The following is a 57,097-nucleotide window of genomic DNA, read 5'->3' as shown; positions in this document are numbered from 1 at the left end:
CCAAGGGCGTGCAGCGCGACGTCGGCGGCTATGCGGTCGCCCTGGCCCTGTCGATGTGGTCGATCTACGACGTGCGCGCCGGCCAGGTCATGTTCTCGACCTCGGACGTGGGCTGGGCGGTGGGGCATTCCTACAACGTCTACGGGCCGCTGATCGCGGGCGCCACCTCGGTGCTGTACGAAGGGCTGCCGACCAGCCCCGACCCGGGCATCTGGTGGCGCATCTGCGAGCAATACGGCGTGCGCACCATGTTCTCCTCGCCCACCGGCATCCGCGTGCTCAAGAAGCAGGACGCGGCCTGGCTGAAGAAGCACGACCTGTCGCGCCTGCACTGGCTGTTCCTGGCCGGCGAGCCGCTGGACGAGCCGACCGCGCACTGGATCACCGACGGCATCGGCAAGCCCATCATCGACAACTATTGGCAGACCGAGACGGGCTGGCCGGTGCTGGCGCTGATGCCGGGGCTGGACATGCGGCCGATCAAGTTCGGCTCGCCCGGCCTGCCCACGCCGGGCTACCGCCTGCGCGTGATCGACGAGGCCAGCGGCGAGGACGTCGGCGCCAACGAGAAGGGCGTGCTGGTGATCGTGCCGCCGCTGCCGCCGGGCTGCATGAGCACGGTCTGGAACGACGACGCGCGCTTCCTGTCCAGTTACTTCAGCCACTTCAAGGAGCTGCTGTACAGCTCGCTGGACTGGGCGATCCGCGACGACGACGGCTACACCTTCATCCTCGGCCGCACCGACGACGTGATTAACGTCGCCGGCCATCGCCTGGGCACGCGCGAGATCGAGGAGTCCGTGGCCTCGCATCCGGCCGTGGCCGAGGCGGCGGTGGTCGGCGTGCACGACGAGCTCAAGGGCCAGGTGCCGGTGGTGTTCGCCACCCTCAAGCAGGCCGGCGACCAGGACCCCGCGCGCGTCGCCGCCGGCATGCGCCAATGCGTGGTCGACCAGCTGGGGGCGGTGGCGCGGCCGGCGCGGGTGTACGTGGTCGCGGCGCTGCCCAAGACGCGCTCGGGCAAGCTGCTGCGGCGCTCGATCCAGGCCCTGGCGGAAAGCCGCGACCCCGGCGACCTGTCGACCCTGGACGATCCGGCCGCATTGGACGAGGTACAACGCGCATTGGCGCGCGGTGCGGACGCCTGAGGCCCGCCGCGACACCGGTCTTGGGCGGAACGGGCGGATTGCGTGGGCACCGGGGGCGTTTGACGCCGCCTTGCTGCGCGCCACGCTACCATGCCCCCTTCAAGCCAGGGAACGCGGCCGACGATGGAACAGGACGAGGGCGGTAACGACGAGGGCGGCGTGGACCAGACCGGTTGGGATGCGATCGACCGCGCCCTGGCGCCGCTGTACGGCGAGCAGGAGCCGCGCCACTACGGCACCCTGATCAAGCGCGCGCTGGGCGGCCCGGATCCGCTCGACGGCATCAGCGCCTACAAGCGCGAGGAACCGGTGCCGCATTGGCACTTCGTCACTTACGGCCTGTCCGAGTTGTACGCCAAGGAATCCGAAGATCCCGAGCTCAGCGGCTGGGGCTTCGAGCTGACCTTCCGCCTGCGCGACGACAGCGACGCCACCGAGCCGCCGAGTTGGGCGCTGAACTTCCTGCAGAACCTGGCGCGCTACGTGTTCGACAGCGGCAACGCCTTCGGCAACGGCCATTACCTCAACGCCAACGGCCCGATCGCCGCCGGCAGCGACACCCGCATCCGCTCGATCGCCTTCGTGCGCGATCCCGAGCTGCCCCCGGTCGACAGCCCGCACGGCCGCGTCGAGTTCCTGCAGGTGGTCGGCCTGACCAACGAGGAGGAGCTCGCACTCAAGCGCTGGTCGACGCTGAAGGTGCTGCAGGTGTTCGAGCCGCACATGCCGCTGTGGGTCACCGATCTGGAACGCGCCTCGCTGATGCAGGAGTCGGAGATCGCGGCCGAGATCTCCGCCGGCACCGCCAGCGAGGGCTCGACCACCGGCTTCGTGTTCATCGACCAGCTGTCCTGGGAGCAGCAGGCCCGGCGTTGGCGCAAGCCGCTGACCACGGTGGTGCTGGGCGCGCGCCAGGTCGGCGAGCTGATGGCCCTGCTGCCGCTGCGGCTGCCCTTCGACAAGCCGTTCGCGCTGATCGGCGCCGAGGTCCAGGTCCGCTTCAAGCACGGCCGCCGCAACGCCGCCGAGGCCGACGGCGCCGACCTGCGCCTGAGCCTGACCGAGGCGACCCTGCGCGAGCTGATCTCGACCCTGCAGGCGCGCGAGGGCCATTACCGCCTGCGCAGCTTCGACACCCTGTCCTTCCTGGTGCGCAAGACCCAGATCAAGGACAGCGAGGGCCGGGTGGTCCAGACCATAGGCTGAGGCGCCCGTGCGTGCGCGCCGAAGCCCGGATTCGGCCTGGCCGGCGGCGCCGGGCGCGAAGGGCCGGCCCGGACGGCTGGGGTAAAATGGCCGGATCGCCCCTGAATCCCGGGGCCGATCACAACGGAGTCAGCATGAGCCATCCTTCCGCCGGCGCGCAGTTCCGCGCCGCTCTAGCCGCCGAATCGCCCCTGCAGGTGATGGGCGCGATCACCGCCTATGCCGGCCTGATGGCCAAGCGCACCGGTTACAAGGCCCTGTACCTGTCCGGCGGCGGCGTCGCCGCCAACTCGCTGGGCGTGCCCGACCTGGGCATCAGCACCATGGAAGACGTGCTCACCGACGCGCGCCGCATCGTCGACGCCACCGGCCTGCCGCTGCTGGTCGACATCGACACCGGCTGGGGCGGCGCCTTCAACATCGGCCGCACCATCCGCTCCTTCATCAACGTCGGCGTCGCCGCCGTGCACATGGAAGACCAGGTCGGCCAGAAGCGCTGCGGCCACCGTCCGGGCAAGGAAGTGGTGAGCAAGCAGGAAATGGTCGACCGGGTGAAGTCCGCGGTCGACGCGCGCACCGACCAGCAGTTCGTGATCATGGCGCGCACCGACGCGGCCGCGGTCGAGGGCATCGACTCGGCGATCGAGCGCGCGGTGGCCTACGTCGAGGCCGGCGCCGACATGATCTTCCCCGAGGCCATGAACAGCCTGGACGACTACCGCCGCTTCAAGGCCGCGGTAAAGGTGCCGATCCTGGCCAACCTGACCGAGTTCGGCTCGACTCCGTTCTTCACCACCGACGAGCTGCGCGAGGCCGGCGTCGACATCGCCCTGTACTGCTGCGGCGCCTATCGCGCCATGAACAAGGCCGCGTTGCACTTCTACGAGACCGTGCGCCGCGAAGGCACCCAGAAGAACATCGTCGACACCCTGCAGACCCGCGCGCAGCTGTACGACTTCCTCAACTATCACGCCTACGAAGACAAGCTCGACCAGCTCTTCGCGCAAGACAAATAACAAGGGATTCCGATGAGCGACAACGCCACCCAAGTACTGCCCAAGGCCAAGAAGTCGGTCGCCCTCAGCGGCACCGCCGCCGGCAACACCGCCCTGTGCACGGTCGGCCGCAGCGGCAACGACCTGCACTACCGCGGCTACGACATCCACGACCTGGCCACCAAGTCGACCTTCGAGGAAGTCGCCCACCTGCTGGTCCACGGCGCGCTGCCGACCGCTTCCCAGCTCAAGGCCTACAAGCTCAAGCTCAAGCGCCTGCGCGGCCTGCCGGCGATCGTGACCGAGGCGCTGGAACTGGTACCCGCCAACGCCCATCCCATGGACGTGATGCGCACCGGCTGCTCGGTGCTGGGCACGGTGCTGCCCGAGCGCGAAGGCCATCCGGCCAGCGAGGCGCGCGACATCGCCGACCGCCTGATCGCCAGCTTCGGCTCGATGCTGCTGTACTGGTGGCACTTCACCCGCAACGGCCGCCGCATCGATTGCGAGACCGACGACGACAGCGTGGCCGCGCACTTCCTGCACCTGCTGCACGGCGAGGAGCCCAGCGCGCTGCACGCCGACTCGCTGGACAAGTCGCTGATCCTGTACGCCGAGCACGAGTTCAACGCCTCGACCTTCACCGCGCGCGTGATCGCCGGCACCGGTTCGGACCTGCATTCGTGCATCACCGGCGCGATCGGCGCGCTGCGCGGTCCCAAGCACGGCGGCGCCAACGAAGTCGCGATGGACATCATCTCGCGCTACAACAGCGCCGACGAGGCCGAGGCCGACATCCGCGCCCGCGTCGAGCGCAAGGAAATCGTGATCGGCTTCGGCCATCCGGTCTACACCATCGGCGACCCGCGCAATCCCATCATCAAGGAGCTGTCGCGCGCGCTGTGCAAGGACGGCGGCAATCAGGTCCTGTTCGACGTCAGCGAGCGCATCGAAACGCTGATGTGGGACCTGAAGAAGATGTTCCCGAACCTGGATTGGTACTCGGCCTCGGCCTATCACATGATGGGCATCCCGACCCCGATGTTCACCCCGCTGTTCGTGATCGCGCGCACCACCGGCTGGGCCGCGCACGTGATCGAACAGCGCGAGGACGGCAAGATCATCCGCCCCAGCGCCAACTACACCGGCCCGGAAGACCGCGCCTACGTGCCGATCGAGCAGCGCTGAACCGCGCCGGTCGTCGCGCCCGCCGCACCGGACAGGCCGCGCACCCGCGCGGCCTGTTTTTTTTGCGCCTCGTCCTTTGGTCTAAGAGGGCCGGCGGGGCGGAGGCCGCGTGGCATAGTCGGGCCGATCGCTCGCAAAGCGCGAACCGCATCGCATCGTGGGCGCACCGATAGGTGTAGCGTCGGGGCGGGGCAGGCCGCGGGCGGGCCATGCCGATGCGTGCCGGAGGGGGCCATGCGCGACCAGGACATCCTGAGCAAGACCGAGGCGGGGCGCGAGGAGATCGAGCACCGCACGCGCAAGCTGCCGACCGTGCTGCGCTCGCTGCTGCTGCTGGTCGACGGACAACGCGACGTGGCGCAACTGCGCACGGTCGCCGCGGGCCTGCACGGTCCGCCGGATGCGCTGGAGCAGTTGGTCGCGATGGGCCTGATCGGGGTCGGCGGGCAGGCGTCCGCGGCGGTGCGCGCCTCGCTGGCGGCGGCCGCCAACGGCGCACAGGCCGCTCCCTCGGCGGCGCCCGCGCACGCGGCGGGCGACAGCTCCAGCCGCTACGGCGTGCTGTATACGCTGATGTCGGAGGCGGTGCGCGAACAATTGGGGCTGCGCGGTTATTTCCTGCAGCTCAAGATCGAACGTTCGGCGGATCTGGCGGAGTTGGCGCAGTTGCTGCCGGATCTGCGGGCGGCGGTGGCCAAGGCGCGCGATGCGGCCTTGGCCGACGAACTGGATCGGCGCCTGCGCACGGCGGCGCAGTTGTAGCGCGGCGCTTGCTCGATTCTCGGAGGCTACATCGGCGGCTTCCGCCCGCTGCGCGTGCGAGTCACTCTCTCTTGCCCGGGGCTCCCTGTAGGAGCGGCGCGAGCCGCGACCGCGAATTCCAGCCACGTCGCTGGTTCCAAACGGGCTCGCTTTCTGTGGGAGCGGCGTAAGCCGCGATCGCGAACTCCGGCTACGGCGCTGGCCGGGCGTGCTGGGAAATTCGCTGCTGCTCTTTCTTTGAGCGTCTGGCACGAAGGTCAACGGCTTCCGCCCGCTGCGCGTGCGGGTCACTTTCTCTTGCTAGCCCAAGAGAAAGTAACCAAAGAGAAGGGCTAGCGGGACCAAACCTCCCCTGCGGGTTCGGTGCTGGCGCCGGGATTTTTCGAATGGACATCCTTGTCCATTCGAAAAACGGCGCGCGTCCTGCGCGCCGCCCTTCGGGTCTACGTTTGCTCGCGTGGGTGCGGTGCTATGGATTCCAATGCAACGGCAGCGGCAACGGCAACGGCGATGGCAATGGCAACCGCAAACGCAAACGCAAACGCTACGTCGGTCGTAGGATGTGGTGAGCCGTAGGCGAACCGCATCGTCGCGGTGTGACGCGCGTGCGCGGCGTCGCGCTCGATCGCGCCCTATGCCTTGCGTCGCGACGCAAGGCCATGGCGACGCGCGCAGCCTGCGACGTGCGCGTCGCTGTGGCGGCTTAGGCCAGGCCTTCGGCTTGCAGGGCCGCGCGCACGCCGGCGTCGGCTTCCATGCGCTGCTTGAACGCGGCCATGTTGGCCAGGCCGCCGAGGTCGATCTTCTGGCCGTCGGCCCAGCGCAGCGTGATGTACAGATAGGGATCGGCGTAGCTGCGGAAACCCGCCAGCCATTGCCGGCCTTCGAGCTGGCGGTCGGCGGTTTCGAACAATGCGCGCAGGCGCTTGTGTGCGGCGTCCTTGAGTGCGGGCTGGTCGCTGGCGTCTTCCGAGAAACGCGTCGGCGCGAACAGCGGCAGGAAAGCCGGATGCAAGTCGGAGTTCACGAACGCGAGCCAGCGTGCCGCGGTCGCGCGCTGCTGGATGCTGCCGTCGCCGGCGAGCTGTGCGGCCGGGTAGCTGTCGGCGATGTAGCCCATGATCGCGGCGTTCTGCGTGAGCACGAAATCGCCGTCCTCGATCGCGGGCACGGCGCCGGCGGGATTGATCGCCAGGAACGCGGGCGCCTTCATCGCGTCGCGCGTCATCACCTGCACTTCGAACGGCTGCCCGGTCCACTGCAATGCGATGTGGTCGGCGGTCGAACACGCGCCGGGCTTGGTGTAGAGCTTCATGGCAGGACTCCGGATACGAAACAAGCCGGCGACTATCGCCGACCTGCGCTCTATGCTCAATCCGGAGTCCGCAACGCAGCGTTACGACGCTGCGCGTTGTCGCGATGCCGCGCTTACGATTTGCGCGGCTTCAGCTTCTGCACCTGATAGAAGGTGTGATCGCCGATGGTCGCGACCTGGTAGGCGTTGCGCCAGCTCGGGCTGGCGATCGCGTGGGCGGCGAAATGGCTGGCGCCCGGCACGATCTCCTTGCGCTGACCGGCCGGCAGGGCCCAGTTGCGCTCGGCTTCCAGGGCGATCTGCACCGACTCGGCCCAGGCCTCGGTATTGCTCAGGCGGGTGCCCGGCGACACCAGGGTCGGCGCGAACTGCTTGCGGGCGGTGACCACCTCGCAGACCGAATCGCCCCACAGGCCGCTGTCGCGGCGGCGCAGCGCCACCTCGGCCACGGCCTTCTGGCCGCGGATGGACTGGTCGCGGGCTTCCAGGTACACGGTGGTGCTCAGACACAGCGAATCGGCGGGTTGCGGCGGAAGCACAGAGGCCAGCCACAGGATCCAGGCGAGTTTCATATTGACTCCTTGCTCCGTTGCGCCGGACCGCACTGGGGCTTCCGTTCCCTCCTAGCGGGGACGGACGACACGGCGTGGACCGGCATGGCGTACTGGGGAGGGCAGCGGCTCTGCGGCGCGCTTTTGCCCCGTGCCGTGGACCGCGTGGACGACGCGGGCGGCGAGGGTTGCCACCTGAAGCGGCGGCGTGAAAGTTGGCGCAAGGTAGCCGCGACTAACTAAACGCCCGCTGAATCTAAAAACCTAAGTGCGCGAAAAAACTCAAGTTTTTACTCTGAATAGGCGCTAAGGCCTTGCCAGGGAAGGGTATCTCCGGGGCGCGAGACGCCTGCGCGAGCGTGACGCGCACCACTGTTCAGGTCCGCTGAAAACGCTTTACAGCGCCGCCGCGACCCGGCTGCCCTGGGCGATGGCGCGTTTTGCATCCAGTTCGGCGGCGACGTCGGCGCCGCCGATCACCTGCACCGCGCGGCCGCTGCCGGCCAGTTGCGCGGCCAGCGGTTTGAACGGCTCCTGGCCGGCGCAGATCACCACATGATCGACCGCCAGCAGCTGCTCGCTGCCGTCGACGCGGATGCGCAGGCCTTCGTCGTCGAAGCCCAGGTACTCGACCCCGCCCAGCATGCGCACCTGCTTGGCCTTGAGGGTGGCGCGGTGGATCCAGCCGGTGGTCTTGCCCAGGCGCGCGCCGGGTTTGCCGGGGCTGCGCTGGAGCAGCCAGACCTGGCGCGCGGGCGGTTCCGGCCGCGCTTCGGCCAGGCCGCCGCGGTTGTCGCCGTAGCCCAGGTCCACGCCCCATTCGGCGCGCCAGCGCGCCGGGTCCAGGCTGGAGCTGTCGTGGCCGGCCGGATGCACCAGGTACTCGGCGACGTCGAAACCGATGCCGCCGGCGCCGACGATCGCGACCTTGGCGCCGGGCACCACGCCGCCGCGCAGCACGTCCAGGTAACTGAGCACCCTGGGATGGTCGGCGCCGGGGAAATCGACCGCGCGCGGGGCGATGCCGGTGGCCAGCACGACCTCGTCGTAACCGGCCAGCGCGGCGGCGTCGGCGCGGGTGTTCAGGCGCAGCTCGACGCCGCTGGTTTCGATCTTGCGGGCGAAGTAGCGCAGGGTCTCGTGGAACTCTTCCTTGCCTGGGATGCGCTTGGCCAGGTTGAACTGGCCGCCGATCTCGTGGGCGGCGTCGAACAGGGTCACGCGGTGGCCGCGTTCGGCCGCGACCGTCGCGCAGGCCAGGCCGGCCGGGCCTGCGCCGACCACGGCCACGCGCTTGGGCGTGGCGGTCGCGGTGTAGTTGAGCTCGGTCTCGGCGCAGGCGCGCGGGTTGACCAGGCAGCTGGCGTGCTTGTTCTCGAACACGTGGTCCAGGCAGGCCTGGTTGCAGGCGATGCAGGTGTTGATCTCGTCGCTGCGGCGGTCGCGCGCCTTGGCGACCCAGGCCGGGTCGGCCAACAGCGGCCGCGCCATCGACACCATGTCGGCCTCGCCCTCGCGCAGGATGCGTTCGGCCACGTCGGGCATGTTGATGCGGTTGGTGGTGATCAGCGGCAGGCCCACGTGCGGCTTCAGGCGCGCGGTGATGCCGGTGAAGGCCGCGCGCGGCACCGAGGTGGCGATGGTGGGGATGCGCGCCTCGTGCCAACCGATGCCGGTGTTGATCAGGGTCGCGCCCGCGGCTTCGATCGCCTGGGCCTGGGCGATCACGTCCTCCCAGGTCGAACCGCCGTCGACCAGGTCGATCATCGACAGCCGGTAGATGATGATGAAGTCCGGCCCGCAGGCCTCGCGGATGCCGCGCACGATCCGGGTCACGAACGCGATCCGGCGCGCGGCGTCGCCGCCCCATTCGTCCTCGCGCTTGTTGGTGCGCGGCACGGTGAACTGGTTGAGCAGGTAGCCTTCCGAGCCCATCACCTCGACGCCGTCGTAGCCGGCCTCGCGCGCCAGTTTGGCGCTGTTGACGAAGGCGCGGATCTGCGCGCGCACGCCGTAGCCGGACAGGGCACGCGGGGTGAACGGATTGATCGGCGCCTTGAGCTTGGACGGTGCGACCTGCAACGGGTGATAGCCGTAGCGGCCGGCGTGCAGTAGCTGCAGGCAGATGCGGCCGCCGTGGCCGTGCACGGCCTGGGTCACCTGGCGGTGCTTGCCGACTTCCCAGCGCCAGCTCAGCTTGCCGCCGAAAGGCTTGAGCCAGCCGACGATGTTGGGGGCGAAGCCGCCGGTCACGATCAGGCCGACGCCGCCGGCCGCGCGCTCGCCGAAATAGGCCGCCAGCTTGGGGAAGTCGGCGGCCTTGTCCTCCAGCCCGGTGTGCATCGAGCCCATCAGCACGCGATTGGGCAGGGTGCAGAAGCCCAGGTCCAGCGGCTCGAACAGCTTCGGGTAGACCGGATGCGGGGCGGCCGGGTGCGGAGCGGCGGGGCTTGCGGGCAGGGAGCTGGCGGCCGTCATGCTCGAATACGCTGGCGTATGGAGCGCGCACCATGCCGGGAAACCGGCCGCGATTCAACCATCGCGGTTTTCGGCCCTGCGGTCGCGAGCCGGCGGCGTCGTATCCGGCCCGCAACGCAGCATCCCAGGCGGCACGCCGGCACGGCCATTGACTCCGCTCCGGCCGCCCCTACTCTATGTCCACACCGAACCCGGCCCAGCCGCCCATGATGCAGTGCCCGCTCCTGATATTGCAGCACGCCCAACGCGAGAGCGTGGGCCGGGTGCGCCTGCCTCCTGTGATTCGCGGTGCCGCGTCGAGCTGATCGAGCGGCCGCGGCCACACCGATACAGAGCACCCGCAAGGGTGCTTTTTTATTGCCCGCGTTTTTTATCCAGGTTTTTCATCCGGCCTCCGGCGCATGCCGCCGCAGCCCCTCCACCGCAATTCCGGAAACCGAAGGAGCACGTGTCGTGAATACCACGGAAGACACCCAAGCCTAGCCGCGCGCCTTGTCGCCAACAGGGGCGCGCGGCCTCCCGAGTTGGCAACCAAGAAAGCGAATCCTTATGAACACCACCACTGTTTCCCGCTGGCGCAACCTCGGCATCATCGCCCACGTCGACGCGGGTAAAACCACCCTCACCGAACGCCTGTTGTGGAAAACCGGCGCGATCCATCGCACCGGCGAAGTCCACGACGGCGCCGCCACCACCGACTTCAGTCCGATCGAACAGGACCGCGGCATCACCATCGGCGCCGCGGCCGTGCAGACGCGCTGGACGCCGCAAGGACAGGCCGAGCACCGGCTGACCGTGATCGACACCCCGGGCCACATCGACTTCGCGATCGAGGTCGAGCGCTCGCTGCGCGTGCTCGACGGCGCGGTCGCCGTGTTCAGCGCGGTCGACGGCGTGCAGCCGCAATCGGAAACCGTGTGGCGCCAGGCGCGCCGGCACGGCGTGCCGCTGATTGCGTTCGCCAACAAGATGGACCGGGTCGGCGCCTCGCTGGAACTGGTGCTCGCGCAGATGCGCGACAAACTGGACGCGGTGCCGTGGCCGCTGGGCCATGCGCTGGGCGCGGAAAGCGAGCTGCACGGCTGGGTCGACTACGTCGCGCGCGAGATCGTGCTGTGGGACCAGGACGACGCGATCGCGCGCCGGCCCTGGAGCGCCGACGAAAGCCGCCAGTACGAGCCGCTGCGCCAGCGCCTGGTCGAGGCCGTCGCCGATCACGACGACGAACTCGCCCAGGCCTATCTGGAAGCGCGCGAGATCGATACTGCGGCGCTCAAGGCGGCCCTGCGCCGTGGCACGCTCAGCGGCGCCGGCACGCCGGTGCTGGGCGGTTCCGCGTTCAAGAACAAGGGCGTGGAAACGCTGCTGGACGCGATCGTCGACTACCTGCCGTCGCCGCTGGACCGGCCCTGGGTGCGCGCCGAAAGCGAGCGCGGCGATGTCGCGCTGGCGCCCGACGCCGCGGGTCCGCTCGCCGCGCTGGTGTTCAAGATCACGCACCAGGAACACGGTGCGCTCTCGTTCGTGCGCCTGTACTCGGGCACGCTGCGGGTCGGCGACACGGTGTGGGCTTCGCGCCGCGGCAAGCCGCAGCGGGTCGGGCGCCTGGTCGTGGTCCAGGCCAATCGCGGCCGCGACGTCGAGGTGGCCTACGCCGGCGAGATCGTCGCGGTGCAGGGCTGGAAGGATGCGGTCAGCGGCGAGACGCTCAGCGACAGCGGGCGCCCGCTGGTACTGGACGCGATCCAGGCGCAGCCGGCGGTGCTGTCCTGGCGTTTGAGCGCGGCCAAGTCCGGCGACCTGATCCGTCTCGGCCAGGGCCTGGCGAGCCTGGCCCAGGAGGATCCGTCGTTCCGCGTCGGCACCGACGAGGACACCGGCGAGACCCTGGTGTGGGGCATGGGCGAGCTGCACCTGGACGTGATGGTCGAGCGCCTGCGCCAGGAGTGGAACGTCGAGGTCCGCACCGGTTCGCCGCGCGTGGCCTACCAGGAAACCCCGAGCCGCGCGGTGGCGCGCGTGGAGGGCAAGCTGTCCAAGCAGAACGGCGGCAGCGGCCAGTTCGCGCGCGTGCTGATCGACGTCGAGCCGCGCGAGGACGGGCGCTTCGAGTTCGTCGACCGCACGACCGGCGGCGTGGTCCCGCGCAACTTCGTCGCCGCGACGGAGAAGGGCCTGCGCGCGGCGCTGATGGAAGGCCCGCGCGGCTATCCGGTGGTCGGGCTCACGGTGAGCCTGATCGACGGCGAGACGCATGCGGTGGACTCGTCCGAGCTCGCGTTCCAACGCGCGGCGGGCGAGGCCCTGAAGGCGGCGCTGGCGCTCAGCGGCACCACCCTGCTGGAGCCGGTGATGGCGCTGGTCGTGGACACGCCCGCCGGCAACGTCGGCGACGTGGTCGGCGATTTGCAGCGGCGGTCCGGCCGGGTGCTGGCGATCGACGACAAAGGCACGCGCGCCGACGTCAGCGCGCGCGCGCCGCTGGCGCAGCTGTCGGGTTACACGACCGCGCTGCGTTCGCTGACCCAGGGACGGGCTTCGGCCTCGGTGGTCTTCAACGGCTACGAGGCCGCGCGCGAAGTCTGAGTAAGCAGCAAATAGCGGAAAAGCGCAGGGGCCGGCATTGCCGGCCCCTTTTTCGTCCGTGTCTAAGCCGCCGCCGCGGGCCGCAGGCGCAGCAGGCTCATGCCCATCGCCGCGTAGCCGGTTGCTAGTGCGCGGTTGAACCAGCGCGCGCGCCGCGGCTGCGCGAACCAGCCGCGCAGGGCGCTGGCCAGGACCACGTAGCACAGGTGCGAGAGCACGGTGCAGGCGGCGAAGGTCAGGGTCAGGGCGAAGAACTGCGGCAGCAAGGGCGCGTCGGCGCGCATGAACTGCGGCAGCAGGGCGGTGAAGAACAGGATGCTCTTGGGATTGGTGGCGGCCACCAGCAGGCCCTGCAGGAACAAGCGCCGCGGCGCGCTCGCGCGTGCCGGCTCAGGCGCGCGCGCGAACAGATCGTCGCGTGCGCGCCATTGGCGGATGCCGAGCCAGATCAGATAGGCCGCGCCGGCCAGCTTGAGCGCGGCGAACAGCCAGGCCGAGGTCTTGAGCAGCGCGCCCAGGCCCAGCATCGCGGTCGCCGAGACCAGGAACACGCCCAGGGCGTTGCCGACCGAGCCGAGCAGGGCGCGGCGCGCGCCATGACTGGCGGCGTTGGACACCGCCAGCAGCACGGCCGGCCCGGGACTGAACGCGGTCAGCAGCGCCAGCGAGCAGAACAACCACCAGGACGCGGCGCCCATGCGCGGGCCTTACCAGCCGGCCAGGGTCAGCTTGCCGACGGTGGCGCCCGATTCGAGGCGGCGATGCGCCTCGCGCAGGTTGGCCGCGTCGATCCTGCCCAGGGTTTCGTTGTGGGTGCCGCGCAATTCGCCGGCGTCGATCAGCTTGGCGACGCGGTCGAGGATGCGCGCCTGCTCGACCATGTCGGCGGTCTGGAAGCGCGGCCGCGAGAACATCATTTCCCAATGGATGCCGATGCATTTGGCTTTGTAGGGGTCGCCGATGCGCAGTGCGCCGCTGGGTTCGACGATCAGGCCGACGTGGCCCTGCGGCGCCAGCAGTTCGCCGATCGCGTCCCAGTAGCGGTCGGTGTCGGCCAGGTTCAGCACCGCCTCGACCTGGGCGTGGCCCAGCGCCTGCAGCTGCGGCAGCAGCGGCTGACGATGATCGATCACTTCGTGCGCGCCCATCGCGCGGCACCACTCCACGCTCTGCGCGCGCGAGGCGGTGGCGATCACGTTGAAGCCGGCGCGACGCGCGAGCTGGATCGCGACCGAGCCGACGCCGCCGGCGCCGGCGATCACCAGCGCGGTCTTGCCGATGCCGCCCTGCTCGGCATCGTAGGGCATGCGCTGGAACAGCAACTCCCAGGCGGTGATGACGGTCAGCGGCAGCGCCGCGGCCTGGGCCGCGTCCAAAGACCGCGGCGCATGGCCGGTGATGCGTTCGTCGACCAGCTGGAACTGGGCGTTGCTGCCCGGGCGGGTGATGTCGCCGGCGTAGTAGACGCGGTCGCCGACCTTGAAGCGGGTGACCGCCTCGCCGATCGCGGTCACGGTGCCGGCCGCGTCGTAGCCCAGCACGCGCGGCTGCGCTTCGACGTTCGGCTTGGGCGCGCGCACCTTGGTGTCGACCGGATTGACCGAGATCGCCTCGACCTGCACCAGCAGATCGTGCCCCTGCGGCGCGGCGGGGTCGGGCAGGTCGACGTCGAGCAGGGACTCGGGATCGTCGATGGGCAGGTAGCGGGTGAGGGCGACGGCTTTCATGTTGGGCTCCGGAGCGGATCGGGTGATTGCATGCGATGGGGAGGAATCAGAACGCGGACAGCACCAGGCCGCCCTCGGCGCGGATCGCCGAGCCGTTGACCACCGAGGCCGCCGGGCTGGCGACGAAGGCGACCACGCGCGCGATCTCGGCCGGTTCGGCGAAGCGGCGCAGCAGCGAGGTCGGGCGTGCGGTATCGAAGAACCGCTTCTCGAATTCGGCCGCGCTGACGCCTTGCTGCTGCGCCAGCTGTTCGACGAACACGCCGACGCCCTCCGAGCGGGTCGGGCCGGCCAGCACCGAATTCACCGTCACCTCGGTGCCGGTGGTCAGCTGGGCCATGCCGCGCGCCAGCGCGATCTGCGCGGCCTTGGTCACGCCGTAATGGATCATCTCGGCCGGGATCTGCAGGCCCGATTCGCTGGACAGGAACACCACCCGGCCGCGGTTGCGTTCGAGCATGCCGCCGAAGTAGTGCCGCGACAGGCGCACGCCGCTCATCACGTTGGCGTCCCACAGCTGCTGCCATTCCTCGTCGCCGATGGCGGCGAAGTCGGTGGGGATGAAGATGCCGAGGTTGTTGATCAGGATGTCGGTCTGCGGCACCGCGGCGATGAACGCGGCCGCGCCTTGCGCGCTGGCCAGGTCGGCGGCGACGCCGCGCAACTGCGCCTCGGGCAGGGCGGCGCGCAGCGAGGCCAGCGCGGCGTCGACGCGGGCCTGGCTGCGGCCGTTGACGACGACCGCGGCGCCGGCGCGCGCGAGTTCTTCGGCGATGGCGTAGCCGATGCCGGCGGTGGAACCGGTGACGACGGCGGTGGAACCGGAAAGGGAGGCGCTCATGTCGGTGCTCGCGATGCGTGAGAGGGGGAGGGTCGGTCGGTTCAGACCGGCGCCGGCGTGCGTTCGGAGAACATGCCGTTCCAATACGGGTAATACGGATAAGGCGGCGTGACGCGGCTGGCCTGGTCGAGTTTGGCGACCTGCTCGGCGCTGAGGTTCCAGCCGACCGCGCCCAGGTTCTGGCGCAATTGCGCTTCGTTGCGCGCGCCGATCAGCACGCTGGACACGGTCGGGCGCTGCAGCAGCCAGTTCAGGGCGATCTGCGGGATCGTCTTGCCGGTGTCGGCGGCGACTTCGTCCAGCGCGTCGACGATGCGGTACAGGCGCTCCTCGTCCACCGGCGGGGCGAAGCCGGCGGTGTCGTGCAGGCGGCTGCCCTCGGGCAGCGGCTGGCCGCGGCGGATCTTGCCGGTCAGGCGGCCCCAGCCCAGCGGGCTCCAGACCACCGCGCCAACGCCCTGGTCCTGGGCCAGCGGCATCAGCTCCCATTCGTAGTCGCGGCCGACCAGCGAGTAATAGGTCTGGTTGGCGACGAAACGCGAGTAGCCGTAGCGGTCGGCGACCGCCTGCGACTTCATCAGCTGCCAGCCCGAGTAGTTGGACACGCCCAGGTAGCGCAGCTTGCCGGCGCGGACCAGATCGTCGAGGGTGGACATGACCTGCTCGACCGGGGTCTGCGCATCGAAGTGGTGCAGCTGCAGCAGGTCGATGTAGTCGGTGCCCAGGCGCTGCAGGGCGCGGTCGACGGCGCGGATCAAATGGTGGCGCGAGGCGCCGACGTCGTTGGCGCCTTCGCCGGCGCGCAAGCTGATCTTGGTCGACAGGATGACTTCATCGCGGCGGCCCTGGATGGCGGCGCCGAGAATCGATTCGGAGGCACCGTCGGAATACACGTCGGCGGTGTCGAACAGGTTCACGCCGGCCTCCAGGCAGATCTCGATCAGGCGCCGGGCTTCGGCCACGTCGGTATTGCCCCAGGCGCTGAACAGCGGGCCCTTGCCGCCGAAGGTGCCGGCGCCGAAGCCCAGTACCGACACTTTGAAACCGGAGTGGCCGAGAAAACGGGTGTCCATGGTGGTGCTCCTTGAATGAGGGAAGCGCGCGGCCCCGGGCCGTGCGTCGGAATTCGAAAAGGGGCTCAGCCGGCCGGGCAGGGCGCGGCCTGGTTCAGCGCCGGCTCGCGCGGCGCATTTAGGCGCGCCGCCCACACCGCCAGCACGATGCCCGACACCGTGACCAGGGCCGCGACCCAGGTCACCGCGCCCAGGCCCAGGCCGACATCGATGACCGCGCCGCCCAGCCAGGCGCCGAGCGCGTTGCCGAGATTGAAGGCGCCGATGTTGAGGCTGGAGGCGAGGTTGCGGCCGGCGCTGTCGGTCTTCTGTAGCACCCACAGCTGGATCGGCGAGACCGTGGCGAAGGCGGCGATGCCGAGCAGGGCGACGAAGATCACCGCGGCGACCTTGCTGTGCAGGGCGAAGGTCATCAGGCCCAGCACCAGCGCCAGCGCGACCAGGGTGCCGACCAGGGCCGGCGCCAGGCGGCGGTCGGCGAGGCGGCCGCCGAGCAGGTTGCCGACGATCAGGCCGACGCCGAACACCAGCAGGATCGGCGACACCGCGCTTTCGGCGAAACCGGTGACCTGGGTCAGGATCGGCTGGATGTAGGTGAACACGGTGAACACGCCGGCGAAGCCGAGCACGGTCATGGCCAGCCCCAGCAGCACCTGCGGGTGGGTCACGGCCTTGATCTCGGCGCGCAGCGCGGCGTTGTCCTGCGCGCCGCGGTCCTTGGGCACCAGCGTGGCGATCACCACGGTCGCGATCACGCCGATCGCCGCCACCGCCCAGAAGGTCGCGCGCCAGCCCAGGTGCAGGCCCAGCCAGGCGCCGGCGGGCACGCCCAGCAGGGTGGCGACGGTCAGGCCGACGAACATGATCGAGATCGCCGAAGCCTTGCGGTCTTCCGAGACCAGACCGGTCGCGACCACCGCGCCGACGCCGAAGAAGGTGCCGTGGGCCAGCGAGGTGATCACGCGCGCGATCATCAAAGTGGTGTAGTTGGGCGCGATCGCACAGGCGATGTTGCCCAGGGTGAAGATCAGCATCAGCGCGACCAGTACGGTCTTGCGCGGCAGGCGCCGGGTCGCGGTGGTCAGCAGCGGCGCGCCGACGAACACGCCCAGGGCGTAGCCGGAGATCAGCAGGCCGGCCGCGGCGATGGTCACCTTGAGGTCGGCGGCGACCTGCATCAGCAGGCCCATGATCACGAATTCGGTGGTGCCGATGCCGAAGGCGCCGGCGGTGAGGGCGTAGAGCGCCAATGGCATGCGCTGTTTGGACGCGCCGGGCGGGGCGGGTTCGGAGCGGGGAAGGGCGGGGGATTCCATGTCGGGCATCCACTGGGGAGGCGCGCAGTCTGGAAGCTTGCATCTTCTGCAAAAACCACCAAGATGGCTAATCAGTTTCAACAAATGATTGATAAACGGCCATGGACCGAGTCGGCGACCTCGCCCTGTTCCTGCGCGTGCTCGATCTGGGCTCGATCAGCGCGGCCGCGCGCAGCCTGGACCTGTCGGTCGCGGTCGCCAGCCAGCGCCTGAAGCGGCTGGAACGCGACCTGGGCGTGCGCCTGCTGCACCGGACCACGCGCCAGCTGCACGCCACCCCCGAAGGCGCCGCCCTGGCCGAGCAGGGCCGGGCCCTGGTCGAGGATCTGGAGGCGCTGACCGGCGGCCTGCGCCAGGCCGCGAGCGAAGTCGCCGGCACCCTGCGCCTGACCGCCTCGGCCTCGTTCGGGCGCCAGTACCTGTCGCCCCTGCTGCCCGAGTTCCTGGCCCGCTACCCGCGGGTCAAGGTCAGCGTCAATCTCAACGATCAGCTGCTGGATCTGGTCAGCTCCGGCTTCGACCTGGCGATCCGGATCGGCGCGCTCGAGGATTCCAGCCTGGTCGCGCGCAAGCTGGCGCCGAATCGGCGCGTGATCTGCGCCTCGCCCGAATACGTGCGCCGCCATGGCATGCCCAACTCGCCCGAGGAGCTCGCGCGCCACGACTGCCTGATGCTGGTCGGCAGCCAGGGCCGCCAGGACCTGTGGCGCCTGCACGACCGCAGCGGCCGCGAGTTCGCGGTGCGGGTGTCGGGGCGCTTCGAGAGCAACCTGGGCGAACTGCTGCGCGACGCCGCGGTCGCCGGCCTGGGCATCGCCCTGCATTCGACCTGGCACGTCAACGAGGACCTGCGCGCGAAACGCCTGGTGGCGGTGATGCCGGACTACGGCGTCGCCGAATCCGGCATCTATGCGGTGATGCCGCAGCGGCGCCTGATCCCGCCGCGCGTGCGCGCCTTCAGCGACTTCCTCGCCGAACGCTTCGGCGAGCATCCGCCGTGGGAGCAGTACGAACTGTCGGTGCCCTAGCGGCCGCCAGACCCGCATCGCGCCGCTGCGCTACTCGAGTAGCGGCAACGGCTCTCTGTGGGAGCGGCGTAAGCCGCGATCGAGCCCCACATGCGATGCAGGCTTCGTCGGCGCGCCATCGCGGCTTACGCCGCTCCCACAGAAAGCGGTGGCGACGATTCCCTGCTGATGCTCCCCCTTGCGAAGGGGGATTCGCTCTCCCGCCTTAATCGAACGCAAACGCATCCAAGGCCAACGACCCCATCTCGTGCGAACGATGGATCGTGCGCACCGAGGCCTGGGCGCCGGCCGCGCCCAGGGCCACGAACAGCGGCATCAGATGCTCGACCGTAGGGTGCGCGTGGCGCGCGTGCGGCGCCTGCGCCTGCCAGTCCATCAGCGCGGCGTGGTCGTGCGCATCCAGGCGCGCGTGCATCCACTGGCCGAACTCGCGCGCCCACGGCGCCAGCGGCGCGTCGCGGTGCTGCCAGTCCAGATCGCCCAGGTTGTGCACGAAGCCGCCCGAGCCGATTACCAGCACGCCTTCCTCGCGCAGCGGCGCCAGGGCCGCGCCCAAGGCGTAGTGCTGGGCCGCGTCGCCGTGCGGCATCACCGACAGCGGCACCACCGGGATGCCGGCCTGCGGGTACATGCGCCGCAACGGCACCCAGACGCCGTGGTCCAGGCCGTGCGCCTCGCGCACCTTGGGGCGCAGGCCGGCGTCCTCCAGGCGCGCGCGGATCGCTTCGGCCAGCTCCGGATCGCCCGGGGCCGGATACTGGATCCGATACAGCGGCGCCGGGAAGCCGCCGAAGTCGTGCACGGTGTGCGGCTGCGCGTGCCCGCCCAGCATCGGGCGGTCGGTCATGAAGTGGGCCGAGGCGACCACGATCGCCTTCGGCCACGGCAGCTGCGCGCCGAGCCCGTCCAGGAAACGGCCGGCGGCGGAATCCTCGATCGCCAGCATCGGCGAGCCGTGGGACAGGAACAGGGTGGGCAGGCGGGTCGGAATGTCCATGCCGGAAGGGTGATCCCGCGGGGGCGCAAACACCAGCGCGCTGCGCCGCTCGCTGCGTTCCGTCCTTGGCGTCAAATGCCGCCCCGGCGTTCGCGCCGGCCGCACACGCCGCGCCGCAGACTGCGCCTTCCGCCCATCGCCGCCGTCCCTCATGAGCCACGCCGATCCCCGCTCCGCCGTCCGCCCGGACTACGACCCGCCGATGCGCGAGATCGCCGACTACGTGCTCGACTACCGCATCGATTCCGACGAGGCCTACGCCACCGCACGCGTCATGCTGCTGGATTCGCTGGCCTGCGCCGCGCTGGCGATGGCGCACCCGGCCTGCGTCGCGCACCTGGGGCCGCTGGTGCCGGGCGCGGACCTGCACGGCGGCGCGCGCGTGCCGTACACCGCCTACGAACTCGACCCGGCCCAGGCCGCCTACAACATCGGCACCCAGATCCGCTGGCTGGATTTCAACGACACCTGGCTGGCCGCCGAATGGGGCCATCCTTCCGACAACCTCGGCACGCTGCTCGCGCTGGCCGACTACCTGGGCCGGCGCGCCGAGGCCGCGGGCGGCCACGGCCCGAGCGTGCGCGAGCTGCTCGGCCACGCGATCAAGGCCCACGAGATCCAGGGTGGCTACGCCTTGCGCAACGCTTTCAACCGGGTCGGGCTGGATCACGTGATCCTGGTGCGCCTGGCCTCTACTGCGCTCGCCACGCGCATGCTGGGCGGCGATCGCGAGGCGATCCAGAGCGCGATCTCGCAGGCCTGGGTCGACAACGGCGCGCTGCGCAGTTATCGGCATGCGCCCAACACCGGCCCGCGCAAGAGCTGGGCCGCCGGCGACGCCTGCCGGCGCGCGGTCGTGCATGCGCTGAACGCGGTCAAGGGCGAGGTCGGCTATCCCAGCGCGCTGAGCGCGCCGACCTGGGGCTTCTACGACGTCGCCATGCGCGGGCGGCCGTTCGAATTCGAACGCCCCTTCGGCAGCTATGTGATGGAGAACGTGCTGTTCAAGATCAGCTACCCGGCCGAGTTCCACGCCCAGACCGCGGTCGAATGCGCGCTGCGCCTGCATCCGCAGGTCCGCGACCGGCTCGACCGCATCGCGCGCATCGACCTGCGCACCCAGGAGGCCGCGCGCCGCATCATCGACAAGACCGGGCCGCTGGCCAACTACGCCGATCGCGACCATTGCCTGCAGTACATGGTCGCGGTGCCGCTGATCCACGGCCGGCTGGAAGCCGATGACTACGGCGACGCGGTCGCCGCCGATCCGCGCATCGACGCCCTGCGCGAGAAGATGACGGTGACCGAGGACCCGCGCTACACCCGCGACTACCACGATCCCGACAAGCGCTACATCGGCAACGGCGTGCAGGTGCACTTCGACGACGGCAGCGCCACCGAAGCGGTGTCGGTGGATTACCCCGTCGGCCACCGCCGCCGCCGCGCCGAGGGCCTGCCCTTGCTGATCGCCAAGTTCGAGACTGCGATCCGCGCCCGGCTATCGCCCGCCCAGGCCGATACACTCTGCGCCCTGGCCCGGGACCCGGAACGGCTGGACGCGCTGCCGATCACCCGCTTCCTTGCCCTGTTTCAGTCCTGATTCACGTTTGTGGCGGTGCCCGCGTTTACCACGGATGCCGCCGCGATTGTTAGATGCCTGTTAACATGGCTTTCACATAGGCAAACCTAACCTGCGCGGGATGGCGTCGGAAGGCGGCTGTCCTGAATTGGTAGGAACCTCGCAGACGCGGTTTCCAATTTTTCTGAACCAAGGAGCTATAACAAATGAATAAGAAACTCCTCTGCGCCGCCCTGCTGGGTGGCCTGAGTCTGGCCCAGGCGGCCAGCGCGCAGGATTTCGACGACCGCTGGTACATCACCGGCTCGGCCGGCATGAACCTGCAGGACAACGACCGCGGCACCCGTAACGCACCCTTCGTGGGCCTGGGCGTGGGCAAGTTCATCAGCCCGAACTGGTCCGTCGACGGCGAGCTGAACTATCAGCACCCGAAGTTCGACGCCGATCAGGACCTGTCGTGGAGCCAGTACGGCGTCTCGCTGGACTTCCGTCGTCACTTCATCACCGAAGGCCGCAACTGGAACCCGTACGCCCTGCTGGGCATCGGCTACCAGCGTTCGGAAGAAGAGTTCAACAACTTCCCGTCGCCGAACTCGCCGGGCCGCCGTGAAGACGGCAACCTGGCCGCCAAGGTCGGTCTGGGCATCCAGGGCGACCTGGGCCGCGTCGGTATCCGTACCGAGCTGGCCTACCGCGCCGACTTCGACGACACCAGCGTTTCCGCTCCGCAGGAAGACTGGTTCGGCGACGTGCTGGCTTCGGTCGGCATCATCGTTCCGCTGGGCCCGGAAGCCACCGCTCCGGTCGCTCCGGCTCCGGTCGTCGCGCCGAACTGCGCCGATCAGGACGACGACGGCGACGGCGTGAACAACTGCGACGACAAGTGCCCCGGTTCGCAGGCTGGCCAGACCATCGGTCCGGACGGCTGCCCGGTGCCGGTCTCGATCGACCTGAAGGGCGTGAACTTCGACTTCGACAAGGCCACGCTGCGTCCCGACGCGGTGACGATCCTGAACGAAGCCGCCGAGATCCTGAAGCGCTATCCCGAGCTGAAGGTCGAAGTCGCCGGTCACACCGACCAGTGCGGTAAGGACGCTTACAACCAGAAGCTGTCCGAGCGTCGCGCCCGCGCCGCTTACGACTACCTGACCAGCAACGGCGTCGACGCCGCGCGTCTGTCGGGTCCGAACGGCTACGGCGAAAGCCGTCCGCTGGAAGACCTGGGCCAGGCCTTCCCGGCTTGTAAGAGCGAGAAGAACCGCCGCACCGAGCTGAACGTCCAGAACTAAGGACGGCGGGTTCTCCGGAACCCGATGCAAGACCCACGAAGCCCGGCCTTGTGCCGGGCTTCGTTCGTTTATGTGGCTTTGTTAAGAAATAACGTTAAGTGGTATTAACAATCGTCTTGACAGTGTATGATCTGCCCCGCCAGTGACCGCCTGCCGGAGCGACCGCGCCAGACCGGGTCCCTGTCACGCGTTTCCGCCGTGAATCAAACCGTTCCTACTGATCTGAAGGAGTTAGAGATGAAGATCCGTTTGTTGAGCACCGCACTGTTGGCGGGCTTGGCGTTTGCCCAGGCGGCCAGTGCGCAGGATTTCGACGACCGCTGGTACATCACCGGCTCGGCCGGCATGAACCTGCAGGACAACGACCGCGGCACCCGCAACGCGCCGTTCCTGGGCCTGGGCGTGGGCAAGTTCATCAGCCCCACCTGGTCCGTCGACGGCGAGCTGAACTATCAGCACCCGAAGAACGACGCCAACCAGAATCTGGCCTGGAGCCAGTACGGCGTCTCGCTGGACTTCCGCCGCCACTTCATCACCGAAGGCCGCAACTGGAACCCGTACGCCCTGCTGGGCATCGGCTACCAGCGTTCGGAAGAAGAGTTCAACAACTTCCCGTCGCCGAACTCGCCGGGCCGCCGTGAAGACGGCAACCTGGCCGCCAAGGTCGGCCTGGGCATCCAGGGCGACCTGGGCCGCGTCGGTATCCGTACCGAGCTGGCTTACCGCGCCGACTTCGACGACACCAGCGTTTCCGCTCCGCAGGAAGACTGGTTCGGCGACGTGCTGGCTTCGGTCGGCATCATCGTCCCGCTGGGCCCGGAAGCCGCTCCGCCGCCGCCGCCGGCTCCGGAAGTCGCGCCGAACTGCGCCGACAAGGACGACGATGGCGATGGCGTGAACAACTGCGACGACAAGTGCCCCGGTTCGCAGGCTGGCCAGACCATCGGTCCGGACGGCTGCCCGGTGCCGGTCTCGATCGACCTGAAGGGCGTGAACTTCGATTTCGACAAGGCCACGCTGCGTCCGGATTCGACCGCCATCCTCAACGAGGCCGTCGAGATCCTGAAGCGCAACCCGTCGCTGCGCGTCGAAGTCGCCGGTCACACCGACCAGTGCGGTAAGGACGCCTACAACCAGAAGCTGTCCGAGCGTCGCGCTCAGACCGTGTACGACTACCTGACCAGCAACGGCGTGGAAGCGTCGCGTCTGGGCGGTCCGAACGGCTACGGCGAGAGCCGTCCGCTGGAAGACAAGGGCCAGGCGTTCCCGGGCTGCAAGAGCGAGACCAACCGTCGCACCGAGCTGAACTCCCAGAACTAAGGGGCGCCAGCCGGTTCCTCGGAACCCGCCGCAACACACGAAGCCCGGCCCAGTGCCGGGCTTCGTCTTTTTGCGCGCCGTGGCGCGGAATGTGATCGCAACGGCGAAACGGCCGCTTGCGCACGCATGCGCGGTTGTCCGATCCGCCCCCCGCGCCTACACTGCCCGGGTCGTGTCCGGACCCCGTCGGGACATCGCGACGGGCCAGACCGGGAGGAAGTTCGCCATGCATCGTGTCCTAGCTGCAGCGCCGCTGCTGTTCATCGCTACGATCGCCCAAGCCGAAGTCGGCAGCTGCGGCTCGATCACCGCGCCCGCGCTGCCGGTGCAGCCGACCGTGATCGCGCCGATCGCCCCGGAACTGGTCGCCCCCAGCTATCAGCTCGGCTCGCCGACCGGCGTGCTCTCGCAGGCCCTGGACGAATCCCTGTCGGTGGACCGCGTGCTGCTGCGCATGCGCATCGAAGGCTGCCACCTGGCCAACGCCAAGCCGGCCGCGGGCGGCATGCCCAGCTCCAACGATCCGGCCGCGTACAAGCCCAAGACCCAGTTCGACAACACGCCCTGGCGCTTCGACATGAGCCAGGGCGGCAAGCGCATGACCGCCGACGAATTCAGCGCCTGGATGAAGGCCAAGGGCGTGCGCGTGGCCAAGGGCGCGCCCGGAGCGGCTGCGCCCGCGCCGGCGCCGGCCCCCGTGGTCGAAGCGCCCAAGGACGAGAAGAAGGGCAAGAAGAAGTAAACGCCGCGTCCGCGCGCGTTCCGTCCCGCATCCTTATCTCTGAAGCCGCGCCGCGCGCGGCCGTCGTCATGACCGCCACACCCCGTCACGGCCTCGCCCGCGTGCTGTCCAAGCAGGGACTGTGCTCGCGCAGCGAAGCCGCGCGCTGGATCGCCGCCGGCCGGGTCGCGGTCGACGGCCGGGTGGTGCGCGACCCCGAGTTCCCCATTTCCAGCGCCCAGCGCGGCCGTCCGCGCATCGCCGTCGACGGCCGCGACATCGACCAGGCGCCGCGCCTGTACCTGATGCTCAACAAGCCGCGCGGCCTAGTCACCAGCGCCCGCGACGAGCGCGGCCGCGACACCGTCTACCGCTGCTTCGACGGCGCCCAGTGGCAGGGCGTGCCCTTGCCCTGGCTGGCGCCGGTGGGCCGCCTGGACCAGGCCAGCGAAGGCCTGCTGCTGTTCTGCAACGACCCCGAGTGGGCCGCGCGCATCACCGATCCCGAGCGCGGCCCGGACAAGACCTACCACGTCCAGATCGACACCATTCCCGACCCGGCCACCCTCGCGGCCCTGGTCGCGGGCAGGCTCGCCGAGGGCGAGTGGTTGCGCGCCAAGTCCGTGCAGCTGTTGCGCAGCGGCGGCAAGAACGCCTGGCTGGAAATCGTGCTCGACGAAGGCCGCAACCGCCAGATCCGGCGCCTGTTGGCCGCGTTCGACATCGGCGTGCTGCGGCTGCTGCGCGTGGCGATCGGCGAACTCGCGCTGGGCGACCTCGGCAAGGGCCAGTGGCGCATGCTCAGCGCCGCCGAAGTCGCGCAACTCTCGCGCTGAGGCGCGCATCGCGCCGGCCGCGTCGGCGCGTCGGCTGAACCGACCAGTCGATGGCCCGAAAAAAACGTGCGCTGCTGCGGTATCGCCGCGTGCGCTCGCGCCGCTATCGCGACATCGCCGCCCGCGCTTGCGCAGGACTGTGCCGGAGCGCACCGTTTGGCACCTTTGAGTTGCGATGCGCGCACCTAGACTCCTAGCCACTTTCGGCTGGACTTTGGGGAGGAACCGACATGCGTACGATCGCGATGGCGCTGCCGCTGCTGCTGTGTTCGGGCTGGCTGGGCGCGCAGGAGCTGCCTTGCGGTACCGGTGCCGCCCCGGCCGTGCAGGCCGAAGTGGCCTTGCTGCTGGACCCGACCGCCGCCTCGCCGAAATTGGCACGGCGCCCCGCCACGACGGCCGATGGCCTGCTCGCGTTCGGTCACGGCGAAGCCTTGAGCTCGCCGCTGGCATCGCCCTTGGGCGCATGCACGCAGCAGGTCGCCGCACGCCGCGACAAGCGCAAGCGCGGGAGCGCTGGCGCCGGCGCCGGCGACGCCGCCTCCGCGGACTACAAGCCCAAGACCCGCCACGACAACACCCCCTGGCGCTTCCATATGGAACAAAACGGCAAGCGTATGACCGCCGACGAGTTCGATGCCTGGATGAAGGCCAAGGGCGTGCGCGTGGCCACCGGCGCACCGGCGCCGGTGCGCAAGGAAGACAAGCGCCGGCGCATCGCGCGCGAGCGTTGAGGTAGGCGCATGCCGTGACGGCGGCGGGCGAACTCGACCCCGCCGCTTATTTGCGACTGTTGGGATTCGCGACGGTGGGCCCGGCCCCACCACCCTATGTGTCTAGGCGAGTCGCGAGCGCGCCATCGCGGGTTCGCCATTGGGCGCGAGCGCGTGAAAGCGGAGCGGGGCGACTGCGCGATCGAACGCGGCAACGCGGGCACTGGCTTCGTGTCGCATCCCTGGGCTAGTCTCGCCCCACCGCCGCGCTGAGGCGACGCGTACCGCGTCGCAGCGCCGGCCGGGCCCATGAAGGGCCCGGATATCGACACAAGGAGGTGGCCAGCCGGCCCGGATCTTGCGATCCGTCGACGACGCCGGCATCGATGCAGTTGCGCACAGCCTTTGTTTCTTTATCGCGACCCGCACCGGCCTTGCCCGGCGCGGTCACGCCGCGCGCGTCCGCGCGCGTTCCCCCGTCTCAAGGAGAGCACACGATGTCGAAGTACGCACGTTCCGCGGTATCCGCTTTCAAGGCCCTGCTGTTGTCGCTGATGCTGATCGCCAGTCCCATGGCCGCGGCCGACCCGGCCGGCGCCGATCAGCAACTGCAAATGGCCCAGCTCAACTTCATGCAGGTGAAGATGCAGTTCCAGATCGCCGAGATCCATCTCGGCGCCGGTCGCGTCAACGAGGCGCGTCAGGCTTTCATCTCGGCCCAGATCAGCGCGCAATTGCTGAACATGTCCGTGATGCAGCTCAAGATGGAGAACACCGACACGCTCAATAACGGCCAGTTCGTGCACCGTGCGCCGCAGGAGCGCGCCGTGGCCTACAGCGAACTCGCCAGCATCGAGGCGCTGCAGCTGCAGATGAACCTGGCGGTGCTGGCGCAGCAGCCGACCTCGCAGGCGAATCGGATCCAGGCCCAGATCGCCATCGCTCAGCTGACCCAGAGCCTGCAGCAGTGCGCGCTGGAAATGGCGGCCGCGCAGTGAGTCGGTAATGGCGGACCATGCGGACGTTGCGTTCGCGTGGTCCGCATTCGTGCCGGGCCGCCGCATGCGCGGCGGCCCGGTAGCGAACGGCGCCGTTGCGGCGCCGCGGCGCGGCCTAGGCCGCGATCACGCCCAGTTCGCGGCCGATCTTCACGAATGCCGCGATCGCGCGGTCCAGGTGCTCGCGCGTGTGCGCGGCCGACATCTGGGTGCGGATGCGCGCCTGGCCCTGCGGCACCACCGGGAAGAAGAAGCCGATCGCGTAGATGCCTTCTTCGAGCAGGCGCGCGGCGAACTTCTGCGCCAGCGGCGCGTCGTACAGCATCACCGGCGCGATCGGATGCACGCCCGGCTTGATGTCGAAACCGGCCTGGGTCATCCGCTCGCGGAAATAGGCGGTGTTCTCGGCCAGGCGTTCGCGCAGCTCGCCGGCGGCCGACAGCATCTCGAAGGCCTTGATGCCGGCCGCAACCACGTGCGGCGGCAGCGAGTTGGAGAACAGGTAGGGACGCGAACGCTGGCGCAGCAGCTCGATCACTTCCTTGCGGGCGGTGGTGAAGCCGCCCAGCGCGCCGCCCATGGCCTTGCCCAGGGTGCCGGTGTAGATGTCGATTCCGTCCATCGCGCCCTTGACCTCGGCCGAGCCGCGGCCGCTGGCGCCGAGGAAGCCGGTGGCATGGCATTCGTCGATGTGGACCAGGGCGCCGTACTTCCTGGCCAGGGCCACGATCTCGTCCAGCGGGGCGATGAAGCCGTCCATCGAGAACACGCCGTCGCTGGTGATCAGCTTGGTCTTGCAGCCGGCGGCGTCGGCGGCCTGCAGCTGCTTCTCCAGGTCGGCCATGTCGCAATTGGCGTAGCGGAAGCGCTTGGCCTTGCACAGGCGCACGCCGTCGATGATGGAGGCATGGTTGAGCGCGTCGGAGATGATCGCGTCGTTCTCGTCCAGCAGCGGCTCGAACAGGCCGCCGTTGGCGTCGAAGCAGGCCGCGTACAGGATCGTGTCTTCGGTGCCGAAGAAGTCGGCGATGGTCCGCTCGAGCTGCTTGTGCAGGTCCTGGGTGCCGCAGATGAAGCGCACCGAGGCCATGCCGAAGCCGTGCGTGTCCAGCGCGTCCTTCGCGGCCTGGATCACGTCCGGATGGTCGGCCAGGCCGAGGTAGTTGTTGGCGCAGAAGTTCAGCACCGTGCGCCCGTCGGCCAGGGTGATTTCGGCCGACTGCGGGCTGGTGATCACGCGCTCGGACTTGAACAGCCCGGCGGCGCGGATCTCGTCGAGGGTGTCGGCGTAGCGTTGGGTCAGGGACATAGAGGCCGGGATTCGAGATTGGGGATTAGGGATTGGTAAAGCGAAGCGGGAGGGTTCGGTGAGGTTCGCTTTTGCGAATCTCCAATCCCGAATCCCGAATCCCGGCTCTCGTCAATTCCAGCTCAACACGACCTTGCCGGCCTTGCCGGTTTCCATCAGGTCGAAACCCTTCTGGAAGTCGTCGATCGGCAGCTGATGGGTGAGCACCTTGCCCAGCGGGAAACCCGACAGCACCAGCTGGGTCATCTTGTACCAGGTCTCGTACATCTTGCGGCCGTACATGCCGTGCAGGGTCAGGCCCTTGAAGATGATCTTGTCCCAGTCCACGCCCGCGCCCTTGGGCATGATGCCGAGCATCGCGATCTTGCCGCCGTGGTACATGCACTCGAGCATGTCGTTGAAGGCGCGCGGGTTGCCGCTCATCTCCAGGCCGACGTCGAAGCCTTCCATGTGCAGGTCGGCCATCACGTCCTTGAGCGACTGGTTGGCGACGTTGACCACGCGCGTGGCGCCCATGTCGGCGGCCAGCTTGAGGCGGAAGTCGTTGACGTCGGTGACCACCACGTTGCGCGCGCCGATGTGCTTGCAGATGCCGGCGGCGATGATGCCGATCGGGCCCGCGCCGGTGATCAGCACGTCCTCGCCGACCACGTCGAACTCCAGCGCGCAATGCGCGGCGTTGCCGTAGGGGTCGAAGAACGCGGCCAGCTCGCTGGGGATCTGGTCCGGGATAGGCCACAGGTTGCTGGCCGGCATCACGATGTATTCGGCGAAGGCGCCGTTGCGGTTCACGCCGATGCCGGTGGTGTTCGGGCACAGGTGCTGGCGGCCGGCGCGGCAGTTGCGGCAGTGGCCGCAGACGATGTGGCCTTCGGCCGAGACGCGCTGGCCCAGGCTGTAGCTGGACACGCCGGCGCCGAGCTCGACCACGCGGCCGACGAACTCGTGGCCGATCACCAGGCCGGGCTGGATGGTGCGCTGGCTCCACTCGTCCCACAGGTAGATGTGCAGGTCGGTGCCGCAGATCGCGGTCTTCTCGAGCTTGATCAGGACCTCGTTGGGGCCCGGCGCGGGAACCGGCACCTGTTCCATCCAGATGCCCTTGCCGGCTTCGCGCTTGACCAGTGCCTTCATCGTTTGCGTCATGGGTTGCATGCCTTCGGGTGCCGCGCGGAGGCGCGGAAAGAGGCCGAAATTATACGCCCCGGACCCGCGCCGGGCGCCGTCCGGGTTTGCCCGCTCCGGTCCGCATCGCCTATCGTCGCCGCTTCCCAGCGATCCGGATCGACCATGCGCCCCCGTTTGTTAGCCCTGTCCCTGGCCTTGTGCGCCGCGCCCGCCCACTCCGACGAAGGCATGTGGATGCCGTCGCAGCTGCCGGAGATCGCCGGCCAGCTGCGCGCGGCCGGCTTCCAGGGCCAGCCGGGCGACCTGGCCGAACTGGCCAAGCCGCCGATGAACGCCGTGGTCAAGGTCGGCGGCGCCACCGGCGCCTTCGTCTCCGCCGACGGCCTGGTGTTGACCAACCACCACGTCGCCTTCGGCGTGATCCAGTACAACTCCAAGCCCGAGCGCGACCTGATCGGGCAGGGCTACATCGCCGCCGACCGCGCCGCCGAACTGCCGGCCAACCCCGACTACCGCGTGCTGGTCACCACCGGTTTCGACAAGATCACCGACCGCATCCTCGCCGGCGCGCGCGGCAAGCGCGGCCGCGCCTACTACGACGCGGTCGACGCCGCGACCAAGGCCGCGGTGGCCGAGTGCGAGCGCGAACCGGGCGTGCGCTGCAGCGTCGCCAACATGTACTACGGCACCGACTTCTACCTGATCCGCCAGCTCGAGCTGCGCGACATCCGCCTGGTCTACGCGCCGCCCAACAGCATCGGCAACTACGGCGACGAGGTCGACAACTTCGTCTGGCCGCGCCACAGCGGCGACTTCACCCTGCTGCGCGCCTACGTCGGTCGCGACGGCAAGCCGGCCGACTACTCGCCCGACAACGTGCCCTACCGGCCGCCGGGCCATCTGCAGGTCTCCACCGATCCGGTGCGCGAGGGCGACTACGCCATGCTCGCCGGCTATCCGGGCGTGACCTTCCGCCATCGCATGGCCTCGGAGTTCAAGCAGCAGATCGAATGGCAGCTGCCTTCGCGGGTGGCTTTGTTCGATCGCCTGATCGGCGTGATCGAGCGCGCGAGCGCGCAGGATCCCGCGGCCAAAGTGCTGTACGCGGCCCAGGTCGCCAGCGCCAAGAACACCCTCAAGCGCGCCCAGGGCGAGCTCGACGGCCTGCGCCGCAGCGACGCGGTGCGCGTGCGCGCCGAAGACGAGGCGGCGATGCTGGCCTGGTTGGCCAAGCAGCCCGGCGCCGCCGCGATCCAGGCCGATGTGCGCGCCGCGCAGGCGGTGCTGGAGCAGGCCGCGGCGGTGCGCGAGCGCGATCAGCTGCTGGGCGCGATCCGCGGCCAGACCCAGTTGCTGCGTTCGGCCCTGAGCCTGCGGCGCTGGGCGCTGGAGCGCGCCAAGCCCGATGCCCAGCGCGAGTCGGGTTACCAGCAGCGCGACGAGGCCTTGGTGATAGGCCAGCTCAAGCAAGTGCAGCGGCGCTACGCGCCCGCGGTCGAGCAACGCCTGCTCGCCGATCTGCTGCAGCAATACCTGGCGCTGCCGGCGGCGCAGCACGTGGCCGAGTTCGACCGCGTGTTCGGCGCCACGCCGGCCGAGGTCGAAGCGCGCCTGACCGCGCTGTACGCGGGCAGCCGGCTCGGCGACGAGAGCCAGCGCCTGGCGGCGATGAAGCTCGACGCTGCCGGCCAGTTGCAAAGCGCCGACACGCTGATGCAGGCCGCCGACGCCCTGACCCCGGCCCTGCTGCGCCTGGAGCAGGAGAGCAAGACCCGCGAAGGCGAACTGCTGCGCCTGCGCCCGGCCTACATGCGCGCGCTGATCGGCTACCGCAAATCGCAGGGCCGCGCGGTCTATCCCGACGCCAACTCCACCCTGCGCGTGAGCTACGGCAAGGTCAGTGCCATGGACCCGCGCGACGGCGTGCGCTATCGCCCGCTCACCACGGTGCAAGGCATCGCCGAGAAGCACACCGGCGTGACCCCGTTCGACGCGCCGCAGACCCTGCGCGAGGCGATCGCCAAGGGCGATTTCGGCAGCACCGCCGATCCCGAACTCAAGACCCAGACCGTCGATTTCCTGACCAACCTGGACACCACCGGCGGCAACTCCGGCTCGCCGGTGCTGGACGCGCACGGCAAGCTGATCGGCCTGAACTTCGACAGCAACTGGGAGGCGGTCAGCGCCAGCTGGATGTTCGACCCGCGCTACAAGCGCGCCATCCACGTCGACATGCGCTACCTGCGCTGGCTGCTGGCCAAGGTCTATCCGGCGCCGCACCTGCTGCAGGAAATGCAGCTGCCGGCCGAATGAGCCGCCTGGGCAAAGTATGAATGGCCGGGGCAGGACTTCCGTCATGCCCGGGCATTACCCCCGGCGGGCTAGACTCGCCGGTCGATCAGCGTAAGGAGTGTTGCATGCGATATACGGCGTTGGCTGCGGCCATGGCGATGACGGGAACGTTCGGCGCGGGCCTCGCGCACGCGGGCGAGGGCATGTGGGTTCCGCAGCAGTTGCCGGAGATCGCCGGCCCGCTGAAGAAGGCCGGGCTGAAGTTGAACGCCAAGCAGCTGGCCGACCTTACCGGCGACCCGATGGGCGCGGTGGTCTCGCTGGGCGGTTGCACCGCCAGCTTCGTATCGCCCAAGGGCCTGGTGGTGACCAATCACCATTGCGCCTACGGCGCCATCCAGCTCAACTCCACGCCCGAAAAGAACCTGATGCGCGACGGCTTCAACGCCGCCGCACCGGGCGATGAAGTCTCCGCCGGCCCGAACGCGCGCATCTACGCCCTGGACTCGATCCAGGACGTGACCCAGCAGGTCAAGGACGCGATCGCCGCCGCGCCGGACGCGATCGGCCGCACGCGCGCGCTGGAAAACATCGAGAAAAGCCTGGTCGCCGCCTGCGAGGCCGATGCCGGCTTCCGCTGCCGCCTTTACAGCTTCTCCGGCGGCAACGTCTATCGCTTGTTCCGCAACCTCGAGATCAAGGACGTGCGCCTGGTCTATGCGCCGCCCGGCAGCGTCGGCAACTACGGCGGCGAAGTCGACAACTGGATGTGGCCGCGCCACACCGGCGACTTCTCGTTCTACCGCGCCTACGTCGGCAAGGACGGCAAGCCCGCCGCTTACTCCGCCGACAACGTGCCCTATCAGCCCAAGCATTGGCTGAAGATCGCCACCCAGCCGCTGGGCGCGGGCGATTTCGTCATGGTCGCCGGCTACCCGGGCTCGACCAGCCGCTACGCCCTGTCCGAGGACTTCGACAACACCGCGCAGTGGACCTATCCCACCGTCGGCGGCCACTACAAGAAGCTGGTCGCGATGGTCCAGGCCGAAGGCGCCAAGAACCCCGACGTCGCGGTCAAGTACGCCAGCACCGTGCGCGGCTGGCAGAACACCATGAAGAACTACGACGGCCAGCTCGACGGCTTCCGGCGCATCGGCGCCAGCGAGAAGAAGCATGCCGAGGACGCCGCGGTGCTGGAATGGCTGCGCAAGCAGGGCGCCAAGGGCGAGCCGGCGCTGGCCGCGCACGACACCCTGGTTCGGATCGGCGACCAGGCGCGCGCCAACCGCGAACGCGATCTGGTGTTCAGCCAGTTCCGCAACACCGGCGCGATCGGCGCCGCGCTGCAGCTGTACCGTTTGTCGATCGAACGCGCCAAGCCCGATCCCGAGCGCGAGCAGGGCTACCAGCAGCGCGACCTGCCTTCGTTCGAGGGCGCGATGAAGCAGATGGAACGCCGCTACGATCCCAAGATGGACCGCCAGCTGCAGGCCTACTGGCTGGGCGAATACCTCAAGCTGCCCGCCGCGCAGCGCATCCCCGCGCTCGACAAGTGGCTGGGCGGTTCCGACGACAAGGCGATCAAGCGCGCGCTCGACAAGCTGGCCAAGACCAAGCTGGGCGGCACCGAACAGCGCATGAGCCTGATGCAGGCCGACCGCGCCGCGTTCGACAAGAGCAAGGACCCGGCGATCCAGCTGGCGGTGGCGATCATGCCGACCGTGCTCAAGCTGGAAGAGGAGGGCAAGACCCGCGCCGGCGACATCCTGGTCGCGCGTCCGCTCTATCTGCAGGCGGTGGCCGATTACAAGAAGAGCAAGGGCCAGTTCGTGTATCCGGACGCGAACTCCTCGCTGCGCATCACCTTCGGCAACGTGATGGGCTACACCAAGACCGACGGCAGCAAGCAGCTGCCGTTCACCAAGCTGGAAGAAGTCGCGGCCAAGGCCACCGGCAGCGATCCCTTCGACGCTCCGCAGAGCCTGCTCGACGCGATCGCGGCCAAGCGTTACGGCGGCCTGGCCGACAAGCGCCTGGGCACGGTGCCGGTGAACTTCCTGTCCAACCTCGATATCACCGGCGGCAATTCCGGTTCGCCGGTGCTGGACGGCAGCGGCAAGCTGGTCGGCCTGGCCTTCGACGGCAACTGGGAATCGGTGAGCTCCAACTGGGTGTTCGACCCGACCATGACCCGCATGATCGCGGTCGATCAGCGCTACATGCGCTGGATCATGCAGGAGGTTTATCCGGCGCCGGAGCTGTTGAAGGAACTCAACGTCGCGCCGAAGTAAGGCGAAAGGCATCGCAACATGAAAAGGCCGGGCGATCGCCCGGCCTTTTCGTTTCCGCGCGCAATCGCCAATCGCGACGTCCGCATGGGATAGGAGCCGCGTAAGCCGCGACCGCGAAACCGCGCACCCTTGCGCAGGCCGGATCTCGCGACTTGCGCACGTCATGAAAGCGCGCAAACCGCAATGGCGGCGCGATCGCGACCACGCGCTACCACCTCAGGACAACGCATACGCGAAGGCCGGGCATCGGCCCGGCCTTCGCTGTCGAAACAAGGGCCGAGGATCAATCGCCCGGGCAGAACGCATGCCCCGAGCTGTAGCGCGAGGTCAGCACGCCGGACTGGTAGTAGGTGCCGTCGCAGTCCATCGAGGACTCGCCGACCACCTGGCCGTTGGCGTCGAAGTAGACGTAGAACTCGCCGATCTCGTCGGCGATCGGCGGGCGGGCGAGGGCGGCGGTGGCGTAGACGGTCAGGGCGAGGCCCAAGCCGATGACGAGACGCTTGCGCATGGGTGTTTCTCCTTGGATGCGGCGCGGGCGACGCGGGTGCGCGGCGGGGCGCCGGAATGGCGGTGGTGGGCGGGTCGCGCGCGCATCGAGGGGCCTGCGCGGCGGCGGATCGGCGGATCGGCTCAGCGCGGATCCGGATCGCAGATGAAATAGCCGTCGGCGTAGTTCTTGGTGAACTTGCCCCAGGACGTGCGGGTGCCGTCGCACTCGATGGCCTGGTAGCCGACCACGGCGCCGTTGTCGTCGTAGTAGTAATAGAACTGGCCGGGGCCGGTCGGCCCGACCGCGGCGATCGCCGCGCCCATGGTCGCCGCGGCCAGCACGCCGAGGGTCCAGGCGGTCTTCTTTCGCATCTTCCACTCCCTGTCGTCGTATGCGCCGGCGTCGTTGCCGGCGTTGCGACCCTAGGGCGGAATTTGTTGGCGCGGAGTGAGGCCGAAACTAAGATTTCGTGGCTTTGTGACGGTGGTCCGTACGGCTGTCGCGAATTGATTAGGCAGGCACATCGGCAGGGTGACGCCGGTGCGGCGCTTGCAACCGCGCCCGGCTTTGCTACTCTGCGCCCTCAGTCGCGGATTCCCATGCCAGCCGGCCCCGTCTCCCGACCCGTGTCAGATGCCGCCTCACCGCGGCCGCGTTACCCAGGGTCCCCGTCTCGTTCCAGGGCCCGCCGGTAGCCGCAACCTGTTCCCGCAGTGCCGGCTCATAGGCTTTCCGCGCTCCCATTCCCCACTGGAGCTTGCGATGAAAGTACTGGCCTGCGATGGCATCCACGAAGACGGTCTGGCCCTGTTCCGCGAGGCGGGCTGGGACGTGGTCGTCGCCCCCGCCCCGATCAAGGATCCCGACGCGCTGGCCCTGGCGCTGGCCGACGTCGACGCCGTGCTGGTGCGTTCGGCCACCGCGGTGCCGGCGCAGGCCCTGCGCGAGGCCAAGCAGCTGCGCGTGATCGGCCGCGCCGGCGCCGGCGTGGACACCATCGACGTCGACGCCGCCACCGCGCGCGGCATCGCGGTGATGAACGCGCCCGACGGCAACACCCTGGCCGCGGCCGAGCACGCGATCTCGCTGCTGTTCGCGCTGGCCCGCCACATCCCGCGCGCCGACGCCGGCATGAAGGCCGGCGAATGGCCCAAGGCCGGCCTGACCGGCTTCGAGCTGGAGGGCAAGAAGCTGGGCGTGATCGGGCTGGGCCGGATCGGCGGCACGGTGGCGCGCAAGGCCCAGGGCATCGGCATGGAAGTGGCCGCCTACGATCCTTTCCTGCCCGCGTCCGCGGCCGGCAAGGGCAGCGTGCCGCTCAAGACCCTGGACGAGCTGCTGGCCTGGGCCGACGTGGTCACCCTGCACATCCCGCGCACCAAGGAAACCACCAACCTGCTGTCGGAAGCGCGCATGCGCGCGATGAAGAAGGGCGCCTACCTCATCAACGCCGCGCGCGGCGGCCTGGTCGACGAAACCGCGCTGCTGACCCTGCTCGACGAGGGCCACATCGCCGGCGCCGCGCTCGACACCTTCGCCACCGAGCCGCTGCAGGCCGACTCGCCGCTGCGCGCCAACCCCAAGCTGATCCTGACCCCGCACCTGGGCGCGTCCACCAGCGAAGCGCAGCAGGCGGTCAGCACCATCCTGGCGCGCCAGATCATCGACTTCGTCGCCACCGGCGCGGTCGCCGGCTGCGTCAACCTGCCGCCGCTGACCGCCGAAGCCGCGCGCGAAGTCGGGCCGTGGATGCCGCTGATGTCCTCGCTGGGGCGCCTGGCCGCGCGCCTGGTGCCGGCGCCGACGCGCCTGGAAATCACCTACGCCGGTCGCACCGACGCGCTCGACACGCGGCCGCTGTCGCGCCTGCTGGTCGCGGCCCTGCTCGGCACCGCCTCCGGCCGCGTCACGCCGGTCAACGCCCTGCAGGAAGCCGCCGCGCGCGGTCTGACCGTGGCCGAAACCCTGGGCGGCGACGGCGACGGTTTCGACCGCCTGCTCAAGCTGCGCGTGGTCGGCGAACACCGCACCCGCGAGATCGAAGCGACCCTGCACCGCGGCCCGCGCGTGGTCCGCCTGGACGGCGTCGAGATCGAGTTCGACCCGCAGGCGCACGTGCTGCTGCTGCGCAACGAAGACCGCCCCGGCATGATCGGCCTGGTCGGCAGCCAGCTCGGCGCGGCCGGCGTCAACATCGTGAACTTCGCCCTGGGCGCGGCCGGCGACGGTCAGGCGCGCGCGGCGATCACGGTCGACAAGCCGGTCACCGAGGAGCAGCTCGCCGCGTTGCGCGCGACCCCCGGCATCCTCTCGCTGGCGCAGGTCTGACATGCGCATCCTGCTTGCACGTCACGGAGAAACGCCCTGGAACGCCGAAGGCCGTTACCAGGGGCAGGAAGACATCCCGCTGTCGCCGATCGGCGAAGCGCAGGCGATCGCGCTGGGCGAGCGCCTGCGCGAGGTCGAGATCACGCGCGCGGTGGCCTCGCCGCTGGTGCGCGCGCGCCGCACCGCCGAGCTCGCGCTCGGACCCGAGCGCGCGTCCGCGCTGCAGCTGGACCCGGGCCTGATGGAGATCGCCCACGGCAGCTGGGAAGGTTTGCTGGCCAGCGAGATCCGCGAGCGCGACGGCGAACGCCTGCAGGCCTGGCGCGATGCGCCGCACGAGGTGCTGATGCCCGGCGGCGAATCGATCCAGCACGTGCTCGACCGTGCCTGGCCGGCGTTCGCGCGCGCGGCCGAGGGCCTGGGCGAACACGACACCCTGCTGGTGGTCGCCCACGACGCGGTCAACCGCGTGCTGCTGTGCCAGGTGCTCGGCATTCCGCTGGCCAAGCTGTGGACCTTCCGCCAGGCGCCGACCACGCTCAACCTGCTCGAAGGCCGCGACGTCGATCACCTGGACGTGGTCCGGCTCAACGATTGCAGCCACCACACCCTGCTGTTCGGCGAGGCGGTGCATCGGGCGCTGTAAGCTCGGCCCGGATGCCGCGCCTCGCAGGGCGCGGCATCCATAGGCGATACGGCCGATCACAAGGAGCGCCATGAAACCCCGACCGCTGCTGGCAGCCGTCCTGCTGCCGCTGGCCATGACGGCCGCGGCGCAAACTCCATCGCCATCGCCATCGCCATCGCCATCGCCATCGCGTGACGAGACCGGGCCGATGCCCGCCGACTGCCCGGCCTTCGATCCCGCGTTCGCGCCCTCGGCGCAGCCGCCGGTCTATCCGCCGGAGATGGTGGAGCAGGGCCTGTCCGGGGTCTCGACGCTGGTGCTGACCATAGACCGCTGCGGGCGGGTCGCCGAGGCGCGGGTGGAACGCAGCTCGGGCTATCCCGAATTCGACCAGGCTGCGCTCGCGGCCGCGATCGGCTGGCGGTTCGCGCCGGCCTATCGCGACGGCGAGGCGGTAAGCGGCCGGGTGCGCCGGCCGGTGCGCTTCGAATTGCTGGAAGCGTTGCCGTAGCGGGGGGCGCCCATCCCCAGCCTGCCTGCGGCAGGTCGGATCGGCGACAATAGGCCCATGCAACGCACGCTCGCCGACTGGCTCTCCCACATCGAACGCATCCACCCCAAGTCCATCGACATGGGCCTGGACCGGATCCGCGCGGTCGCCGCCCGCCTGGGCCTGAAACGCCCGGCCCGGAAGGTGATCACGGTAGGCGGCACCAACGGCAAGGGCTCTACGGTGGCCTTCATCGAGGCGATCGCGCGCGCCGCCGGCAAGCGCGTCGGCGCCTACACCTCGCCGCACCTGCTGGCCTACAACGAGCGCGTGCGCATCGACGGCGGCGACGCCGACGACGCGGCGCTGATCGCCGCCTTCGAGGCGATCGAAGCCGCGCGCCTGCGCGACGACGAAATCGCCCTGACCTATTTCGAGTACGGCACCCTGGCCGCGCTGTGGCTGTTCGAGCGCGCCGAACTCGATCTGGCGATCCTCGAAGTCGGCCTGGGCGGGCGCCTGGACGCGACCAACATCGTCGATCCCGACGTGGCGGTGATCACCACCGTCGACCTGGACCATCAGGACTACCTCGGCGACGACCGCGAGAGCATCGGCTACGAGAAGGCCGGCATCGCGCGCGCCTGGAAGCCGCTGGTGCTGGGCGACGACGACCCGCCCTCGAGCGTGCTGCGCCACGCCTACGCGATCGGCGCCTCGGCGGTGCGCGCGAACTGCGACTTTTTCTTCGAAGCCTTGCCGGTTCAGATCGACGCCGAGCCGCAGTGGCGCTGGCGCGAAGTCGGCTACCGCGCCGAGCTGCCGATGCCGCGGCTGATCGCTCCGGCGCAGCTGCGCAACGCCGCGGTCGCGATCGCCGCGCTGCGCGCGCTGGGCGGCGCGCCCAACAAGGCCCAGATCGCCGAAGGCGTGGCGCGCGCGCATGTGCCCGGCCGCCTGCAGCGCTTCGAGCGCGGCGGCGTGGAGGTGCTGGTCGACGTCGGCCACAACCCGCAGGCCGCGCGCGAGCTGGCGGCCTGGCTGGCGGCCGCGCCGGCCGCGGGCCGGGTGCGCGCGGTGTTCGCCGCGCTGGCCGACAAGGACGCCGTCGGCGTGGTCGCGGCCTTGGCCGGGCGCGTCGACGAATGGCATCTGGCCGGCCTGGCCGACAGCGGCCCGCGCGGCGTCGACGTGCACGCCTTCGCCCAGCGCCTGCACGGCAGCGCGGCGGGCCAGGGCGCGCGCCACGCCGACGTCGCCACCGCGCTGGCCGCCGCGCTCGCGCGCGCGCAAGCCGGCGACCGCATCCTGGTGTTCGGCTCCTTCCACACCGCCGCCGCCGCGCTGGAATTCCTCGGCGCGCGCTAGCGCAGCGGATTCGCGGCGTTTTTTGCGCCGAACCGGTGCGCGCGGCCTTGCCCGTGCGCGAGTGCGCGGGAGACACTAGCGCCCGGGGCGTGGGGACGCCCGTTTACGCTAGGGGAATTCGAATGTTGAAGTGGATGCTGGTCGGCCTGCTGGCCGTATCGGCGGGCGCGCATGCCCAGGAACCGTCGGAAGCCGAGCGCAAGGCCGCTCAGCAGCAGGCCGAGCAAGTCTTGAAGTCGCTGCAGTACCGCGACGGCCAGGTCGCCATCGCCAAGGCGCAGGCGCATATGAACCTGGGCAAGGAGTTCCGTTATCTGGACTCGGCCGACGCGCGCAAGGTGCTGGAGCAGCTGTGGGGCAATCCGCCCGACGCCGACGTGCTGGGCATGGTGGTGCCGCGCGACGGCGACCTGCTCGGCGACAAGGGCTGGGCGGTGGTGGTGACCTATGCCGACGAAGGCTATGTGTCCGACGAGGACGCGGCCAAGATCGACTACACCGAAATGCTGCAGGACATGAAGGACGAGGCCAAGGAGGGCAGCAAGGAGCGCCGCGAAGCCGGTTACGGCGGCATCGACCTGATCGGCTGGGCGGAGCCGCCGCACTACGACGCCAGCGCCAAGAAGCTGTACTGGGCCAAGGAGCTCGCGTTCGAGGGCAGCGAGAATCACACCCTCAACTACGACATCCGCGTGCTCGGCCGTCGCGGCTACCTCAGTCTCAATGCCGTGGCCGGCATGGGCGAGCTCGGCCAGGTCCGCACCGGCATGCAGCAGTTGCTGCCTTCGGTCGAGTTCGACCAGGGCGCGCGCTACGCCGATTACGACTCCAGCACCGACAAGACCGCGGCCTACGGCTTGGCGGCGCTGGTCGGCGGCGGCATCGCCGCCAAGGCCGGCCTGTTCGGCAAGATCGGCGTGCTGCTGCTGGGCCTGAAGAAACTGCTGATCCCGCTGGTGCTGGTGATCGGCGCTTTCTTCGGCAAGATCCTGGGCTTCTTCCGCCGCGGCAAGAAGGACGGCGACGGCGGCGTGGTCAGCTGAAACGACCGCATCGGCAAGTTCGGCCCCTGGATCCCCCGGCGACGGGGGATCCGCTTTTGCGGGCGGCTCGCGCGCCAGGAGCCCGTCGTGGCGGGCCCGGCGGCGGAATGCGGCGCATCGCGCGCTGCGCGAACACCGCCACCTGAACGCCATGCGCGCCGCCGACGCCGGCTCGGCGGCCAAGCGGCGCTATAATTCGCGCCGGCACCCGACCCAGCGAGCGATCGAGTAGCGATGGAACCTGCCCTGAAACAGCGATTGATCGGCGCGGCGGTGTTGGTCGCGCTAGCGGTGATCTTTCTGCCCATGCTGATCAAGGGACCGGCGCCGGAAAGCAGCGCCTCCGATGTCCCGCTCAATCTTCCCGAGCAGCCCGACGGCCAATTCGAAACCCGCGAACTGCCGCTGGTGGCGCCGGGCGAAGCGCCCAACGGCGGCGCCCTGGGCCTGTCGCCAGGCGCGCAAGGCGCCCAGGGCGAGGTCCTGCCCACCGTCGATACCGCCGCCGAAGCCGCCAAGACCGCGGCCAGCGGCGTCCTGCCGGCCGCGGCCGGCGGCGGCGATTTCGCCGTCAGCTTCGGCAGCTACGCCAGCAGCGCCGACGCCGACCGCGTGATCGCGGCGCTGCGCGGCGCCCAGCTGCCGGGTTATCAGGAAGCCGTGCCGGCCAACGGCCGCACCCTCTATCGCGTGCGCATCGGGCCTTACGGCTCGCGCGCGGACGCCGAAACCGCGCGCCTGGCCTCGACCAAGGTGCGCAACGACAGCAGCGCCAAGGTGGTGACCCTGGACGCCGATGCGGCGCCGGCGCCGGCCGCGGCTTCGGCCTCGCAGCCGGTCGCGGCGGCCTCCCCGACGGTCTCGGCCGCGGTGCCGCTGGGCGACAGCCGCACGGCCAGCAAGCCGGCCGCGCTGCCGCCGGAGCCGGCCAAGCCCGAACCGGTCAAGCCCACGCCCAAGCCGGCCGCGACGCCGGCCAAGCCGCCGGTCGCCACCGCCACCAAGCCCGCCGCCGAACCGGCCAAGCCCGCGGCCGCCGCGCCGGCGCCGACCAGGCCCGCCGCCGGCAACACCGGTTTCGCGGTGCAGCTGGGCGCGTTCGGCAGCGCAGACGAGGCCAACAAGCTGCGCGACCGCGCGCGCGCGGCCGGGTTCAGCGCCTTCGTGGAACAGGTCCGCACCGACAAGGGCACGCTCAGCCGCGTCCGTCTCGGCCCGGTCGCCAACCGTGCCGACGCCGACAAGCTGAAAAGCCAGGCCGCGGCCAAGATCGGCGTCGACGGCCTCGTCCGTCCGCATCCCTGAGCGAGGTCGCGATGGGCGCCGCCGACTTGATTTTGCTGGCGGTGGTCGCGATATCGGCGCTACTGGGGCTGATGCGCGGCTTCATCGGCGTGGTCGCCTCGCTCGCGGCCTGGGTGCTGGCCGGCTGGGCCGCGTTCGGTTTCGGCGGCAGCGCCGCCCTGATGCTGTCCGACAACGGCGCGCCGGGGCTGGGCGAGATGTTCGGCGGCTACGCGCTGTGCTTCCTGGGCGTGCTGGTCACGGTCTGGGTCGTCGGTTACGTGGCCAAGCGCATGGTCCACGAGTCCGGCCTGTCCGGCGTCGATCGCGCGATGGGTTTCGTGGTCGGCGTGGCGCGCGGCGCCCTGATCGCGAGCATGCTGGTGATGCTGGTCGGCTTCACGCCGCTCGCGCACCGGCGCGAATGGCGCTCGGCGACGCTGGTGCCCGTGTTCGTGCCCGGCGCGCGCATGGTGCGCGGCTGGATGCCCGACTGGGCCGGCCGGGCCATGGATTTCGGCAGCGGCGTGCCGGCCTGGATGCCGTCGCTGCCCAAGCTGGACATGAACATGCAGGGCCTGCCTGGCCTGGGCAACGGCAACGGCCAGCCTTACGGCCAGGACGTGCTGCCCATCCTCAACGCAGGCGTGCTGCCCTTGCTCAAGGGCGCGGGCCTGAAGGACCCGCTGCCAGGAGGCACGCCTTCGCAGGATGAGCCGCAGGGCGACCCGCTCGACGCCGCGCCTGGCTCGAAGCGCGACGATGCCCTGCCGGTACCGGTGGAGCAGGACGAAGCCTTCGTGATGTAACTCCACGCAATACTCTCAGGAACTCGAATTCATGTGCGGCATACTTGGCATCGTCGGCCACAACGACGTCGCGGCCCAGCTTTACGACGGCCTTACCGTGCTCCAGCATCGCGGCCAGGACGCGGCGGGCATCGCCACCGCCGACGGCGCCAAGCTGCGCGTGCACAAGGGCAACGGCCTGGTCAGCGACGTGTTCGACGAAAAGGCGATGCGCCTGCTCGATGGCCGGGTCGGCATCGGCCATTGCCGTTATCCGACCGCGGGCAGCGAAGGCTCCGACGAGGCCCAGCCGTTCTACGTCAACTCGCCGTTCGGCATCGCCTTGGCCCACAACGGCAACCTGATCAACACCGACGCGCTGCGCCGCGACGTGTTCGAGCAGGACCGTCGCAACGTCAACACCGAATCCGATTCCGAAGTGCTGCTCAACGTGTTCGCGCACGAGCTGGACATGCAGCGCGGGCTGACCCCGGAAGCCGCGTTCAAGGCCATCGAGGGCGTGCACCGGCGCTGCGTCGGCGGCTACGCCGTGGTCGCCATCGTGCTGGGCCTGGGCCTGGTCGCGTTCCGCGACCCCAACGGCATCCGTCCGCTGGTGCTGGGCAAGCGCCACAGCGGCGGCCAGGACGAGTACGCGATCGCCTCCGAGTCGGTGGCGCTGGACCTGCTGGGCTTCGAGCGCGTGCGCGACGTGCGCCCGGGCGAGGGCATCGTGGTGACGCCGCGCGGCGAGCTGTACACCCAGATGTGCGCCGAGCCGCGCCAGCACGCGCCGTGCATCTTCGAGTTCGTCTACTTCGCGCGTCCGGACTCGATGATGGACGACGTCTCGGTGCACAAGGCGCGCATGCGCATGGGCCAGACCCTGGGCGAGAAGATCCTGCGCCTGCGGCCGGACCACGACATCGACGTGGTGATTCCGATCCCCGACACCTCGCGCGACGCCGCGCTGGAAATCTCCAACGTGCTGGGCGTGAAGTACCGCGAGGGTTTCATCAAGAACCGCTACGTCGGCCGCACCTTTATCATGCCGGGGCAGGGCGAGCGCGCGAAATCGGTGCGCCGCAAGCTCAATCCGATCCCGCTGGAATTCCGCAACCGCGTGGTGCTGCTGGTCGACGACTCGATCGTGCGCGGCACCACCTCCAAGCAGATCGTGCAGATGGCGCGCGACGCCGGCGCGCGCAAGGTCTACCTGGCCTCGGCCGCGCCCGCGGTGCGCTATCCGAACATCTACGGCATCGACATGCCCTCGGCCGACGAACTGGTCGCGCACGGCCGCAGCGACGACGAAGTGCAGACCCTGCTGGGCTGCGACTGGCTGATCTACCAGGACCTGGACGCGCTGGAACAGGCGGTGTCGGGTCCAAAGCACCGCATCGACCATTTCGACTCGTCCTGCTTCAACGGCGAGTACGTGACCGGGATCGAACCGGGCTATTTCGAACGCCTGCAGCAGCTGCGCTCCGACGACGCCAAGAAGACCCGCCGAGTCTCGTGAATCCCCGCGCTTTCGTTCCGGCCTTTCCCCCCTGCGAAAAAGGGGGGCAGGGGGGATTTGCCGTTGCTTCCGCCGCGCCCCCGGCCGGCTGACCCGTGCCCAGCCTGTTCGACGCCGCGCGCGCCTGCCTGGACGCCGCCACGCCCGAGGACAAGGTCGCCGCGACCTTCGCCGCCGCCGACGCCTACGCGCACGGCGAATTGAACACGCCCGACGGCGCGCCGGCGCCGCAACCGATCCGCATGCCCGGCCGCCCCGAGCGTCCGTTGCTGGTGCATCCGCGCGATCTGCCCAAGCGCGGTTTCGGCACCCAGGAAGGCCGGGCCGCGTTCGTGCATGCGATCGCGCATATCGAATTCAACGCCATCGACCTGGCCTGGGATGCGGTCTACCGTTTCCGCGGCCTGCCGGCGCGCTTCTATGCCGACTGGGTCGGCGTGGCCAAGGACGAGGCGCGCCACTTCGGCCTGCTGCGCGCGCGCCTGCGCGAGCTGGGCTACGACTACGGCGATTTCGACGCCCACAACGGCTTGTGGGAAATGGCCGAGAAGACCGCCCACGACGGCCTGGCGCGGATGGCCCTGGTGCCGCGCGTGCTCGAGGCGCGCGGGCTGGACGTGACCCCCGGCATGATCGTCAAGCTGCGTTCGCTGGGCGACGAGGCCACCGTGGCGATCCTGGAAACCATCCTGCGCGAGGAGGTCGCGCACGTCGCCGCCGGTTCGCACTGGTACCGCTGGTACTGCCGACGCGACGGCATCGATCCGGGTCCGCGTTTCCGCGAACTGCTGGCCGAATACGCGCGCGCCGTGCTCTACGGCCCGTTCAATTTCGAAGCGCGCAGCGCGGCCGGTTTCGACGACGAGGAATTGCGCATGCTGGAAGCCTTCGTCCAGCGCTAGGCCACGCGCACCGCCAGCCAGCGCTGGGCATGGCCGTTGTTGTTCGGACCGGACGCGTAGTAGTGGTACAGCTTGACCGGGCTGCCGTTCTCCTTGCGCGCGCCATAGACGTCCAACACCGACCGCGGCGCGTGCTTGGGACTGATCCGCATCAGGCCGTCGGACAGGCGCTCGAACTTCCACAGCTGTTCGTTCCGGCCGCTCACCGCTTCCAGCGCGATCGCGCTGCCGTCGGCGCTGGCGCCGCCGACCACGGTCAGCGCCTTGTCCCGATCGTGCGCGCAATGCAGGCGATAGTAGCCGCCGCCGACGGCGTGCAATTGCCACTGCTGCCAGGACTCGTTGGGTAGCGGCGGCAAGCCGGGCAGGGCCCAGGGCAGGTCGATCAGCCGCTGCGAGATGCCGACGCCGCGGGCGCCGGCCAGCAGCGTCAGGCGGCTGTCCGGGGCCAGGCGCGGGCGCAGTTCGTAAACGCCACCGTCGCTGAGGCTGTCGCTGGGGTTGGCGCTGACGATGGCGGCGATCAGGTCGTGGTACATGCCGCCGGTGAACTGCTCGGGGTAGTCCATGGGCACGATGCCGTAGCGGCCCGGCGGGGCGGCGCGGAAGAATTGGTAGAGCTTGGGATTGGTGGTCTCGGCCAGGGTGATCGGCCAGACCGAACCGGTGCCGCTGGCGAAATTGATGTACAGCTTGCGCCGGTCGCCGTCGCGCACCGCGTCCAGCAGGGTTTGCCTGACGTAGGTGTCGAACTTGCTGCTGCGGTTGAAGTGGGTATAGCCCCCGAACTCGTCCTGTATCTGGTAATCCACGCCGTCGCCGTTGCGGCGCCGGAACGGGTAGCCGCCCGGCCAGTCGGTGAGGTCGATGCCGGGCGCGGGCCGGCCGGCGCGCGCCGCGCCGGCCGCATAGCGGCGCAGCAGGACGATCTTGCCGCGCACTTCGCCCAAGCTGGGCACGGTCTTGCCGGTGTGCCAGAACGCCCGGTTGCCGGGGCGCTCGATCGTGGCCGCGAACAGATCGGCGAAGGCCTGGTGGTGGTCGGCGCGTTCGTTCTTGATCGACATCACGATGCATTCGGAGCGGTGCGCCTCCAGAAAGCGTTCGCACACGCCCAGCACATAGCCGAAATCGCGCTCCATGTCGGACTGGCCGTGGCACAGGCGCAGCACCGGCGGCGACGCCGAGTCGTCGTAGCGCAGGCGGATGTCGAGGAAGCGGATGCCGTGCCGCAGCTGCTCGTCGAGGTCCAGGTCCTGGCAGCGGGTCCAACCTTCGATCATGCCGATCTCGCTGTGGAACAGCGAGGTGATGCTGTCGTGGGTGCCGGGGATGCTGAGCTCGGACAAATAACGGCTGTCGTCGATATGGCGCATCCAGTCGCCGACGACGCTGCGCGAGGCATTGGGCATGGCAGGGCTCCGTGAGTTGCGGGACGCGGTCGGATGCTGTCGCGTGCGTGCGGGCGCGGCAATCGCCGAAATTGGGTAGCGGGGCGGGCGCGAGGCCGCGCCGCCTTCTGTGGGAGCGAGGTGAGTCGCGATCGGATGGCCGCGCGCTTCCGGCCGGCTCCGGTGCCGGAATCCATCGCGACTCGCGCCGCTCCCGCAGCAAGCAAGGCGACGGACGCCTTCGGGCGCGTTCGGGAGCGAATCGGGCTGGCGAGCGTGCGCTGCGCGGCGTTGTCGGACGAATTGCCTTCTGACTGCAACCTCGCGTACACACGATATCGACAGACTTCCGCGGCTTCGCTCTGCACGCCGCCCGGAGTGATACGCGCCAACGCGCGGCGGCACTCTCTCCCAATGGAAGTCCCTCATGACGACGAAGACGACGATCCTCGCCGCCTCGATCCTGCTGTGCCTGTACGCCGCCAGCGCACGCGCCGAAGCCGATGCCGCCCAACCCGATGCCTCCGCCGCGACCGCGGCCATGGACGACGCCACCACGCTGGACGCGGTCTCGGTGGTGGGTACCGGCCAGACCCGCCAGGTCCAGTCGCTGGGTCGCGCCGAGCTGCAGCGCGAAGCCGCCGGCACCAGCCCGCTCAAGGTCATGGCCAAACTGCCGGGCGTGCATTTCCAGAGCTCCGACCCCTGGGGCAACTACGAATGGTCGAGCAAGCTGAGCATCCGCGGCTTCTCGCAGCAGCAGCTGGGCTTCACCCTCGACGGCGTGCCGCTGGGCGACATGAGCTACGGCAACCACAACGGCCTGCACATCAGCCGCGCGATCATCAGCGAGAACTTGTCCGGCGCCGAGCTGTCGCAGGGCAGCGGCGCGATCGACACCGCGTCCAGCGGCAACCTCGGCGGCACCCTGCGCTTCTTCAGCAGCGATCCGTCGGCCGACTACGGCGTGCGCCTGGCCCAGACCTTCGGCAGCGACGCCACCCGCCGCAGCTACGCGCGCGTCGACACCGGCGACCACAACGGCTTCAGCGCCTACCTCAGCGGCGCCTTCCACACCACCGACAAGTGGAAGGGCGAGGGCCCGCAGCGCAACGCCCAGTTCAACGGCAAGCTGGTCTACGCCACCGAGGACCTCAAGCTCACCGGCTACGCCGCGACCTCGCGTCGGCGCGAGACCGACTACGCCGATCTTTCGCTGGACTCGGCGCGCCGCCTGGGCATGGATTGGGACAACTACGCCGGCGACTGGCAGCGCGCGATCGACGCCGCCGGCGGCGTGTTCAGCGGCGGCGTCAACAGCCTCGACGACGCCTACTACATCGCCCGCGGCCTGCGCGACGACGACCTGCTGTACGTGTCGGCCGACTGGTCGGCCACGCCGGACCTGAGCTTCGCCGCCACCGCCTACTACCATCGCAACGAGGGCCAGGGCCATTGGGCCACGCCCTACGCGTCCTCGCCGACCGTGCCGATCGCGATGCGCACCACCGAATACGACATCGAGCGCACCGGCATCACCCCCAGCCTGACCTGGCAGGTCGGCAACCACCGCCTGCAGGCCGGCCTGTGGCTGGAGCGCAACGCCCACGGCGTGCAACGCAACTTCTACAACCTGCGCCGCGACACCCCGCCCGATGGCATCTACTTCCTGCGCGATCCCGACGCGCGCGTGTTCCGCCAGCGCTTCGACACCGACACCCGCCAGTACTACCTCACCGACCACATGGAGTTCGCCGACGGCCGCGTCGCGGTCGACGCCGGCTTCAAGGGCACGCGCGTGGAGACCGACGGCAAGAATCTGATCGGCAGCCGTGCCGGCGGCAAGCTGGTGGCCCGCGACAACTTCCTGCCGCAGGTCGGCGCGCGCTGGCAGTTCAGCGAGCACGAGGAAGTCTTCGGCTCCTACAGCGAGAACATGGCCGCCTTCCGCACTGGCGTGAACGGCCCGCATTCGACCTCGCAGGCCGCGTTCAACGCGGCGGTGGCGAGCCTGGAGCCGGAAACCTCGCGCACCATCGAGGCCGGCCTGCGCACCAGCCGCGACAATCTGGAAGCGTCGCTGGCGGTGTACCGCGTCGACTTCGAGAACCGCCTGCTGGCGATCGCGCGCTGCGCCGGCATCGTCGGTTGCGCGTCCAGCTTCGCCAACGTCGGCGACGTCGAGACCCGCGGCGCCGAGCTGACCGTGCTGTGGACGCCGATCGAAGGCCTGAGCTGGTACAACTCGCTGGCCTGGAACAAGTCGGAATACGCCTCGGACTACCTCGACGGCACCACCCTGATCCCGGCCAAGGGCAAGGACGTGGTCGACGCGCCCAAGCGCCTGTACGCCACCGAGCTGCGCTGGAGCCGCGACGGCTTCTCGGCCCAGATCGGCGCCAAGTACACCGACAAGCGCTACCTGACCTATCTCAACGATTCCAAGGTCGGATCGTTCTGGGTCGCCGATGCGGCCGTGTCCTACGAATGGACCGGGCTGAACTGGGCGGACGCGTTCAAGCTGCAGTTCAACGTCACCAACCTGTTCGACGAAGACTACTTCGGCAGCATCGGCACCAACGGCTTCGTGACCTCCGACCCGAACGGTCTGAACTACACGCTGCAGTCGGGCGCGCCGCGGCAGATGTTCCTGACCGCGGAAGTGAAGTTCTGATCCGGACGCGGCGCCCTGCGGGGCGCTGTGCGGTCCGCAGGATCGGATCGGCCCACGCTCATCGGGCCCAGTCGCGTAGCGGCTGGGCCCGGTGGCGGTTCAGGGCCCGTCGCGGTCGGGGCCTGGCCGCGACCTGCGCACCAGCAGCGCCAGTCCCAGCGGCAGGTCCGGCGATTTGCGCCAGCCATGTCGCGGCGTCGCCGCGATCGCGGATTCGACCTGTTCCGGGTCGGCCGGCCGGGTTCCGGACAGATCGGACAAGCGCTGATGCACCGCCTTGCGATGCGATTGATTGACCCAGCGCTTGCGCTTGGCGATCGCGTCGCGCGCGCCCCATGGGCTCTCGGCGACGACGTTGCGGCAGTCGCGCGCATAGCTCAAGGATTTCTTTTCCTTCGGGGTTCGTAAGCGTTTCATCGGCCGGGCCTGGGCGTTCGTTGTCGCGATCAGCTCAACGCCTGCAGCTGCAGGCCGTCGCGGTTCACCCGCAGCACCGAGCCCTGGTCGTACCAGTCGCCCAGCACCACGCGCTGGCGCGCGATGCCCGCGACTTCCAACTCGTGCACGGCGGGGCGGTGGGTGTGGCCGTGGATCATGCGTTGCAGGCCGTAGCGCGCGAACACGCTGTCCACCGTGGCCGGCGACACGTCGGTGATGGTTTCCATGGTGCCGGCGTCGCGCAGGCCGGATTGATGGGCCTTGCTGGCCGCGCGCGCCTGCTGCGCGAACGCCAGGCGCGCGGCCAGCGGCTGGGCCAGGAACTGCGCCTGCCAGGCCGGGTCGCGGGTCTGGGCGCGGAACTGCTGATAGGCGACGTCGTCGGTGCACAGCAGGTCGCCGTGCTGGATCAGGGTCGGCTGGCCGTACAACACCACCACCGCCGGGTCGGGCAGGATGCGCATGCCGGCGCGGCGTGCGTAGTCGTCGCCGAGCAGGAAGTCGCGGTTGCCGCGGATGAACGACACCGGCACGCCGCTGTCGGCCAGCGCGCGCAGTTCGGCGGCCACGTAGGCGCCGGTCTCGGACGGGTCGTCGTCGCCGACCCAGGCCTCGAACAGGTCGCCCAGGATGTACAGCGCATCGGCGCCGCGGGCCTCGGAACGCAGGAACTGACCGAACAGGGCGGTGGTCTGCGGGCGTTCGGCGTCCAGGTGCAGATCGGAAATGAAGAGGGTCGTCATCGGCCTAGTTTAGGGCACCGGCGCCGAGCGGCAGGCTCGGCGCTCGGCGCGGCCGGATCTGCCGCGGTCGGGCCGGCTTGCGGAGCCTCGGAACAGGGCGCTGCGGGCGCGGCCGGCAGCGCCGCGGCCACTCCGTTAAAATGGCCGATTCCCCGATCCATCCGAGCCTCGCATGACCTGCCGCACCCGCTTCGCTCCCAGTCCCACCGGCTACCTGCATATCGGCGGCGCGCGCACCGCGCTGTACTGCTGGCTGGAAGCGCGCCGCGCGGGCGGCCAGTTCATCCTGCGCATCGAGGACACCGACCAGGAGCGCAGCACCCAGGCCGCGATCGACGCGATCCTGGAGGCGATGGACTGGCTGGGCCTGGGCTACGACGAGGGCCCGATCTACCAGACCCAGCGCCTGGCGCGTTACCGCGAGGTCGCCGAGCAGATGGTCGCGGCCGGCACCGCCTACTACGCCTACGAGACCCGCGAGGAGCTCGCGGCCGCGCGCGACGCGGCGATGGCGGCCAAGGAGAAGCCGCGCTACAACGGTGCCTACCGCGACCGCAACGAACCCTACCGCGACGATCCGAACCGGGTGATCCGCTTCAAGAATCCGCTCGAGGGCACGGTCGCGTTCGACGACAAGGTCAAGGGCACCATCGAGATCGCCAACAGCGAACTCGACGACCTGGTGATCTTCCGCGCCGACGGCTACCCGACCTACAACTTCGCCGTCGTGGTCGACGACCTGGACATGGGCATCACCGATGTCGTGCGCGGCGACGACCACGTCAACAACACCCCGCGCCAGATCAACATCTATCGCGCGCTCGGCGCGCCGGTGCCGCATTTCGCGCATCTGCCGATGATCCTGGACGAGGACGGCAACAAGCTGTCCAAGCGCACCGGCGCGGCCGACGTCATGCAGTACCGCGACGCGGGCTACCTGCCGCATGCGCTGCTGAACTACCTGGTGCGCCTGGGCTGGTCGCACGGCGATCAGGAGATCTTCTCGATCGAGGAGATGACCCGGCTGTTCAAGCTCGAGGACGTGAACTCCAAGGCATCGCGCCTGGACGCGGCCAAGCTGGGTTGGCTCAACCAGCAGTACCTCAAGAGCGACGATCCGGTCGAGGTCGGCAAGCATCTGCAGTGGCATCTGTTGAACAACGGTTACGACCTCGCCGCCGGTCCGGCGCCGGCCGACGTGGTGATCGCGCTGCGCGACCGCGTGCAGACCCTCAAGGACATGGCCGAGCGCGCGGCGGTTTGGTACCGCCCGCTGCAGGAATACGACGAGGCCGCGGTCGCCAAGCACCTGAACGCCGCTGCCCAGGCGCCGCTGGCCGAGGCGCGCTCGCGCCTGGCCGCGCTCGAAGCCTGGACCGCCGAGGCCGTGGCCGCGGCCCTGCACGCCGCCGCCGAGGCCTTGGGCATCGGCATGGGCAAGGTCGCCCAGCCGCTGCGCGTGGCCATCACCGGCACCCAGGTCAGCCCGGACATCTCGCACACGGTCTACCTGGCCGGCCAGGCCCAGGCCTTGCAGCGCATCGACGCCGCCCTCATTAAGATCCCTGCCTAGGACGCGTCCTGCGCGTCCATCGGAGCCCACCATGAGCAGCCACACCGCCTGCACCGACCCCAAGCACCACGTCCACGACGGCGACGCCTTCGTGCACGAGGTCGAGCGGGCCTGCGAGCAGCGCGGACTGCGCCTGACTCCGATCCGCGCCCACGCCCTGCGCCTGATCGCCGACGCCGGCAAGCCGATGAAGGCCTACGACCTGCTCGATCGCATGAAGGCCACCCACGACGCGGCCGCGCCGCCGACGGTGTACCGCGCCCTGGATTTCCTGCTCGAGCACGGCTTCATCCACAAGCTGGCCTCGATCAACGCCTACGTCGGCTGCCACCATCCGGGAGGCGCCCAGCACGCGGTGCCGTTCCTGATCTGCGACAGCTGCCAGTCGGCGACCGAACTGGAAGACGAGCGCATCGTCGACCTGCTGGAATCGCGCGCGCGCGCGCTGGGTTTCGCACCGCAGGCGCAGACCCTGGAAGTGCATGGCATGTGCGCGGACTGCGTGGCCAAGAACGCGGCCTGATCGCGGGCAAGCCCGCCTCCCGTGGGAGCGGCGTAAGCCGCGATCGCCTTACCCGTACCGTGGCATCCATCGCGGCTTACGCCGCTCCCACAGAAAGCGCGCTTCGACTCAGAAGCCCGTAAAGAAGGCGAAGGCTCAGGCCGGCGCCAGCGCGCGCTGCACGCGCGCCTCGCGGATCGGCAGGTTCGCCGCCGCGGCCAGCAGCGCCAGCACGATGTCGGCGTACCACATCCAGCTGTAGTCGCCGAACTTCGCCATCGCCAGGCCGCCGAACCAGGCGCCGAAGAAGCCGCCGATCTGGTGCGAGAGCAGGGTCAGGCCGAACAGCGTGCCCAGGTAGCGCGGCCCGAACAGCTTGCCGACCAGGCCGGCGGTCGGCGGCACCGTGGCCAGCCAGGTCAGGCCCAAGCCGGCGGCGAAGACGAAGAAGGTGGTCGGCGTCGGCGGCGACACCAGATAGATTCCGACCATGGCCGCGCGGCTGGCGTACATCGCCGCCAGCAGGTACTTCATGCGATAGCGCTGGCCCAGTGCGCCCGCGGCCAGGCTGCCGGCCACGTTGAACAGGCCGATCAGGGCCAGGGCCACCGCCGACACGCTGTCGGGCAGGCCGCACAGCGCGATTTCGCCGGGCAGGTGGGTGACCAGGAAGGCGATGTGGAAGCCGCAGGTGAAGAAGCCGATGTGCAGGCACCAGTAGCTGCGATCGCGCAGGGCGACGCCGACCTGCTCGCGCAAGCCCATGCCGGGCGCGGCGGCGGTCGTCGCGACCGCGTTGGCGGGCGCCTCGCGCCGCCGCAGCGGCCAGGCCAGCGGCAGCGTCGCCAGGGCCGCCACCGCCAGCGCCCACATGCCCGCGGCCCAGCCGGCGGCGCTGATCACCGCCTGCGCGAACGGCGCGAACAGGAACTGGCCGAACGAGCCGCCGGCGTTGATCACGCCCGCGGCCATGGAGCGGTTTTGCGCCGGCACGCGTGCGGCGGTGGCGCCGATCAGGATCGAGAAACTGCCCGCGCCCGCGCCGGCCGCGGCCAGCACGCCCAGGGTCAGCAGCAGGCCCCACTCGGACGCGAACATCGGCGTCAGCGCCATGCCCGCGACCAGCAGCACGCTGCCGAACACCAACACCCGGCCGGGGCCGCGCTGATCGGCGAGCGCGCCGAACACCGGTTGCACCGCGCCCCACACGAATTGGCCGATCGCCAGCGCGAAACTGATCTGGGCGATGCCCAGGCCGGTGCTGGCGCCGATCGGCTTGACGAACAGGCCCAGGGACTGGCGCACGCCCATGGTGATCATCAGCATCGCGGTGGCGGCCAGCACCAGCGGCCAATAGCGGATCGTCGGCGCGGCGACGGCGGACGGAATAGCGGTGGCGTCGGCGCTCATGCGCGGGGTCCTTGCAGTTGGGCGATCGCAAGATCGAGTTGTTCGTGCAGCGCGTGCAGGCCGTCGCGGCCCAGTTCGCGTTCGATCGCGTCCTGCGCCGCCTGCCACAGCGGCATCGCGCGCGCGATCGCATGCTTGCCGGCGGCGGTGACCCGGACCCGGCGCTGGCGCGCGTCCTCGCCGGCCGCGGTCGCGACCCAGCCGGCCGCGAGCAGCGGCTTGAGGTCGCGGCTGAGGGTGCTGCGGTCCATGCCGAGCTCGCGCGCGAGTTCGCCGATGCTGCGCGGCGCGCCGCCGGCGCGGCGCAGGATCGAATACTGGTTGAGGTTGAGCGCGGCCGGCGCCAGCGCCTGGTCGTAGCGCTGGCTCATCAGCCGGGTCAGCTTGCGCACGCGGAAGCAGGTGCACACGCTGCGCGGGACATCGGCGGCGGGCTCGATCGGGTTCATTGTGTGTATATGCACATATTTGGACCGTGACCGCAAGCGCCGGCACGAAGGCCGGCGCTCGGGTCTGGCTCAGGGAGAGGGCAGAGTCAGAAGAACATGCGCACGCCGAAGGCCACGCCGCGGCCCGGCAGCACCACCGTGTCCTTGAGGAAGGAGGTGTGCACGCGCGCCTCCTGGTCGGTCAGGTTGGTGCCGTCCAGGAACAGCTCCCAGCCCAACTGGTCGGTGTCCCAGTGGTAGGCGAGGTGGGCGTCGACCAGGGTGTAGCCGTCGGTCGGGGTTTCGCCCACGGCGACGTCGTCCTGTTTCATGTAGCGGGTCGCGCCCAGCGAGGCGCGCCAGGAAGAGGCGTTCCAGCGCAGCTCGCCGCCGAAGCGGGCCGGCGCGATGCGCGGCAGGTTGCCGCCGTCGTCCAGGGTGGCGCGCACGCGGTCGCCGAACACGCGTACGTCGAACTTGCCGGCGTCGCCGTCGAACACGTGCGCGATCGCCTCGGCTTCGAAGCCGCGGAAGCGCGCATCGGCCTGGCTCCACTGCCGTACCGGCAGATCGTCTTCGATCAGGCCGGTATCGGTGAGGTAGATGAAACCGTCGAAATTGGTCTGGTAGGCCGAGACCTTGGCCTCGAAGCGCGGGCCGTGGTAGTGCAGGCCGAGTTCTACCTGGTTCGCGCGTTCCTTGCTCAGGTTCGCGTCGCCGATCTCGAACGACGCGGTGGCCACGTGCGGGCCGTCGGCGAACAGTTCCTCTTCGGCCGGCGCGCGTTCGGCGCGGTCGAGGTTCAGGCTCAGGCGCCAGGCCTCGTTGAACTTCCAGATCGCGCCGGCCGACAGGCTGACCGGAGTGAAGGAGCGGTCGAAGCCGGTGTCCGGATTGCTTTCGATGCGGTCCACGCGCGCGCCCAGTTCGACCTGCAGCGCGTCCCATTCGTTCTGCTCGGTCAGGAACGCACCGTAGGCCTTGGTGCGGGTGCGCGGCACGAAGGCTTCTTCGCCGATCGCCTCGAACTTGCGGTCGTAGCCCTGCAGGCCGAACGCGCCGATCCAACCGCCCAGCGGCTTGTGGGTCAGTTCCAGGCGGCCTTCGGTGGCGTCGTTGAGGAAGCGCGTGCCGACTTCTTCGCCCTCGAATTCGATGTGCTCGTAGTCGGTGTGGGCGACGCTGGCGCGCAGGCTGCTGAAGATGCCGAAGGGCTGGTCGATGCCGGCCTTGGTCTCGAAACGGCTCTGCTTCATTTCCAGATGCACGCCGGCTTCGCCCGCGGCGATGTCGCCGGGCTCGCCCGGGTTGCCGTAGCTGTCTTCGTAACGCGAGGCCGAGAAACCCAGGAAGCCCAGGTCGCCCACCAGCGACGCGCCCAGCGCGCCGGTCTTGGTGTCGACGAAACTGTTGCGCTGCCGGCCCAGCGGGGTCTGGTAGTCCTTGTTGTTGCGGTACACGCCGTCGGCGTGCAGCACCAGCGCGCCGTCGGCGCCCATGGCGTCGACGCGGGCCATGCCGGTGAAGCCGTCGTTGACCGTATCGTGGCGTACCTCGGCGCGACCGGACACGGTTTCGTCCAGCGGCTTCTCGGCGATGCGGCCGTCGACCACGTTGACCACGCCGCCGATCGCGCCGCTGCCGTAGAGCAGGGTAGCCGGGCCTTTCAGGACTTCGATCTGATCGGCCAGGAAGGGCTCGACGCTGACGTTGTGGTCCTGGCTGACGGTCGACACGTCCTGGGTCGCCATGCCGCCGGACAGCACGCCCACGCGCGGGCCTTCGAGGCCGCGGATGATGGGGCGGCCGACGCCGGCGCCGAAGTTGGAGCTCTGCACGCCGGGCAGCTTGCCGATGGTTTCGCCCAGGGTGGCGCCGCGCGCTTCGTCCAGCTTCTCGCCGGACAGCACCTCGACCGGCTGGGCCAGGTCCTCGGCGCTGGCGCGCAGCGGCGAAGCGGTCACCACCACCGAGTCCAGGTCGGTGGGCTGGTCGTGGCGCTTGTCGCTGGCGGTATCGTTGCCGGCGGCGGGGTCGGGCGCCTGCTGGGCGAAGGCGGGGCCGGCCAGGGGCAGGGCCAGGGTGAGGGCGATCGCGAGCAGGCTGCGGCGTGGGCGACGGGCTAGCATGGGGGGCATGATTCGGGTGGTTGGCGGGAGAATATGGAATGTTATATAGTAACGAAATGAGATTTGCACCCTCCCAGAAGTCACACCGTCCGTGTTCGCGTCGCTGATGCCTCCTCTACCTCACCGCAGTTTCCTGGATCGCCTGGGCGCCTTCGGCTCCCTGCTGTGCGCGATCCATTGCGCCTTGTTGCCGCTGTTGATCGCGGTGCTGCCCACCCTGGGCGTGGCCGGCTGGTTCGACGACAGCTTCGAGCTGGCCTTCGTCGTGTTCGCGACCCTGCTGGGCCTGTTCAGCGTGCTCTGGGGCTATCGCCGCCACCATGCGGTGCGCGCGTTGTCGCTGCTGGCGCCTGGTCTGCTGGTGCTGTGGCTGGGTGTGCTGTACGCGCCGCTGCATCATTCGGTGGTGCCGCACGCGATCGTCATGACCCTGGGCGGTACCCTGGTCGGACTGGCCCATCTGGCCAACCTGCGGCTCAATCACGGCCACGTCCACGACGCCAGCTGCGCCCACTGAAGCGATGCCCGTACCACCGGGCCGGGACCGCGAAAGCCGCTTGTGCTAGGCTTCGCAGCCTCGCGCGCGACGCGCGGGCCGGATCCTTACGTCGACCGCGCCCGTCCGGCGCGCGACCGCATACCGCACTAACGAATAATTCAGGAGCACGACCATGGGTAAAGGCGACCGCAAGACCGCCAAGGGCAAGCGCTACAACTCCAGCTACGGCAACGCCCGCAAGGCCGTGACCAAGGCCGCCGGCACGGCCGCCGCGCCGGCCGCGAAGAAGACCGCGAAGGCGCCGGCTGCGAAGGCGCCGGCTGCCAAGAAGGTCGTGGCCAAGAAGGCTGCCGCCAAGGAGTGAGCGTCGGTTCCGACGCTGCGTGAAAAACCCCGCTACGGCGGGGTTTTTCGTTTTCGGGCTGCGCTGGCGAACCGCTCGGGCGCGGCGATGAAAAAAAGCGCACCTAACCGCCCCGTGCGCTGCGCGTGCGGGTTACGTTTCCCCGCCCAGGCTCCCTGTAGGAGCGGCGCGAGCCGCGACCGCGAATTCCAGCCACGTCGCTGGTTCCGAACGGGCTGGCTTTCTGTGGGAGCGGCGTAAGCCGCGATCGCGAACTCCGGCTATTGCGCGGGCAGGGCGGTTGGGGGATCTGCTGTTGCCCTTGCTCTGCAGGGTCGGCACGAATGTCAACGGCTTCCGCCCGCTGCGCGTGCGGGTCACTTTCTCTCGCCAAGCTCCCTGTAGGAGCGGCGCAAGCCGCGACCGCGAATTCC

The 57,097-nt window shown here is 69.6% G+C and carries 49 protein-coding genes (1 of these 49 cut by a window edge); 30 read left to right on the top strand and 19 right to left on the bottom strand.

Features of this window, described 5'->3' with window-relative positions:
* From prpE to V1318_RS09080, 5 genes are all read left to right on the top strand, one after another.
* Positions 1–1,148: the 3' portion of a propionate--CoA ligase gene (gene prpE, locus V1318_RS09100; RefSeq protein WP_332939350.1), read on the top strand. Its footprint begins 742 nt before the window's first position; only the last 1,148 of its 1,890 coding nucleotides appear in the window; its start codon lies beyond the left edge, outside the window; its stop codon occupies positions 1,146–1,148.
* A 123-nt stretch (positions 1,149–1,271) separates the two neighbouring features.
* Positions 1,272–2,354 (top strand): suppressor of fused domain protein, encoded by a 1,083-nt coding sequence (locus V1318_RS09095; protein ID WP_332939349.1) that lies wholly within the window; start codon positions 1,272–1,274, stop codon positions 2,352–2,354.
* A gap of 134 nt (positions 2,355–2,488) precedes the next feature.
* Positions 2,489–3,370, top strand: a complete 882-nt coding sequence (gene prpB / locus V1318_RS09090; protein WP_332939348.1) for a methylisocitrate lyase — start codon at positions 2,489–2,491, stop codon at positions 3,368–3,370.
* A gap of 12 nt (positions 3,371–3,382) precedes the next feature.
* Complete coding sequence (gene prpC / locus V1318_RS09085; protein WP_332939347.1) at positions 3,383–4,537, top strand: 2-methylcitrate synthase; 1,155 nt, start codon at positions 3,383–3,385, stop codon at positions 4,535–4,537.
* A gap of 234 nt (positions 4,538–4,771) precedes the next feature.
* Positions 4,772–5,299 carry a hypothetical protein gene (locus V1318_RS09080; RefSeq protein WP_332939346.1) on the top strand — a complete coding sequence of 176 codons (528 nt, stop codon included), beginning with the start codon at positions 4,772–4,774 and terminating at the stop codon, positions 5,297–5,299.
* Between the two features lie 703 nt (positions 5,300–6,002).
* Here the strand turns inward: V1318_RS09080 and V1318_RS09075 are convergent.
* From V1318_RS09075 to V1318_RS09065, 3 genes are all read right to left on the bottom strand, one after another.
* Positions 6,003–6,614, bottom strand: a complete 612-nt coding sequence (locus V1318_RS09075; RefSeq protein ID WP_332939345.1) for a glutathione S-transferase N-terminal domain-containing protein — start codon at positions 6,612–6,614, stop codon at positions 6,003–6,005.
* A gap of 113 nt (positions 6,615–6,727) precedes the next feature.
* The gene (locus V1318_RS09070; protein WP_115857136.1) at positions 6,728–7,186 is read right to left on the bottom strand and encodes a cell wall hydrolase; all 459 of its coding nucleotides are present in this window, start codon (positions 7,184–7,186) and stop codon (positions 6,728–6,730) included.
* A gap of 375 nt (positions 7,187–7,561) precedes the next feature.
* The gene (locus V1318_RS09065; protein ID WP_332939344.1) at positions 7,562–9,643 is read right to left on the bottom strand and encodes an NADPH-dependent 2,4-dienoyl-CoA reductase; all 2,082 of its coding nucleotides are present in this window, start codon (positions 9,641–9,643) and stop codon (positions 7,562–7,564) included.
* A gap of 549 nt (positions 9,644–10,192) precedes the next feature.
* Between V1318_RS09065 and fusA the strand changes: the two genes are divergently transcribed.
* On the top strand, positions 10,193–12,229 hold the full coding sequence (gene fusA, locus V1318_RS09060; protein ID WP_332939343.1) for an elongation factor G: 2,037 nt from the start codon (positions 10,193–10,195) through the stop codon (positions 12,227–12,229).
* Positions 12,230–12,291: 62 nt separating this feature from the next.
* Here fusA and V1318_RS09055 read toward each other — a convergent pair whose 3' ends face one another.
* The 5 genes from V1318_RS09055 to V1318_RS09035 form a co-directional block, all read right to left on the bottom strand.
* Positions 12,292–12,927, bottom strand: coding sequence for a LysE family translocator (locus V1318_RS09055; protein ID WP_332939342.1), 636 nt, complete (start codon positions 12,925–12,927; stop codon positions 12,292–12,294).
* A 9-nt stretch (positions 12,928–12,936) separates the two neighbouring features.
* Entirely contained in the window at positions 12,937–13,956 is a 1,020-nt protein-coding gene (locus tag V1318_RS09050; protein ID WP_332939341.1) for a zinc-binding alcohol dehydrogenase family protein, read from the bottom strand.
* Between the two features lie 46 nt (positions 13,957–14,002).
* A complete protein-coding gene (locus V1318_RS09045; protein ID WP_332939340.1) occupies positions 14,003–14,797 on the bottom strand; it encodes an SDR family oxidoreductase in 795 nt (264 codons plus the stop codon).
* Positions 14,798–14,838: 41 nt separating this feature from the next.
* Positions 14,839–15,870, bottom strand: a complete 1,032-nt coding sequence (locus V1318_RS09040) for an aldo/keto reductase (RefSeq protein WP_332939339.1) — start codon at positions 15,868–15,870, stop codon at positions 14,839–14,841.
* A 65-nt stretch (positions 15,871–15,935) separates the two neighbouring features.
* Complete coding sequence (locus V1318_RS09035; protein ID WP_332939338.1) at positions 15,936–17,126, bottom strand: MFS transporter; 1,191 nt, start codon at positions 17,124–17,126, stop codon at positions 15,936–15,938.
* A gap of 161 nt (positions 17,127–17,287) precedes the next feature.
* Here V1318_RS09035 and V1318_RS09030 point away from each other — a divergent pair, with 161 nt between their 5' ends.
* On the top strand, positions 17,288–18,214 hold the full coding sequence (locus V1318_RS09030; protein ID WP_332939337.1) for a LysR family transcriptional regulator: 927 nt from the start codon (positions 17,288–17,290) through the stop codon (positions 18,212–18,214).
* Positions 18,215–18,419: 205 nt separating this feature from the next.
* On the opposite strand, the gene V1318_RS09025 is transcribed toward V1318_RS09030, so the two are convergent.
* Positions 18,420–19,211, bottom strand: a complete 792-nt coding sequence (locus V1318_RS09025) for a class III extradiol ring-cleavage dioxygenase (protein ID WP_332939336.1) — start codon at positions 19,209–19,211, stop codon at positions 18,420–18,422.
* Positions 19,212–19,362: 151 nt separating this feature from the next.
* Here V1318_RS09025 and V1318_RS09020 point away from each other — a divergent pair, with 151 nt between their 5' ends.
* From V1318_RS09020 to V1318_RS08990, 7 genes are all read left to right on the top strand, one after another.
* Entirely contained in the window at positions 19,363–20,811 is a 1,449-nt protein-coding gene (locus V1318_RS09020; RefSeq protein ID WP_332939335.1) for a bifunctional 2-methylcitrate dehydratase/aconitate hydratase, read from the top strand.
* 185 nt (positions 20,812–20,996) lie between these two features.
* On the top strand, positions 20,997–22,079 hold the full coding sequence (locus tag V1318_RS09015) for an OmpA family protein (RefSeq protein ID WP_332939334.1): 1,083 nt from the start codon (positions 20,997–20,999) through the stop codon (positions 22,077–22,079).
* Between the two features lie 237 nt (positions 22,080–22,316).
* Positions 22,317–23,399, top strand: coding sequence for an OmpA family protein (locus tag V1318_RS09010; RefSeq protein ID WP_332939333.1), 1,083 nt, complete (start codon positions 22,317–22,319; stop codon positions 23,397–23,399).
* Positions 23,400–23,625: 226 nt separating this feature from the next.
* Positions 23,626–24,141 carry a hypothetical protein gene (locus V1318_RS09005; protein WP_332939332.1) on the top strand — a complete coding sequence of 172 codons (516 nt, stop codon included), beginning with the start codon at positions 23,626–23,628 and terminating at the stop codon, positions 24,139–24,141.
* A gap of 68 nt (positions 24,142–24,209) precedes the next feature.
* Entirely contained in the window at positions 24,210–24,956 is a 747-nt protein-coding gene (locus V1318_RS09000) for a pseudouridine synthase (protein WP_332939331.1), read from the top strand.
* 230 nt (positions 24,957–25,186) lie between these two features.
* Positions 25,187–25,690 carry a hypothetical protein gene (locus V1318_RS08995; protein WP_332939330.1) on the top strand — a complete coding sequence of 168 codons (504 nt, stop codon included), beginning with the start codon at positions 25,187–25,189 and terminating at the stop codon, positions 25,688–25,690.
* A 476-nt stretch (positions 25,691–26,166) separates the two neighbouring features.
* The gene (locus tag V1318_RS08990; RefSeq protein WP_332939329.1) at positions 26,167–26,667 is read left to right on the top strand and encodes a hypothetical protein; all 501 of its coding nucleotides are present in this window, start codon (positions 26,167–26,169) and stop codon (positions 26,665–26,667) included.
* A gap of 115 nt (positions 26,668–26,782) precedes the next feature.
* Here the strand turns inward: V1318_RS08990 and kbl are convergent, their stop codons facing one another.
* Positions 26,783–27,976, bottom strand: a complete 1,194-nt coding sequence (gene kbl, locus V1318_RS08985; RefSeq protein ID WP_332939328.1) for a glycine C-acetyltransferase — start codon at positions 27,974–27,976, stop codon at positions 26,783–26,785.
* A 111-nt stretch (positions 27,977–28,087) separates the two neighbouring features.
* The gene (gene tdh / locus V1318_RS08980) at positions 28,088–29,122 is read right to left on the bottom strand and encodes an L-threonine 3-dehydrogenase (protein WP_332939327.1); all 1,035 of its coding nucleotides are present in this window, start codon (positions 29,120–29,122) and stop codon (positions 28,088–28,090) included.
* Positions 29,123–29,266: 144 nt separating this feature from the next.
* Here tdh and V1318_RS08975 point away from each other — a divergent pair, with 144 nt between their 5' ends.
* A complete protein-coding gene (locus V1318_RS08975) occupies positions 29,267–31,417 on the top strand; it encodes a S46 family peptidase (RefSeq protein WP_332939326.1) in 2,151 nt (716 codons plus the stop codon).
* Positions 31,418–31,548: 131 nt separating this feature from the next.
* A complete protein-coding gene (locus tag V1318_RS08970) occupies positions 31,549–33,687 on the top strand; it encodes a S46 family peptidase (RefSeq protein WP_332939558.1) in 2,139 nt (712 codons plus the stop codon).
* A 283-nt stretch (positions 33,688–33,970) separates the two neighbouring features.
* Here V1318_RS08970 and V1318_RS08965 read toward each other — a convergent pair whose 3' ends face one another.
* Positions 33,971–34,198: a DUF6289 family protein gene (locus V1318_RS08965; protein WP_332939325.1), complete on the bottom strand. Its 228-nt coding sequence runs from the start codon at positions 34,196–34,198 to the stop codon at positions 33,971–33,973.
* A gap of 122 nt (positions 34,199–34,320) precedes the next feature.
* Positions 34,321–34,551 (bottom strand): DUF6289 family protein, encoded by a 231-nt coding sequence (locus tag V1318_RS08960; RefSeq protein WP_332939324.1) that lies wholly within the window; start codon positions 34,549–34,551, stop codon positions 34,321–34,323.
* A 391-nt stretch (positions 34,552–34,942) separates the two neighbouring features.
* On the opposite strand from V1318_RS08960, the gene serA reads away from it, so the two are divergent.
* The 9 genes from serA to V1318_RS08915 all read left to right on the top strand — a co-directional run bounded on the left by serA (position 34,943) and on the right by V1318_RS08915 (position 44,533).
* The gene (serA, locus tag V1318_RS08955; protein ID WP_332939323.1) at positions 34,943–36,508 is read left to right on the top strand and encodes a phosphoglycerate dehydrogenase; all 1,566 of its coding nucleotides are present in this window, start codon (positions 34,943–34,945) and stop codon (positions 36,506–36,508) included.
* Between the two features lies 1 nt (position 36,509).
* Positions 36,510–37,154: a histidine phosphatase family protein gene (locus V1318_RS08950; RefSeq protein ID WP_332939322.1), complete on the top strand. Its 645-nt coding sequence runs from the start codon at positions 36,510–36,512 to the stop codon at positions 37,152–37,154.
* A gap of 190 nt (positions 37,155–37,344) precedes the next feature.
* Positions 37,345–37,647, top strand: a complete 303-nt coding sequence (locus V1318_RS08945; RefSeq protein ID WP_332939321.1) for an energy transducer TonB — start codon at positions 37,345–37,347, stop codon at positions 37,645–37,647.
* Between the two features lie 57 nt (positions 37,648–37,704).
* Positions 37,705–38,994: a bifunctional tetrahydrofolate synthase/dihydrofolate synthase gene (gene folC / locus V1318_RS08940; RefSeq protein ID WP_332939319.1), complete on the top strand. Its 1,290-nt coding sequence runs from the start codon at positions 37,705–37,707 to the stop codon at positions 38,992–38,994.
* Positions 38,995–39,116: 122 nt separating this feature from the next.
* On the top strand, positions 39,117–40,037 hold the full coding sequence (locus V1318_RS08935) for a DUF2167 domain-containing protein (protein ID WP_332939318.1): 921 nt from the start codon (positions 39,117–39,119) through the stop codon (positions 40,035–40,037).
* 234 nt (positions 40,038–40,271) lie between these two features.
* Positions 40,272–41,342, top strand: coding sequence for an SPOR domain-containing protein (locus V1318_RS08930; protein WP_332939317.1), 1,071 nt, complete (start codon positions 40,272–40,274; stop codon positions 41,340–41,342).
* Positions 41,343–41,353: 11 nt separating this feature from the next.
* Positions 41,354–42,130, top strand: coding sequence for a CvpA family protein (locus V1318_RS08925; protein ID WP_332939316.1), 777 nt, complete (start codon positions 41,354–41,356; stop codon positions 42,128–42,130).
* Between the two features lie 31 nt (positions 42,131–42,161).
* Positions 42,162–43,631: an amidophosphoribosyltransferase gene (gene purF, locus V1318_RS08920; RefSeq protein ID WP_332939315.1), complete on the top strand. Its 1,470-nt coding sequence runs from the start codon at positions 42,162–42,164 to the stop codon at positions 43,629–43,631.
* 95 nt (positions 43,632–43,726) lie between these two features.
* Positions 43,727–44,533: a ferritin-like domain-containing protein gene (locus tag V1318_RS08915; protein ID WP_332939314.1), complete on the top strand. Its 807-nt coding sequence runs from the start codon at positions 43,727–43,729 to the stop codon at positions 44,531–44,533.
* Here the strand turns inward: V1318_RS08915 and V1318_RS08910 are convergent.
* Entirely contained in the window at positions 44,530–45,945 is a 1,416-nt protein-coding gene (locus V1318_RS08910) for a phosphatidylinositol-specific phospholipase C domain-containing protein (protein ID WP_332939313.1), read from the bottom strand. The two genes, V1318_RS08915 and V1318_RS08910, sit on opposite strands and share 4 nt — an antisense overlap.
* A gap of 406 nt (positions 45,946–46,351) precedes the next feature.
* Between V1318_RS08910 and V1318_RS08905 the strand changes: the two genes are divergently transcribed.
* A complete protein-coding gene (locus tag V1318_RS08905; RefSeq protein ID WP_332939312.1) occupies positions 46,352–48,598 on the top strand; it encodes a TonB-dependent receptor in 2,247 nt (748 codons plus the stop codon).
* A gap of 99 nt (positions 48,599–48,697) precedes the next feature.
* Here V1318_RS08905 and V1318_RS08900 read toward each other — a convergent pair whose 3' ends face one another.
* Complete coding sequence (locus tag V1318_RS08900) at positions 48,698–49,015, bottom strand: hypothetical protein (RefSeq protein WP_332939311.1); 318 nt, start codon at positions 49,013–49,015, stop codon at positions 48,698–48,700.
* A 29-nt stretch (positions 49,016–49,044) separates the two neighbouring features.
* Positions 49,045–49,779 (bottom strand): UDP-2,3-diacylglucosamine diphosphatase, encoded by a 735-nt coding sequence (lpxH, locus tag V1318_RS08895; RefSeq protein ID WP_332939310.1) that lies wholly within the window; start codon positions 49,777–49,779, stop codon positions 49,045–49,047.
* A 172-nt stretch (positions 49,780–49,951) separates the two neighbouring features.
* Here lpxH and gltX point away from each other — a divergent pair, with 172 nt between their 5' ends.
* Positions 49,952–51,352 carry a glutamate--tRNA ligase gene (gene gltX / locus V1318_RS08890; RefSeq protein WP_332939309.1) on the top strand — a complete coding sequence of 467 codons (1,401 nt, stop codon included), beginning with the start codon at positions 49,952–49,954 and terminating at the stop codon, positions 51,350–51,352.
* Between the two features lie 31 nt (positions 51,353–51,383).
* On the top strand, positions 51,384–51,875 hold the full coding sequence (locus V1318_RS08885) for a transcriptional repressor (protein ID WP_332939308.1): 492 nt from the start codon (positions 51,384–51,386) through the stop codon (positions 51,873–51,875).
* Between the two features lie 135 nt (positions 51,876–52,010).
* Here the strand turns inward: V1318_RS08885 and V1318_RS08880 are convergent, their stop codons facing one another.
* The 3 genes from V1318_RS08880 to V1318_RS08870 all read right to left on the bottom strand — a co-directional run bounded on the left by V1318_RS08880 (position 52,011) and on the right by V1318_RS08870 (position 55,830).
* A complete protein-coding gene (locus V1318_RS08880; RefSeq protein ID WP_332939306.1) occupies positions 52,011–53,264 on the bottom strand; it encodes an MFS transporter in 1,254 nt (417 codons plus the stop codon).
* Entirely contained in the window at positions 53,261–53,713 is a 453-nt protein-coding gene (locus tag V1318_RS08875; protein ID WP_332939305.1) for a MarR family winged helix-turn-helix transcriptional regulator, read from the bottom strand. The genes V1318_RS08880 and V1318_RS08875 overlap by 4 nt, the downstream gene beginning before the upstream one ends.
* A gap of 86 nt (positions 53,714–53,799) precedes the next feature.
* On the bottom strand, positions 53,800–55,830 hold the full coding sequence (locus V1318_RS08870; protein WP_332939304.1) for a TonB-dependent receptor: 2,031 nt from the start codon (positions 55,828–55,830) through the stop codon (positions 53,800–53,802).
* A 97-nt stretch (positions 55,831–55,927) separates the two neighbouring features.
* Here V1318_RS08870 and V1318_RS08865 point away from each other — a divergent pair, with 97 nt between their 5' ends.
* Together V1318_RS08865 and V1318_RS08860 are read left to right on the top strand one after the other, a co-directional pair.
* A complete protein-coding gene (locus tag V1318_RS08865; protein WP_332939303.1) occupies positions 55,928–56,338 on the top strand; it encodes a MerC domain-containing protein in 411 nt (136 codons plus the stop codon).
* A 154-nt stretch (positions 56,339–56,492) separates the two neighbouring features.
* Positions 56,493–56,684, top strand: a complete 192-nt coding sequence (locus V1318_RS08860; protein ID WP_055901445.1) for a 30S ribosomal protein THX — start codon at positions 56,493–56,495, stop codon at positions 56,682–56,684.
* Positions 56,685–57,097 lie beyond the last annotated feature (413 nt).

Source organism: Lysobacter sp. CCNWLW3 (genome assembly GCF_036697405.1).
Taxonomy (GTDB): domain Bacteria; phylum Pseudomonadota; class Gammaproteobacteria; order Xanthomonadales; family Xanthomonadaceae; genus Lysobacter.
Note: the sequence above shows the minus strand (reverse complement) of the source record. Positions and strands in the feature narration are given on the sequence as shown.

Bases quoted from the DNA above. Each gene is read 5' to 3' on its own strand.
- V1318_RS09095 (WP_332939349.1), top strand. From the start codon at position 1,272: ATGGAACAGGACGAGGGCGGTAACGACGAGGGCGGCGTGGACCAGACC.
- prpB (WP_332939348.1), top strand. From the start codon at position 2,489: ATGAGCCATCCTTCCGCCGGCGCGCAGTTCCGCGCCGCTCTAGCCGCC.
- prpC (WP_332939347.1), top strand. From the start codon at position 3,383: ATGAGCGACAACGCCACCCAAGTACTGCCCAAGGCCAAGAAGTCGGTC.
- V1318_RS09080 (WP_332939346.1), top strand. From the start codon at position 4,772: ATGCGCGACCAGGACATCCTGAGCAAGACCGAGGCGGGGCGCGAGGAG.
- V1318_RS09075 (WP_332939345.1), bottom strand. From the start codon at position 6,614: ATGAAGCTCTACACCAAGCCCGGCGCGTGTTCGACCGCCGACCACATC.
- V1318_RS09070 (WP_115857136.1), bottom strand. From the start codon at position 7,186: ATGAAACTCGCCTGGATCCTGTGGCTGGCCTCTGTGCTTCCGCCGCAA.
- V1318_RS09065 (WP_332939344.1), bottom strand. From the start codon at position 9,643: ATGACGGCCGCCAGCTCCCTGCCCGCAAGCCCCGCCGCTCCGCACCCG.
- fusA (WP_332939343.1), top strand. From the start codon at position 10,193: ATGAACACCACCACTGTTTCCCGCTGGCGCAACCTCGGCATCATCGCC.
- V1318_RS09055 (WP_332939342.1), bottom strand. From the start codon at position 12,927: ATGGGCGCCGCGTCCTGGTGGTTGTTCTGCTCGCTGGCGCTGCTGACC.
- V1318_RS09050 (WP_332939341.1), bottom strand. From the start codon at position 13,956: ATGAAAGCCGTCGCCCTCACCCGCTACCTGCCCATCGACGATCCCGAG.
- V1318_RS09045 (WP_332939340.1), bottom strand. From the start codon at position 14,797: ATGAGCGCCTCCCTTTCCGGTTCCACCGCCGTCGTCACCGGTTCCACC.
- V1318_RS09040 (WP_332939339.1), bottom strand. From the start codon at position 15,870: ATGGACACCCGTTTTCTCGGCCACTCCGGTTTCAAAGTGTCGGTACTG.
- V1318_RS09035 (WP_332939338.1), bottom strand. From the start codon at position 17,126: ATGCCATTGGCGCTCTACGCCCTCACCGCCGGCGCCTTCGGCATCGGC.
- V1318_RS09030 (WP_332939337.1), top strand. From the start codon at position 17,288: ATGGACCGAGTCGGCGACCTCGCCCTGTTCCTGCGCGTGCTCGATCTG.
- V1318_RS09025 (WP_332939336.1), bottom strand. From the start codon at position 19,211: ATGGACATTCCGACCCGCCTGCCCACCCTGTTCCTGTCCCACGGCTCG.
- V1318_RS09020 (WP_332939335.1), top strand. From the start codon at position 19,363: ATGAGCCACGCCGATCCCCGCTCCGCCGTCCGCCCGGACTACGACCCG.
- V1318_RS09015 (WP_332939334.1), top strand. From the start codon at position 20,997: ATGAATAAGAAACTCCTCTGCGCCGCCCTGCTGGGTGGCCTGAGTCTG.
- V1318_RS09010 (WP_332939333.1), top strand. From the start codon at position 22,317: ATGAAGATCCGTTTGTTGAGCACCGCACTGTTGGCGGGCTTGGCGTTT.
- V1318_RS09005 (WP_332939332.1), top strand. From the start codon at position 23,626: ATGCATCGTGTCCTAGCTGCAGCGCCGCTGCTGTTCATCGCTACGATC.
- V1318_RS09000 (WP_332939331.1), top strand. From the start codon at position 24,210: ATGACCGCCACACCCCGTCACGGCCTCGCCCGCGTGCTGTCCAAGCAG.
- V1318_RS08995 (WP_332939330.1), top strand. From the start codon at position 25,187: ATGCGTACGATCGCGATGGCGCTGCCGCTGCTGCTGTGTTCGGGCTGG.
- V1318_RS08990 (WP_332939329.1), top strand. From the start codon at position 26,167: ATGTCGAAGTACGCACGTTCCGCGGTATCCGCTTTCAAGGCCCTGCTG.
- kbl (WP_332939328.1), bottom strand. From the start codon at position 27,976: ATGTCCCTGACCCAACGCTACGCCGACACCCTCGACGAGATCCGCGCC.
- tdh (WP_332939327.1), bottom strand. From the start codon at position 29,122: ATGACGCAAACGATGAAGGCACTGGTCAAGCGCGAAGCCGGCAAGGGC.
- V1318_RS08975 (WP_332939326.1), top strand. From the start codon at position 29,267: ATGCGCCCCCGTTTGTTAGCCCTGTCCCTGGCCTTGTGCGCCGCGCCC.
- V1318_RS08970 (WP_332939558.1), top strand. From the start codon at position 31,549: ATGGCGATGACGGGAACGTTCGGCGCGGGCCTCGCGCACGCGGGCGAG.
- V1318_RS08965 (WP_332939325.1), bottom strand. From the start codon at position 34,198: ATGCGCAAGCGTCTCGTCATCGGCTTGGGCCTCGCCCTGACCGTCTAC.
- V1318_RS08960 (WP_332939324.1), bottom strand. From the start codon at position 34,551: ATGCGAAAGAAGACCGCCTGGACCCTCGGCGTGCTGGCCGCGGCGACC.
- serA (WP_332939323.1), top strand. From the start codon at position 34,943: ATGAAAGTACTGGCCTGCGATGGCATCCACGAAGACGGTCTGGCCCTG.
- V1318_RS08950 (WP_332939322.1), top strand. From the start codon at position 36,510: ATGCGCATCCTGCTTGCACGTCACGGAGAAACGCCCTGGAACGCCGAA.
- V1318_RS08945 (WP_332939321.1), top strand. From the start codon at position 37,345: ATGCCCGCCGACTGCCCGGCCTTCGATCCCGCGTTCGCGCCCTCGGCG.
- folC (WP_332939319.1), top strand. From the start codon at position 37,705: ATGCAACGCACGCTCGCCGACTGGCTCTCCCACATCGAACGCATCCAC.
- V1318_RS08935 (WP_332939318.1), top strand. From the start codon at position 39,117: ATGTTGAAGTGGATGCTGGTCGGCCTGCTGGCCGTATCGGCGGGCGCG.
- V1318_RS08930 (WP_332939317.1), top strand. From the start codon at position 40,272: ATGGAACCTGCCCTGAAACAGCGATTGATCGGCGCGGCGGTGTTGGTC.
- V1318_RS08925 (WP_332939316.1), top strand. From the start codon at position 41,354: ATGGGCGCCGCCGACTTGATTTTGCTGGCGGTGGTCGCGATATCGGCG.
- purF (WP_332939315.1), top strand. From the start codon at position 42,162: ATGTGCGGCATACTTGGCATCGTCGGCCACAACGACGTCGCGGCCCAG.
- V1318_RS08910 (WP_332939313.1), bottom strand. From the start codon at position 45,945: ATGCCCAATGCCTCGCGCAGCGTCGTCGGCGACTGGATGCGCCATATC.
- V1318_RS08905 (WP_332939312.1), top strand. From the start codon at position 46,352: ATGACGACGAAGACGACGATCCTCGCCGCCTCGATCCTGCTGTGCCTG.
- V1318_RS08900 (WP_332939311.1), bottom strand. From the start codon at position 49,015: ATGAAACGCTTACGAACCCCGAAGGAAAAGAAATCCTTGAGCTATGCG.
- lpxH (WP_332939310.1), bottom strand. From the start codon at position 49,779: ATGACGACCCTCTTCATTTCCGATCTGCACCTGGACGCCGAACGCCCG.
- gltX (WP_332939309.1), top strand. From the start codon at position 49,952: ATGACCTGCCGCACCCGCTTCGCTCCCAGTCCCACCGGCTACCTGCAT.
- V1318_RS08885 (WP_332939308.1), top strand. From the start codon at position 51,384: ATGAGCAGCCACACCGCCTGCACCGACCCCAAGCACCACGTCCACGAC.
- V1318_RS08880 (WP_332939306.1), bottom strand. From the start codon at position 53,264: ATGAGCGCCGACGCCACCGCTATTCCGTCCGCCGTCGCCGCGCCGACG.
- V1318_RS08875 (WP_332939305.1), bottom strand. From the start codon at position 53,713: ATGAACCCGATCGAGCCCGCCGCCGATGTCCCGCGCAGCGTGTGCACC.
- V1318_RS08870 (WP_332939304.1), bottom strand. From the start codon at position 55,830: ATGCCCCCCATGCTAGCCCGTCGCCCACGCCGCAGCCTGCTCGCGATC.
- V1318_RS08865 (WP_332939303.1), top strand. From the start codon at position 55,928: ATGCCTCCTCTACCTCACCGCAGTTTCCTGGATCGCCTGGGCGCCTTC.
- V1318_RS08860 (WP_055901445.1), top strand. From the start codon at position 56,493: ATGGGTAAAGGCGACCGCAAGACCGCCAAGGGCAAGCGCTACAACTCC.